The organism is Nonomuraea sp. NPDC050394, assembly GCF_044459065.1.
Lineage (GTDB): Bacteria > Actinomycetota > Actinomycetes > Streptosporangiales > Streptosporangiaceae > Nonomuraea.
Window position 1 is genome coordinate 113409 of sequence record NZ_JBITIO010000006.1, and the last position, 55999, is coordinate 169407.

Below are 55999 nucleotides of genomic sequence, written 5' to 3' on the forward strand. Positions count from 1 at the left end.
GGCTCACTCGTGATGTTCATCTCTGCCTACCTTTCGTTCTTCATGACCGCACGGACGACCAGGACCGAACCCGCCCAGCCCCCCAGCAGGGCGCCGCCCGCCAGCGGGGCCAGCCACGCGAGGGGGATGAAAGACCCCGGCGAGGCGGGCCCGCCGGCGCTCACCGCGTGCACGACCGCCAGGGCGGCGACGGCGGCCAGCGACAACGCCACCACGGGCAGCACGGTGAGCACGCTCTCCCACCCGGCCATCCCCATCACCTGGCGCCGGCGCATGCCCAGCCGCCGCATGGCCCCGAACTCCCGCCTGCGGTCCACGACCCCCAGACACAGGCTGTTGACCGCCGCCACCAGGCAGAAGACCCCGATGAGCATCGAGACGTAGGGCATGAGGCGGTTGCTCTCGGCACTTTCCAGCGCCTTGCTCTCCACGTACTCCCGCCGGTCGTGGGAGACGACCGCCGCGGAGGAGACCTCCCGTCCGAGCGGCCCCCGCACATAGATCGCCGTGTACGGCTGCGCCTGCAGCGGGCCGGCCGAGGGCAGCAGCACCTGCCCGAGTTCGGTGGTGTCGGCGTACACGGCCGCCACGGTGACGCTCGCCTCTTCGAGAGTGCCCGGCAGCCGGATCCGGATCCGCGACCCGACGCGGACGCCGTGCCTCGCGGCCAGTGTCTCGCTCATCGCGACCTGCCCGGCCTCCAGGCCGCCGAGCGGGCCGCCCCGCACCGGAAGGCGCAGCACCCGGGTGGGATCGCCGGTGACCAGGGAGGCGATCAGCCCGACCGGCGCCCGCCCTTCGGGAAGGGTGGTGATGGGCACCATCCGGACCCCCACCGCCCCGTCGCCCAGGCCGCGGCGCAGGTCCTCGCCCACGGCGTTGCCGATCGGCGAGGGCTTGAGCACGTGGTCCGCGATGACCTCGGCCGTGGCCCGGTGGGCCGCCCGCCAGTCGTAGAACAACTGCGTGCCGATGGTCACTCCGGCGAGTGTGATGCCCAGCGTGAGCGAGCCGACGGCCCCCGCGAACCGGCGGTGGTTGAAGACCACGTTCGCCGTGGCCAGGAAGGTGCCCGCGCGGCCGGCCCGCGCCGCCGCCGGGCGCAGCAGCCGGCCGGCGAGCAGGACGAACCACGGGGCCACCAGCCCCACGCCGGTGACCAGAGCCGTCACGATCGAGAACTGCGCGATCATCGGCCCCAGCGGCTCCGGCAGCGCGACCAGGTTCCCGAGCAGGACGACGGTGAGCGCCGCTGCCAGCGCGAACATCGCCAGCCCCGTGAGCAGCCGGCCACGGCCCAGCCGGGCGCCTTCGGCCGGGGCTTCGGCCAGCGCGTCGCCGGGGCGGATGCGCATGGCCCGCCGTACCGCCAGCATGCTCGCCAGCAGCGCGACGGCCACGCCGAACAGGACCGTCCAGAGCGCGGGCAGTGGCGTGAGGCGCACCTCGAACGCGGCGTTCAGCACGCCGAACTCGTGCAGGCGGCCGGCCACCACCGGCGCGAGCAGCGCGCCCAGCGGCACCGCCACCGCGCCCGCCGCCAGGGCGAGCAGGACCGCCTCCGCGACCAGCATCACCCGCAACTGCCCGGGACGCGCGCCGACGGCCCGCAGCACCGCCAGTTCCCTGCCCCTGCGCCGCAGCGACAGCCCCATGACCGCCGACACCATGCCGACCGCGACCAGCCCGGTCATGTACACCAGGAACCACAGGGTGTTGAACCCCTCGCCGGAGCTCGGGACGATGTTGCCCTCGGCCAGGCCGCGGGCGTCGCCGGTCGAGATCCGCATCGGAAGCGCGGTCCGGAGGTTGTATGGCTCCAGCACCCGGCCGACCGCCTGCCCCAGCCGCTCCGTTGCGACGCCGCCGGCCGGGAAGACGCCGACGGCGTCGACGCCGCCACGCCCCCCGGCCAGTTCGGCCGCGTGATCGTCGGTGAAGAACAACGCCGACTGGTGGCGCCAGGCCCCCGCGGCCGCCGCCACCCCGACCACCTCGTACGGCCGGAAGACCCCGGACACCGCCACCTCGACCCGCTCGCCCACGGCGACGCCCGCCGCCCCGGCCAGCCGCGCGTCCATCACCACCTCGCCCGGCGCGCCCGGCGGCCGGCCCCGCTCGATACGGAACGGCGTCAGCGCGGCGCTGCCCCACCCGTGCCCGGCCGGACTCGGGTACTGGTCGCCCGGGACGCTCACCGTCCTCCCGCGCACCGACAGCGGCGCGATGAACGTGAGGTCCGGTACGGTCCGCGCCACCTCGGGCAGGGCGTCGAGCGCGCGCACCAGGCCGGGCGGCAACGTCCCCGCGACGCCGCCGACCACGAGCGGGACCCCGGCGTAGCGCTCGGTCACGGGCCGTTGCCGATCGGCCGATTCGACCACGAACCACATCGCGCCGACCACGGTGGCGGCCAGGATGAGAGTGATCAGCGCGCCCAGCACGCTGCCCGGATGCCGGCGTACCGTCCGCCATGCCAGCCACAGCAAAAGAGCCTCCCTGGAAAGTCGTGCCCGTCCTTTCCAGGCTCCCGGCGGCGATGGCGCGGATCCTCCCCATCCAGGCGGATCTTCGGCGGGTACCGGAGTACTCCGGCGAGGAGTACCCGGGTACCCCGTTGCGTGAGCCGCGCGGCGGAGTGTCGAATGAGATCACATCTGGGCGACCCCCTGGGAGAGGCAATGAGGCCGTTGGCCGCCGTGCTGGTAGTGGTCCTCGTCGCCGCGGGCTGCGCGTCACCGAGACGGGACAAGATCACGGTCGCGTGCGGGGCGGGCGAGCGGTGGTGCGCGATGATGGTCAAGCGGTTCGCCGACGCCACCGGCGTGGAGGCCGACTACGTGCGGCTGTCGAGCGGGGAGGCGCTGGAACGGATCAAGGCGGCCAGGGAGCGCCAGGAGTTCGACGTCTGGCACGGCGGACCGGCCGACGCCTACGTGGCCGCCAAGGGGCAGGGGCTGCTGGAGCCGTACCGGTCGGCGGTGTCCGGGGAGATCCGGCCGGGCTGGGCCGACCGCGACGGCGCCTGGAGCGGGATCTACGCCGGTGTGCTGTCCTTCTGCAACAACACCAAGGAACTGGCCGAACGCGGCATGAAGCCGGTCCGCTCGTGGGGCGAACTGCTGGACAAGCGGCTGCGCGGCGGCGTCGCCATCGCCCATCCGGCCACCTCGGGCACCGCCTACACCGCGCTGTGGACCCAGGCGGAGCTGAACGGCCGCGACACCGGCGCGGCACTCGGCTACATGCGCGGCCTCCATCAGAACGTGCCGAGGTACAACACCTCTGGCAGCGAGGCCGCCATACAGGCGGCCAAGGGGGAGGCGGCGGTCGGCGTCGTGTTCTCCCACGACTGCGTCGCCGCCCAGGAGCAGGGCTATCCGGACCTGGAGGTGACGTTCCCGGAAGAGGGCACCGGCTTCGAGCTCGGCGGGCTGGCCGTCCTGGCCGGGGCGCACAATCCGGGCAGCGCGCGCACGTACGTCGACTGGGCGCTGAGCGGGGCCTCCCAGCGGCTCGGGCCGCTGGTGAAGTTCTACGCCCTGCCCACCAATACGCGGGTGCCGCCGCACTCCAAGGCGGCCGACCCCGCGACGGTCAAGCTGGTCTCCTACGACGTGGAGGCCGCCGGGCGGGCCAAGCAGGAGCTCGTCGCCAGGTTCGGCGCGGAGGTCGCCGGGCCGCCCGCCTAGGAGCAGCCCTCGAACTGCGGCACCGAGACCACCGACAGGTCGATGCCGGACCTGCCGAACCACTTGTCCAGCAGCATGTGCGCCGTGCCGTCCTGGTACATGCGGGTGATGGCCCGGTTGAGCTCCTCGCAGCCGTCGACGTCGCCCTTGCGCACGCCGATCGAGGTGCGCTGCTCGTTGAACGTCGCGCCGACCAGGTGCAGGTCGACGCCGGGCTTGGTGAGCAGCCCTGCGAGGATCTGGCTGTTGGTGGAGATGGCGTCGATCCGGCCGTCCTTGATCATGTCGAGGCACACGTTGTAGTCGGGTGCCTCGACCGGCTTCGCCTCGACGCGGCGTTCGTCCACGATCCGCTGGGCGATGTTGGTGCCGCGCACCCAGCAGATCTTGCGGCCTTCGAGGTCGCGGACGTCGCGGATGGCGCCCTTGTCGGCCGGCCGTACCGCGATGTCCTGGAAGTCGACGTGGTACGGCCCGGCGAAGTCGATCAGCTTCTTGCGCTCGGGCGTGACCGACATGTGGGCGAAGACCACGTCGGCCCGTCCGTCGGTGAGCACATTGGTCTGGTCACCGGCCTTGATCTCCAGCCATCGGATCCGCTTGCCCAGCCGGGCGATGAGATCCTGGGCCACGTCGATGTTGAAGCCCCGGTAGGCGCCGTCCGCCCCCTTGAAGCTGATCAGCGGCACGTCGGAACGGATGGCGACGATCAGCTCGTCCTTGTCCACGAAGGACTCCGGCCGGGCGGTGCCGCAGGCGGTGAGGATCAGGACGAGGCAGATCAGCAGTCGTCTCACCGGTACTCCCTCAGCCGGGGCCGGATGCCGGCCAGGATGAACAGGGCACCCGCGGCCAGCCCCGCCGGGATCCACCGCCACAGCGTCTCCAGAGCGCCGTCGCCGCTGTCGATGGCCCGCTCGAAGTCCGACTCGTGCCGCCGGACCAGTTCCTCCAGCACCTGGTCGTAGCCTTCGTAGGCCTGGGTGAGCTCGCCGTCCCAGAACTTGATCGCCGCCTCGCCCGACATGGTCCGCATCCGCGCGTCGGCCTGCTGGAAGCGCTGGTAGACGGCGAAGAGCCGGTCGCGCTCGCGCCCCGCCAGGCCGCCGAGCACCCCCTGGAAGTTCCGGTGCAGCTTGCTCTGGTAGTCGGGCAGGCTGGTGGACTCGACGGCGACGATCGTGCGGGCCTTGTCCAGGAAGGTGTGCTCGTAGGTGTCCTTGCGGAAGCGGTCGAGCAGGTAGCGGCTCTGGTCGCCGTGCATGCTCTTGCTGATCGCCCGCGTCCTGGTCAGGGTCAGCACCGAGTCGAACCCGCGGGCCTTGGCCTCCTCCAGCGCCCGGCCCTGCTGGTTGAGCAGGGCCAGGCCGCTCACCAGGCCGGCCGCGGTGAGCACGGTGGCCACCACCAGGGCCGGGGCGAAGATCCGCCGGAACCTGCGGGTCAGATACGCCTGCAACGCCAGCAGGCAGCCCAGCGCGAGCAGCCCGGTCACGATGACCGCGGTCCGGGCCAGCGAGGTGGCCGAGCGCTCGGCGTCGTGCGCGCGCCGCACGATCGTCCCGGTCTCCAGCGTCAGGTTGTAGGCCTGGGGCAGCAGTTCGCGGTGCATGAGGTCGGTGGCCCGCTGGTAGGCGGCGACCACGTTGTCGGGCGGCGCGCCCGCGGTGTGCCCGGACTGGGTGTCCAGCAGGCGGGCGTGGGCGGCCAGCCGTTCGTAGCGGCCCAGGCCCTCGATCAGCGACTCGACCGTGCGCTGCTCGGCGGGATTGTCGAGGGCGAGCCGGTAGGCCTTGAGCAGGCTCTCGGAGATCTCCAGCCGCCGCTGGTCGTAGCCGGTCAGGTCGGCCTGCTGCTGCGGGCCGTACTCCCTGCCGAGCAGCAGGGTCTCGGCCACCAGGGCGTCCATCTCCGACATCTGCCGGTACAGGCCCGTGGTGGCGAGCACCTGGGGGCCGGCGTCGTGCCCGATGGTACGCAGGCCCGTGCCGGTGCTCGCCGCCCCGGCCACGAACGCGCCCAGCAGCAGCGTCAGCGCCAGCAGGGCCAGCCCGGACAGCAGCCGTACCCGCCCGGAGACCGATCGTTCGCGCCGCGCCGGGGTCGTCGCCGTCACCGTCATGGGCCGCTCCGGCGTGTGCGCACCCGCGCCTCCCGACATCGACTTGTGCTCGAAGATCGAGCATGACCGCGAGCGCGACGGCTCCGCAAGAGGCTGGGTACAACCTCAGGGACGACGATCATCGACTGGAGATGGGGGCCGTGTATGCCGGACCGCCTCAGCGTCATCGAAAGGGAGTTACGCGCGCACCCGAAGGTGGCCGACTGCGCCGTCGTCAGGGACGGCACGACGCTGATCGCCTACGTCGTCGCGCCCGGCGGGACGCGGGGGGAGGAGCTCGCCTCGTTCCTGCGCGGGCGGCTGCCGGAACGGCGGGTGCCCGACCTGGTGGCCGTGGTGCCCGTGCTGCCGCGCACGCCGGACGGCGAGATCGAGCACGAGAGCCTGCCGCTGCCCGTACGGGCCGGGTCGAGGAGAGGCGGCGGGAAGGCGGGCGGCCGGGGCGATGACCCCGCAGGCATGGTGCCCGTCCGGGTGCTGGTCGCCGTCACGGCGGGGATGGTGGCGTTCGGGCTGACGGACGTGCTCTGGCCGTACTCGACGGATCTGACCGGTGTGCCCCAGCCGTGGGCGGGGTTCTTCCGCGGGCTCTACGCCGCCGAGTACGTGTCGTTCGGGCTGGGCGTCATGTTCCTGGTGTCCGGGCGGCCGTTCCTGGCCCGGCTGGGACGCCCGGCATGGCTGACGACGCTCGCGCACGTGGCGATCACCTGGCTGCTGGTCGCGTGGTGGCCGCAGGACAACTTCTACCGGCTCGCCGCCAAGACGGACTGGCCGCGCCAGGCCGCCCTGGTCTACGGGTTCAACGTCACCCTCATGATCGCCGCGGCCGTGCTCGTCCTCTTCGTGGCCGTGCCGCGGCGGTGAAGATGGCGCCGAGCGCCTCGTTCGCGCCGCGCAGCGCGGCCTCCGCCTCGTCGAGGGCGCGGGCCGTGCGCGCGGCGATCGCCATTCCGACGTACGGCTCCGCCTCAGCCGCCGCCGTCGGCACCGTGACCAGGAGCGTCGCGCCGAGCCCCCGGCACTCCTCCGCCGCCCGCGCGACGTGGGCACGCAGCGCGGACGGGGGCAGGCGGGCGCCGAGCGGCAGGTGGTCCAGCGTGCGCACGAAGTGGCGGCCGCCGTGGAGCCGGTCCAGCCGGGCCTGGATACAGAACGCCGCGGCCGGGCCGGTGAGCCGCAGGTTGATCTCGGTCGGGGCCAGGCGGCCGGTCGGGCCGGTGACGTAGTCCACGTCGAACCACCCCCGGTACCCGTGCGCGGCCAGCGCCCCGCCCACCGCGCCGCCGAACCGCACGGCCGTCTCTTCGAGCGCCGCGGGCAGCACGCCGGGGCCCACGGTGACCCCCTGGTAGCGGGTGCCGTCCATCACCATCGCGCCCGCCCCGACCGGGTGGACCTCTCCGGCGTCGTCGATGACGGCGTCGAAGGTCGGGGCGCGGAACGGGCCCGAGCCGTCCACGTACTCCTCCAGCAGCCCGCCCTCGCGCGCCCACCGTCGCGCCAGCGCTCCGATCCGCGGCGTGGCGCCGGTCACGACCAGCGTGCCGGACCCGCCGACGCCGTACTCGGTCTTCAGCACCAGTGGCTCTCCCCTGGCCAGCTCGCGCAGCAGCTCCCGCCGCGAGCCGACCGGCCGCTGCCGCGGGATGAGGATTCCCGGATGCCCGGGGGCCAGCGCCCGGAACAGCTCGTGCGCGCCGCGCTTGGACTCGAACCTCCCGATGGCCGCCGGCACGCCGCCCGCCGACGGGACGATCCGCTCGAACTCCGCGGTACGCCCCCAGGGCAGCACGCGCCCCCGGCCCAGGCACTGCATGAGATCCGGCCTGGAGGCGATCGCCGCCGACACCCCGCCGTCCGCGGCGACGCCGTCGTGGACCTCCACCTCGCCCCAGCCGAGCACGTCCGCCAGATCCCGGATCCACGCCCCGTCCACCGGCTCCGGCAGGATCACGACCGCGGGACGCGGGCTCGCGAACACCGCGAGGCAGGAGTAATGGTCGCCTCCCGCCGGGATCGGGCTGAACGTCCGGTTGAACTCGGCGACGTTGCCGACGTGCACGGCCGCTCGCCCGCCGGTCCACGCGTTCACCGACGCCGGTTCCGGTCCCGGCGGCCAGGCGACCAGCAGCGGCAGCGCGCCGGAGACGCCGTGGCGCCGCGCGCCCATCGCCAGGTAGAAGCCCTCGGCGTGCGGATCGGAGGCGATCGACAGCCGGGTGAACCCGATCCGCCCCGCCTCTTCGAGCACCCGCCGGTAGAGGAGCCCGCCCACGCCCTGGCCGATCGCCTCCGGCTCCACGAACAGCATGCCCAGCTCGCCGTGCGGCTGGTCACCGTCCAGCGTGGCGAACCCCACCACGCCGCCGTCCCGCTCGGCCACCACGGTTCTGCGGCCGACGACGTCGCGCAGCCGTAACTCCTCCCGGCAGGCGTCCAGGAACGCCTCGTCATACCCCCAGGACGCCTTGGACCGCATCGCCAGCGCGCTCAGCGGCCCGGCCTCGTCCGGCCGTGCCGCCCTCAGCCACACCCGTCCGCTCACCCGGCATTCATATCAAGGTCGGTACGGCCCCGCCCTCGGCGTGCTCGACCGAGACGCCCGCCAGATCTCCGGCCCACCGGCCGGCGATCTCGCCCAGCCGCCCGGCCGGCGGGGGAGTGCGGCCCAGGCCGATCGCGTAGCGGGTCCGCCGCGGGCCGCTCTCGAACGGGCGCGGCCAGGCATGCGCGTCCGCCGCCCCCGCCTCGGCCAGGGCGGCCAGCAGGTCCAGCATGCGTCCCCTGACGCGGCCCGCCTCCTCCGGCGAGCGGACGGTCACCACCGCCCAGGCCGCGTGCCTGCGGTGCAGGGGCGGCGCGGACAGGAGCGCGGCGCTCCGGCCGTCGTCCATGAGCTCCCAGGCCAGGTAGAGCTCCCGGGTGAGCAGGTCCAGGCCGCCGGGGCCGACCTGGCGGGCGCAGTTGCGCACCGGGTCGCTGGGCGTCAGCACCGTGACGGGGGCCGGTTCGCGGGCGGTCGCGGTGGGGCCGAGGGCGATCGGGTCGCGCCAGTCCCAGGCGGCCCAGGTGCTGAAGAACAGGGTCAGCGGGTCGTCCTGCGGCCCGCTCTCGCGTGCGGTACGCGCGGCCATGACCGCCCAGGCCAGGCCGGGCAGCCCGCCGAACGGGGCGCAGTCCAGGCCACGCGCCCGTGCCCACGCCTTCACCTGCACGGCCAGGCGGGTGAAGCGGGCATGTTCGTCACCGGCGAGGTCCGCGGCGGTGGCGGTGCGGATGGCCTGGGCGTCGGTGACGGCGCTGAGCGCGATGGCCGCCTGCTCGCCCAGTTCGGCGCGGCGGGCGAGCGCCTGGTCGGGCGGGAGGGCGCCGGCGGGGACCACGGTCAGGTCCACGTCCAGTCCGCCGGTGTGGAAGCGCAGGCCGGGCACGCGGGCGCCGATCACCTGGCGCAGCCGGGTCGCTTCGGGCAGCGCCGCGCGTACCAGGGACTCGGCCCCGGCCGCGCCGGGCAGGACCGCCACCAGGTCCAGATCCGCGCCGGGCAGCTCACAGCCCATGCGCCGGGACCCGGTGACGTGCACGACCCCCGGTTCCAGCGCCTCCTCCAGCCGCCGCACCACCTGCCCGGCCACCGCGGCCAGGTCGCGGCGAAGGGATCCACCGGCCGCCGGGGGCGCGGGGGACGGCGGGTCGGGGAGCCAGTGGATCTCGCCGGTGCCCAGGGTGATCCGGGCGCGGGGGCGCATGGGCTCCTCGGCGCGGCGCGACAGCAGGACCAGCTCGCCGACCCGCGCCGTCATCGCGGCGAGGCGGATCGCGGCGTCGGTGCGGCCGAGCGTCAGGTGCGGGGTGAAGCCCTCCCGGCGGCCCTCGCAGCGCGGGAAGCGCCGTTCGAGTGAACGGCGCAGCCCGGCCCAGGGCTCGGGGCCGGCGGCGGCGGGGTCGAGCCAGGAGGTCGTGTGGGCGCGGTGACGGAACGTGCGCACCCCCTCCAGCCGGACGGTGAACGGCTCCGTCTCGGCGGCCGCCGCCGCCACCAGCGGCGCCGCCGCCTCGAACTCCGACTCCGGCACGAACCCGAACAGCAGGTTGACATGCGGCGGCCAGCGGTCGAGCTGCGGATCGTGCGCGCGCCTGACCTCCTGGATCGGCGGCCACAGCTCGCGCGGCGGTATCCACGCCACCGCCGTACGCGCCGTCGGCGGCACGTCGAGCATCCCGCCGTCCTCGGCGCCGAAGACGTCGAGGACCGCCTCGACCCCGTAGTGGTCGGAGACGTACAGCCCGCCGGGGCCGGGCGTGTCGCCGCGCAGCGCCGCCGAGACCACCCGGGCTCGCCCGCGCAGCAGCACGCGGTCCAGGCGCGCCGCCCGGCCGGACCGGGAGGAGAGCGCGGCCAGCGGGTTGACGCCGGGGTCGAAGGTGGGCGTCTCGCCGGATCCGTGCGCCTCGATCCAGGCGTCGCGCAGGCGCAGCGCGGACTCCGGGGTGCCGGTGCCGTCGTTGAAGTCGCCCATCAGGACCAGGTCGCCGTCCAGGCCGGACAGCCCCTCGGCGATCCGGGCCAGTTCGGCGCGCCGCCTGCCCGCGCCGTCGGCGGAATGGTCACTGGTCAGATGGGTCACGGCGACGACGAGCGGGCCCGCGGCGGTGTCGGTGACGATGGCGGCCACCGACTTGTGCGGGCCCAGCTCGTGGCCCGCCGCCTCGCGTACGGGCAGCCGGCTGAGCAGCAGGAGGCCGCCGTCGCCGACGTCCGGTCCGCGGGGGTCGGTGCCCAGGGTGTAGGCGGCGCGTACCCAGGGGGCGGCCAGCAGCATGGACACCAGCGCGGGCTCGACCTCCTGCAGCGCCAGGACGTCCGCGTCGGCCTCCTCAAGGGCGCGCAGAAGCAGAACGCGGCGGCGGGCGGTGTCGATGCGGTCGCTGTCGTAGCGGTCCCACAGCGTGTTCCACGTCAGCACCCGCACCACCCCGTCGTGAGGTCCGGAGCCGGGCCGCCCGGTGGCGGGCAGCCATTCCCCCGCCGGATCCCACGCGTACGGCGTCCTCGCGGTGAAGAACGGCGCGCGCAGGCGGCGCGGGTCCCGCGCCCGCCCGGCCTCACAGGTGTCGAGGCGGTCCAGGCCCGTGGCCCGGTCCCAGACCAGCTCGCCGTCCGCCTCGACGAACAGCACCCGGTGCCAGGGGATCTCGCCACCCGGCGTGAACGCGGCCAGCGCCACCCGCTTGGGCGCGGCGTCGCGCTGGCCGACACCCAGGACGAAGCGGGACGGGTCGAAGCGCGGATCCCAGCGGACCCGGTGATAGATCTCCTCGCTGGTACGCATCACAGGTGCCCGTCCCGGTCGTCCACGGTCCCGCGCTCGCCGACGTACCAGGTGCGATGAGCCTGGCCAGGATACGGCGGGACGTAGCGCCGCACCTGCGCGTCCAGCACGTGCGCGGGCACCGCGCCGGCGCGGGCGGCGTTGCGCCGGCGCAGCTCGTCCTCCTCCAGCAGGACGACCACGTGCGTCGTGAGCGCGTCGCGGCGGCGCGCCACGGCGTGGACCAGGCTCCGCTGGTGGTGGTTGAGTGAGGTGGCGTCCCACACCACCGTCGCGCCCGCGGCCAGGGCGGCGTCAAGCCGGCCCAGCCCCTGCCCGAGCACGGCCCCGTTGTCCCGCTGATCGGCCCGCGACCCCCGCGCCGCACGAAGCTCATCCAGCGACACGTGAACGACGTCCCTCAGCCCGGCGGCGAACGTGCTCTTCCCGCTGCCCGACGGCCCGACCAGATGCACCAGCCGGGGGAAGGTCCCCGACCGCCACCGCCACGTCGCGGCCACGGCGTCCTCGGGCGTGACGATCCTTCCCGCCGCCCAGGCGGCGCGCGCCTCGGCCCAGCACCGGCCGGCCGCCTCGCCGTCGAGCCCGGCCAATCCCGCACGCAGCCCGGCCCGCAACGGCTCCAGCGGGTCCGGTCCGAGCAGGCCGGCGTCCTCGGCGTGCAGGGCCGACCAGGCGACCTGTTCCCGGGCCTCCTGCGCCGGCCCGGCCGGCAGGACCGCGGCGACGGCGTGCAGCACGCCCAGGTCGGCGGCCAGCGCCATCCGGCCCAGCCCGGCCCGCCGCTCCTCGTCGGGAAACGGCCGGCGCAGCGCGCCCCGCAACCCGGCCAGATCCGCGATCCGCCGGGCCAGCGGCATGCCCAAGGGCCGGACCAGCCGCGCCGCCAGCACGGCCCGGGGCGTCGGCGGCAGCGCCACGGCCAGCACCCCCGCCAGCCGCGCGTCCCCGCCCCGGCCGATCGCGTCCAGCCGGGCCGCCACCTCGGCCACCGCCTCCGCCGCCGAGCCTTCCACCCCCGGCTGCCCGGGATCCACCGCCGCGGGAGTCGCGCCTTCCTTCGCCCCACGCCCGGGATCCACCGCCGCCAGCAGCGCCGTCACGTTCGGCTCCGCGCCCGAGCGCACCGACCACAGCGCCGCACCGGGCCCGAGCCCGTTCGGCACCACCGGCGCGTGCATCCAGTGCGTGTCCGTCCGCACGTGATCGCGGCGCACCCACTTCGCCACCCGCCCCGCGAAGTCCGCCAGCACGAACTCCTCGGCGGCCCGCACCACGTAGCCCTCCTGCCGCTCCGGATCCGGCCGCAGCCCCCGCAGCGCCCGCTCGTCGAAGACTCCGCGCCACAGCACGGGCGGGACGGGAATCCCCAGCTCACGCAGAAACGCGACCGTGCGATCCCAGCCCAGGCACCGCTCGCCGTCCCACACGGAGAACCCGTAGAACCAGCTCTCCAGCTCCTCGTAGGCGATGGAGTGCCGGGCGTACACGTTCTCCCCGCACACCCGCAGCCCCGCCGGAATCCGCGCCCCGATCCGCCCCTGCAGCCCCTTGACCCAGGCCCGCGAAGGATGATGGGCGGAGTCCGGCGACCGGGCGTGCAGACCGTCCGGGTACAGGGTCGTGTTCTCCCCGTCGAGCTTCTCCGTCACCACGACCTCGCGTCCGCGCAGCCCGGACAGGTCGCCCGCGCGCACGTCGTCCGGGCTCACGCCCGGCGACCAGGGCAGGTGAGGGGTACGCGGATAGTGCACGCGCATGATCCCTCCCCCGGTCGGCCGGAGGCCACTGTACAAGCGGGGAGAAAGCGCCCTCCATCCAATAAATCAAGGCGGGGCGAGCCGATCCAGCCGGCGCCGGAGCAGCCGCCGTTCCGCGTCGTCGCGGACGAGGGCGAGCGCGCGCTCGTAGGCCGCGCGGGCCTCCCCGGTACGGCCGGCGCGATCCAGCAGCTCGCCACGGGCGGCGTGCAGGTAGTGGAAGTCCCGCAGCGGCAGCCGGTCGATGATCTCGAGACCGGCCTCAGGCCCCCGTGCCTCGGCGATGGCGATGGCGCGGTTCAGCTCGACCACCGGGGAACCGGTCAGCCTGGCGAGCTCGCCGTACAGCATGGCGATCTGTGGCCAGTCGGCCGGCTCCTCGGTGTGCAGGGCGGCGATCGCCGCCTGGACGACGTACGGCCCGCGCCCTTGCAGAGCCAGCGCCCGCGCCAGCGTCCGGCGCCCGTCGGCGATCATGGCGCTGTCCCACAACGACCGGTCCTGCTCGGCCAGCAGCACCAGCTCGCCGTCGCGGAAGCGGGCCCGGCGGCGCGAGTCGTGCAGCAGCATGAGGGCCAGCAGCCCGTGCGCCTCGGCCTCGTCCGGCATGAGCTCGACCAGGGCTCGCCCGAGCCGGATCGCCTCGCCCGCCAGGTCCACCCGCCCCGTGTACCCCTCGTTGAAGATCAGGTACGCCACCGCGAGCACCGCCGCCAGCCGGTCGGGCAGCAGATGGTCGGCCGGCACCCGGAACGGGATCCCGGACACCCTGATCTTCCGCTTGGCCCGCACCAGGCGCTGCGCCATCGTCGGCTCCGGCACCAGGAACGCGTGCGCGAGGTCGCCGGTGCTGAGCCCGCCGAGCGCCCGCAACGTCAGGGCGACCTGCGCCTCCATGGACAACGCGGGATGGCAGCACGTGAAGATGAGCTCGAGCCGCTCGTCGCGGAACACGGCGTCGTCCATCTCGTCCTCCCAGGACCGCCGTACCGCGAGCAGGCGGGTCTTCTCGGCCAGCGTGCGGTCGCGGCGGACGCGGTTGAGCGCCCGGTTGCGCGCCGTCGTGATCAGCCAGGCGCCCGGATGGGCCGGCGTCCCGTCGCGCGGCCACCGGCCGGCGGCGATCGCGAAGGCCTCCTGCGCGGCCTCCTCGGCGAGGTCGAAGTCGCCGAGGTAGCCGATCAGCGCGGCCAGAACACGTCCCCACTGCTCGCGGAAGACCCGCTCCAGCACATCGGTCACGGGTTCAGCGGGCGTATCTCGACCGCGCCGCCCATGCGGGCCGCCGGGATCCGCCCGGCCAGCTCGATCGCCGCGTCGAGGTCGTCGGCCTCGTAGAACAGGTAGCCGCCGATGGCCTCCTTCATCTCCACGAACGGGCCGTCGGTCGTCAGCGTCCTGCCGTCCAGCACCCGCACCGTGGTGGCCGTGTCCGGCGCCTGCATCCACTGTCCCGGCGTCACCCCCGGGGTGTTCTCGATCGCCTGGTACGCCGCGGGCAGCGCCTTCTGCTCCTCCTCCGACAGGTTCTCCCACGCCTCCGGATCGCCGTGGCTGATCAGCAGCATGTACTTCATCGTGTCCTCCTGGATTCTCGGGAAGGGTCCTGTCATAGACAAACGGGCCGCGGCGAAATCGACACCCCGGCCCGGCCGTTTTTCTTCTTCGCTCAGGATTACCCCTGCCGCAGCGGTCGCGAATCCTTCACCCCGCTTCCCGGCAGAATGCCGGTCGTCGGCTCCCGAGGTGGCGTGCGGAACTGCTCGATCATCGCCGCGTAGCCGCTGCCGCCGTGGCCGGCCGCCGCGGCCCGGTCGGCCAGGGCCTTGACGAACCTCGGCAGCTCGGCGCTGACGCCGAGCGACTCGCTCTCCTCGACGATGTGCGCCATCGCCGCCCGCTGGGTGTCGATGGTGGCGTCGAGCGCCGGGTACGCGCCGTCGTCGATCTGCCGCGCGTACCCCTCCAGCCAGCCGAGCACGCCGCCGAGGGCCTCCTTCGCGAACGCGGCGAACGTCGCGGCGTCCACCCCCGCGGTGCCCAGCAGCGCGACGCCCTGCAGGAAGCCGTTCAGGACGCTCCACGACAGGCTCAGCGAGGCCACGTCGTAGAGCGAGGACAGCCCGGGGTCCGTGCCGAGGTACGTGGCCTGCGCGCCGAGACCGCGCAGCGCGGGCTCGTACCGGTCGAAGACCGGCCGGGGCCCGCTGTAGAGGATGAGGCCGTCGGCGGTGCCGATGGCCTGGGGCACGGCCATGACCGCGCCGTCGAGGTAACCGGCGCCACGGCCTGCGGCCCAGGCGGCGGCCTCCCGCGCGGCCCGGGAGGTGCCGGAGGTCAGGTTCACCAGGACGCGGCCGTCAAGGATCTTCTCCAGCGGGCCGAGCAGGTCGTGGACCGCGTCGTACCCGGTGAGGCAGACGATCACGAGCGGGCTCGCGGCGACGGCCTCGGCCGCCGAGCCGGCGAGCAGCGCTCCCTCGGCGACGAGGCGGTCCGCCTTGCCGGGCGAACGGTTCCACACGGTCGTGGGGTGGCCGGCGCGCAGGAAGGCGCGGGCCAGAGCTTCGCCCATCAGCCCGAGGCCGAGGACCGTCACGGCGTCCTGCCGGTTGGTGTTCATGGCAGGATTGTCAACGTTCACACCGATATGAATGTCAAGGAGCCGTGACCGTGCACATCGGTGAGCTGAGCCGGCGGACCGGGGTCAACACGCACCAGCTGCGCTACTACGAGTCGCAGGGCCTGCTGGAGCCGGGCCGCGGCGCCAACGGCTACCGCGAGTACGCCGACGCCGCCGTGCTGACCGTGACCCAGATCAGGAGGCTGCTCGCGGCCGGACTGTCGACGCGGGAGATCGGCTACGTGCTGCCCTGCGCCAGCGGCACGCGACCCGACCTCGAACCCTGCCCCGAACTGGTGGACGGCCTGCGCGAGCGCCTGACCAGGCTCGACGAGAGCATCGACGCGCTGGTCGGCACCCGCCAGGTCCTCCACGACTACCTCGACCTCACCGAACGGCGCGCGCTCACCACCCCAGGATCCGCCACGGGGTGAACCGCGCACCGCCCACCTCCTCCTGCCAGCAGGCGAACAGCTGCCCCTTGACGCCGAGGCTGAAGACCATGACGCGGCCGGAGCGGTCGGCGGACACGGCGGGCACGCCGATGATCTTCCCGCCGAGGTCCTGCCAGGGGCCGTAGGCGCCGTTCGCCTCCTGTTGCACGGCCACCGAGACGCCCATCGCCGGGTTGCGGACGGCCATCACCACCCGGGAGGACGGGACGGAGGCGTTCGGCCCGCGGGCGGCCTGGACGTTTCCCACGCCGCCGGGAGCCGGGAGGGTCGAGGCCGGGGCCCACCCGTAGGAGGGCGGCTCCTGCCGGGTTCTGACGACGTCGCCGACGGTGACCGTACCGGTGTCGAGGTCGCCCTGTCGGTAGAGGAGTTCCAGGCGCGCGTCCGCGTTGAGCACGAGCGTCGGCGGGCTGCCGGGTGTGGTGGAGCCGATGGGGGCCGAGCGGAAACCGCCGTTGGGCTTGGTCTGCCGCCAGCGCAGGATGCGCGCGGAGTCGCACCGGGTCCTGGCCGGATCCGCGCGGGCGCACAACGTGGCGAACAGCTCGATCCGCCCGAACCGGTCGCGCATGGCGGTGATGCCGCTGCGCAGGCCCCGCTCCGACAATGTCCACCACGGCGACCACCTGCCGTTGCCGTAGTGGGTCCGGTAGCTGATCTGGTGGGTGCCGGTCTGGACGAAGACGTTGATCCGGCCCAGCCGGTCCAGTGCGAGCGCGGGCGTACCGGTGCGGTTGCCCCCGTACGGCGGGCGGCCGAGGTCGGTCCACCGGCCGGTCCACGGGCCGCCGGGGGTGCGCTGCTCGGTCGTGACGATCGCGTCGGTCAGCCCGTTCTCGCGCAGCCGGATGGCGAAGGCGCGCAGCCTGCCGTCGCGGTCGCGCTCGACGGCGACGCCGGGGGCGAGCCACGAACCGGCGTACCCGAGCGAGCTGGGCCCGCGCCAGCGGCCGTCGGCGCCCTGGTCCCAGGAGACCACGCGGCGCCCCTGCACGGACAGCACGCTGAGCCGCTTGTCGGCGTTGGTGGCCACGCGCAGCAGCTCGCCGGTCCAGCGGTAGACCATCCGGTTCATCCGCCAGACGTAGGCCGGGTAGTTGAGGTCGGAGTCCCTGGCCAGCGGGTCGTGCGGGGCGTACGCGTCGAAGACGTCCTTCTTCATGTCCCGTTCGGCCGGGCCCAGGTTGGCCGGCACGTCCTGGATGAAGTAGTCGCGGAAGTTGATCTCGACCAGCCGCGGGTTCGCGTCACGGTGCTGGCGCGCGGCCTCGGCGGTGAAGCGGGCCGTCTGGACGTGGTCGGGGTGGTCGTGCGTGCGGTAGAGGTCCGGCTGGGGGTCCTGCGTGCGGATCGCGTGCGGGGTGAACATCTCCATGAGCCTGCGCAGCGTGGCGACGAGCCCGCCGTAGGTGTAGCACTGTTCGTACGGCGAGCCGCGCTCGGTGAACGTCGGCAGGCAGCCCGCCTTCCCCTGGTCGTCCCAGAGGCGGACCAGCGCGCCGCGCCCGCGCGCGTCCTGGCGGCGCTTGTTCCCGCCGTCGGACAGGCGCAGGAACAGCAGGTGGACCCCCGTGCCGCGCAGGTGGTTGTGCTCGACGACCTGCGTGCCGACCCGGAGGGCTTCGGTGTCCCAGACCGGCGCGTCCACACCCGCCATGCGCGCGTACGCGGCCCGCGAACCCTCCCGCCTGCCCTCGGCGTAGGCGTAGCCCTCCTGCGCCTCGCCCGCGGTGAGGAAAACGGACGCAATCGGATATCCGGCGCGAATGGTCTGGTGGATGTCGGGATTGAGAAAGAGGAGGTCGTCATCCTCATGTGCGAGGAAATGCAGGAAATGCACATGCTCCACCAGCCTGGACATTGTTGCCTCGGCCGGCAGGACCGCGCCCATAACGGTCATCAGCAGGCTCGCCAGGAAAAGGCGCACACTCTTCTTCAATTCCTCCCCCTCCGTATCAATGAAAGGATCATCGATACAAGAGGGGCAGGCCGGGATTGATGCGCAAAGGCACTGTCAGTGTTCTTCTGTCCTGCGGCAAGCGATTCGTCAGCCGGTGTGGCCTTCACAGGTGATCCGCCGGGCTATTTCCGCGTCGAGCGGGAAACCGGTCATTCCTCTGCGTTGTCCTTGCGCAGGCGTTCGGCGTGCCGGGTCTGGTTGAGCAGCGCGAGCCGCAGGAACGTCTCGACCACCTCGAGTTCGGCGACGGTGTAGCGGCGCAGCCCGGCCCGGGCCTCGGCGGAGATCGGCCCCCAGACCTCCTCGACGGCCGCCCGGCCCCGTTCGCTCAGGTGCACCAGGACGCGGCGCCGGTCGGCGGTGTCGCGTACCCGCTCGGCCAGCCCCGCCCGCTCCAGCCGGTCGATGGCGGTGGTGGCCGCGCCGCCGGTCAGGCCCGCCCCGGCCGCCAGCTCGCTCGCCGTGAGCGGGCCGCGCGCGGTCAGGCGGCTCAGGCAGCGCACGTCGGTCCTGTTGACGCCGAGCCGCCGGGCCGCCAGTTCGTCGATGAGGTCCGTGGCGTCCTGCAGATCCTGTACGGCCCTGGCCACGGCCTGAATCCTGGATTGCTTTGACAATCTAATCCTTAGATTATTGAATCAATTGGGCGTGACCGGAGTCTAACCCACCAGGAGGCCATGATGGCGACCCTTCCCGTCCACCTGCGACCCGCGACGTCCGGTGATGTGCCGGCCCTGCTGGCCCTCATGGACTCCGTCCACGCCTGGCTCATCGCCCGGGACCTGCCGGAACAGTGGGGAACGGTGCCCTTCACCCGCATCCCGGGCTTCGCCGGCCGGGTGGCCGAATGGACCGGCCTCGGCGTCGTCACCCTGGCCGAACGCGACGGCCGTCAGGTCGGCATGCTCGCCGCGGCCCCGGTGACCCCGCCGCGCGTCCCGCCCGCCACCGTCCCCGGCGGCTCGATGTTCATCCACACCGTGATGACCGAGCGCGGCCCCGCCGGACGGGGCGTCGGCCAGGTCCTGATGGCGGAGGCCGAACGCCTGGCCAGATCGCACGGCGCCCCCGCCCTGGCCCTGGACCACTGGGCAGCGAGCCCGGTACTCGGCCGCCTCTACGAGGAGCACGGCTACACCAAGGTCGCCGAGTACGTCGGCGAAGACGACGTCCGCACCACCGTCCGCGTCCGTCACCTGAGGTAGCGCCCGCCCCGGCACCACGGACCGGACGGCCTGCGGAGGCGGCCTGGCGGGGACGGGCGCGCCGTTGGACGGCCCGCCCCCGTCGGCCTGACCGTGGAGACGGTCAGGAATCGTGGACCGGCAGGTCCACGGCGACCTCGTGGTGGGTGACGCGCTCGTCCCACCGGGTCAGGGCGCGGCGGGCCGCGTCCGCGAGTACGGCCTGCCCGGGGTCCTCGCCGGCGAAGGCGCGGATCTCGTCCATGCCGGTGAAGTACGCGATCGAGGTGAACAGCACCTCGTCCCCGTCGTCCTGCCGCAGCAGGCGGGCGCCGAGGAAGCCGTCGATCTTGCGCAGGTTCACGGCCACCTCCGACGCGTAGTGCCGCTGGTAGTCGTCGGCCGTCGCCGGCCCGGCCCATCCTCGCCACGTTCGCGCGATCATGCGTTGCACCTGGCCTTCCTTGTCAGAGCCTGATCACGCCACAGCGTAGGCTCTTCCGATGAAGATGCACGCCGACGAACTGGCAGTCCCCCTCGAAACGGTCCGCGCGCTGGTCGCCGGGCAGTTCCCCGAGTGGAAGGACCTGCCGGTCAGGCGGGTCGCCGGCCAGGGCACCGTCAACGCCATCTTCCGCATCGGCGAGGATCTCGCGGCCAGGTTCCCCCTCGAGGCCCGCGAGCCCGGCGCGGCACGGCGGTGGCTGGAGGCCGAGGCGGCCGCGGCCCGCGAACTGCTGGACGCCACCCGGTTCCGCACCCCGGAGCCGATCGCGCTCGGCGAGCCGGGGGAGGGCTACCCGCTGCCGTGGTCGGTGCAGACCTGGCTGCCGGGCGTCGTGGCCACCGAGGAGGACCCGGGGGAGTCGGAGGCGTTCGCGCGCGACCTGGCCGAGCTCATCGCCGGGCTGCGCGCCGTCGACACGCGCGGCCGCGGGTTCACCGGCGGCGGCAGGGGCGGCGACCTGACGACGCACGACGCGTGGGTGGAGAAATGCCTGCGCGAGAGCGAGCACCTGCTGGACGTGCCCCGGCTGCGCGCCACGTGGACCGCCCTGCGGACCCTGCCGCGCGAGGCCGCCGACGTCATGAACCACGGCGACCTGATCCCCGGCAACATCCTCGTCTCGGCCGGCCGGCTGGCCGGGGTCCTCGACGTGGGCGGCTTCGGACCGGCCGACCCGGCCCTCGACCTCGTGGGAGCCTGGCACCTGCTGGAGTCCGGGCCGCGCGCGGTGCTGCGCGAGCGGGTCGGCGGCGGCGACCTGGAGTGGGCGCGGGGCAGGGCGTGGGCCTTCGTCCAGGCGATCGGCCTGGTCTGGTACTACCTGGACAGCAACCCGGGGATGAGCGAGATGGGCCGCCGCACCCTGGGCCGCGTCCTCGCCGACGCCCCATGAGATCCATCCGGTACGGCGGAGCCGCCCATGGCCTGGGAAGCGGCCCCGCCGTACCGGCGATCAGCCGCCCATGGCCTGGGAAGCGGCTCCGCCGTACCGGCGATCAGCAGGGGATCTTGGAGGTGGTGGCGCCCGGCGCGAGCCGCGGGAGCCCGCCGGCCACGTCCACGGCGACCAGCGCGCTGGAGTTGACGGCGATCAGCCACATCTTGGGGTTGGCCCCGGTCTGCCGCTTCGCGTCCAGCACCTCGAGACGATCGCCGAGGTAGCGGTAGGTCTCCCGGTCGAAGATCATCTCCTGGCGGTAGCCGCCGTCCTCCCGCGCGACCCCGATGCCGGGGCGTCCGGCGGCGTCCACCGTCTCGGGGATCAGCTTGATGCCGGGCACCTCGGCGGCGATCTTGTAGAGCTCCGGGGTCACGCTCGGCCGGACCGCCGCGGTGCGGATCAGCCTGCTGATCGTGCTCCAGACGTCGGGGCCGCCGGCGGCGACCCTCGCGCGCAACTGGGCGGGGGTGACCGAGGCCATGCCGGCATAGGTCAGCGCGCCGCCGGGCGCCCGCTCGCAGTCGGTCTCGAAGAGACTGTCGTTCGGCCGGTTGCCGTAGGGGAAGCGGGCATGCGGCAGCCCGGGTGCGTCCGCGCGGCCGGTCTCGCGCTCGCGCATCAGCCACCGTTTGGGGCCCACGGCGGGTTCCCAGCGTTCCTCGACTCCGTGCACCACCTCGCCCCTGCCGTTCTGGATTTGGGTCTGCTGGTTCTGGAATCGTGTGTAGACGTACTGCTCGGGCCCGGGTTTGAGGTCGGGCTGCTCCCCGGCGGCCTCGGCGGCCCGCCGCAGCACCTCCTGGGCGCTGGCCGGAGCCGCGCCGGGAAGGAACACGACCAGGCCCGCCGTCACCGCCGCCGCCAGTACGCCGGCCAGCGCCAGCCGTGGCAACGCCCGCCGTGGCATCGCCCGCCCCCGCGAGAGCGAGCCACGGGGTCGCCGCGCCTCCTGAAGCAGGGACGCGCGCAGTGGCGCGAGGTCCTGCCGGTCCGGTTCTGGCTTGTCCGCCCAGAGCCGCTTGACGTGGGTCATCTCATCCATGGCCGGCCTCCAAAGCCTCTCGCACCTGGGTTCTCGCCCGATTGAGCCGCGAACGCACCGTTCCGACGGGGATGGACAGCGCGGCGGCCGTCTCCTCGTAGGTGAACTCCGCCCACGCCACCAGCAGCAGGACGTCGCGATCGCCCGCCTTCAGCCCGGCGATCGCCGAGACCAGCGGCCGGTTCACCGCGAGGGTGGTGACCCCGTCCTCCACCAGCCCGGCCGGCAGCGGCCTGGCGCCGTCGCGCAGGCTCGCCTGGTAATGCGAGACCTCGGTACGGCGCCGCCGCCGGATGACGTTCGTCGCGATGCCGTACAACCAGGGGCGGGCGGTGCCGTACTCGGCGTTGTAGCGCCGCCGGTGCTGGAAGGCGTTCAGAAAGGTCTCCGAGACGACGTCGTCGGCCGCCTCGTCACCGAGCCTGCGCGCGGCGAAGCGGTGAAGCGCGGGCGCGTACCGGTCGAAGATCTCGCCGAAGGCGTCCGGCTCCCGCAACGACCGGCTGATCAGGTTCGCGTCCGCGCTGTCCGCGGTCGCTGTCGATCCCTCCATGAAGCGCCTTTCCATGCGAATTCGGGAACACCCGTACTTGCCGGGGGAGGCCCGAATGGTTCACGGATGAGGTTTCAGCGCAGAAGGACGGCCACGGCGAGCACCACGTACCCGGCGGACAGGCCGGCGAAGGTGATGGTGTCCACCCAGCGCATGCCCCGGCTGCCGGCCAGGTCGGGGCGGACGGCGGCGGGGAAGAAGGACAGCGGGGCCAGCCAGGAGAAGAACGCGATGAGCGCCAGGGCCGGCGCGGGCGGGTCCGGGACGGCGGCGCCGAGCGCGATGAGGATCGTGCCCATCATGAGCAGTTCGATGTGGCCCTGCCGGACACGACGGGGGTCGCGCAGGCCGCGGCGCAGCCGTTCGGCACGCGGGGTGCGGGTGAGGTAGACCATGAACCAGCCCGTCAGGACCCCCACGGTCAGCTCGAGAACCCCCAGCTTCACCAGGAACGGCACGGCCCGTCTCCCATCGTCTCACCGAAGAAGTCCTGTACGGCGGGCAGCACCTCGTACCCGTCGTGGGCCGCCCCCGGCACGACGTCGAGCCGGGCGTCGATGCCCGCCCCGGCGAAGCTGCGGCGCAGGCTGTTCAGCCGGTCGACCCGGGTCGGCCCGGCGGCGTCGGCCCCGCGCACCCACAGCTCGTCCTGTTCGGTCACGGTGATCTCCCAGGTGTCGGTGTCCTCGGCGCCGATGACCATCTGCACGGCCACCTCGCGCATCGCCTCCAGGTCGGGCCCGGCGCCGAAACGCCGGGTGAAGTCCTTCGTGCCCGCCCACCACGGAAGCCGCGGGTCGAGCAGCGTGACCAGGCCGGGCGCGCCGATCGACACCGCGCGCAGCCGCCGGGGGTGCAGATAGTAGAAGCGGTGCGCGAACTGGCCGCCGCCGGAGAAGCCGTGCATCAGCATCCGGGATCCGTCCACGCGGTACTTGGCGGCCACCTCGTCCACCATCGACAGGAGCACCCGGTCGAACCTGATGCCGCCGTAGTCCAGGAACTTGTAGTCGTGCAGCTCGTCGCGGCGCCCGATGCCGGCGGGGAAGAGCGGCGCCAGCACGACGCAGCCGTGCGCCCGGCAGAACGCGGCGAACCGGTCGCGGTACTCGGCGGCGGTGCGGTCGGTGCCGTGGACGACGACCACGAGGTCGTAGCGCCGCTCGCCGGCCTCGTCGTAGTCCTCGGGCACGTACAGGCAGTAGGAGAAGCGCTGGTCGGCAGCGCAGGCGAAGAAGGGGGTGTGGCCGAGGTCGTAGTAGCTCAGCTCGATGCCGTGGCGGCGGGGCGGGGTCACAGCTGCGGCCGCCACGCCGCGTCCGCGTACCAGGGCAGGGCGGCGGTCACGGCCGCGCCGACCTCGAACACCGTGGCGTCGTCGTACGGCCGGCCGACCACCTGCACCCCCGTGGGCACCCCCAGTTCCGAGCGGCCGGAGGGCACGCTGAGCACCGGGCACCGGCTGGCGAGGTTGAACGGGACCGTGAGCGGCGCCTCCAGGTTGTGGTCCAGGACGACCCCGTCGACCACGAGGGGCGTGTCGAGATAGTCCTCCCCGGCCAGGAGCGCGGGCGTGCCGGAGGCCGGGCACAGGAGCGCGTCGAAGCGCCGGAAGATCGCGGCCAGGTCCTCGTGCACGCGTGCCTCGATCTTCAGCGCGGCGTAGAAGCCGGTCTCGGCGGCCGCCTTCAGGCTGCGCTCCATGAAGTCGCGGGCGTAGCGGGTGAGGCCGTCACCGTGGGTGGCCACTTCCTCGGCCACGATGGGACCGAAGATCGCCCCGTAGTGGGCCCACGCAGCCCGCATGATCTCGGCCCGCGTCCAGGGCAGCTCCACCTCCTCGACGACGGCGCCCGCCTCGGCAAGGGCGCGCGCGGCGTCCCAGGTGGCCGTGACCACCTCCGGTTCGACGGCGTAGTCGCCCAGCCGGACGCAGACGGCCACGCGCCGCTCCGCCAGCGATCCCGAGTAGGGCGGGATCGGCGGGGGCGCGGGCAGCGAGACGTGGTCGCGCGGGTCCTGCCCGGCGATCACGTTCTGCAGCAGCGCGCAGTCGGCGACGGTCCTGGCCATGGGCCCGTCGTGGCAGTAGTGGTCGAGGTTGTACGGCGGCAGCGCGGGCACCCGCCCATAGGGCGGCTTGTACCCGACGACCCCGTTGAAGGAGGCGGGGATGCGGATCGAGCCGCCGATGTCGGAACCGGTCGCGAGCACCGCCGTGCCCGCCGCGAGCGCGGCGCCGGAGCCGCCGGAGGATCCGCCGCTGGAGTGCTCCGGGCTCCACGGGTTGCGGGTGACGCCCCACAGGTCGCTGTGGGTGAACCCGGCCGCGCAGAACTCCGGCGTGGTGGTGCGCGCGTGCACGATGCCGCCGGCGGCGACGATGCGCTCGACGATCGGATGGGTGACCTCGGCGACGTTGCCGCGCAGCATCATGGAGCCGTCGCGCAGGGGGTGCCCGGCGATGGGCTGCTCCTCCTTCAGCGCCACGGGAAGTCCTTCCAGCGGCCTGGCGGTTCCGCGCAGGTAGCGGTCCGCGGCCTGCCTGGCCTGCTCCATGGCCCGCTCGAACCACCGCTCGGCGAAAGCGTTCACCCGCGGCTCCGCCCGCTCCGCCCGCGCGAGGACGGCCTCCAGCAGTTCGACGGGCGACAGCTCGCGGGCCGCGAACCTCGCCAGCGCGTCGGTGGCCGGCAGATAGGCCAGTTCGCTCACCGGTTCTCCTTCAGGTCGTAGACGGCATAGGCGCCCCGGTCGGGCGGCCCGGCGCAGACGTGCAGCCGCCGGGCGCGGATCTCGGCGATCGTGGAGATCACGGTCGCGATGTCGATGCCGGGCGCGTCGGCGGCGTGGTGGCACAGGGCGTCCGGCGCCCCCGAGCGGTCGGCGAGGACCGTTGCCAGCTCCCGGGGGCCGGCGTGCGGTCCGGCCTCGGCCAGCAGGGCGCGCAGCCGTTCCAGCCGGGCCGTGGAGTTGCGCAGCCACGACGGCGGCGCGTTCTCCTCGGCGGCGCGCTCGGTGAGGAAGTGATTGGTGTGCAGGAGCGTGCCGCCCGCCGGTTCGAGCCTGCCCACGCCCGACGGCGTGGTCTCGATGTCCAGCGCGCCGTCGTCGTCGGCGATGAGCAGGTTGCGGGGCCCGGTGCGCGGCACGGCGGTGACCGCCCGCGCGGCGCGGTGCCGGTCGGTCTGGCCGAGCGCCAGCCGGGTGAGCAGGTAGCGCGGCACGCCGGTGCCCCACTGGGCGGTGCGCAGGAAGTTGCCGAAGACGGCGACGCCGGCCTCGTTCATGCCGTGGTGGCCGAGCTGGCCGGCGGGGGTGACGGTGAGCAGCGCCGGTCCGCCGGTGGGCCGGCGGCGCAGCGCGACGAACAGGGGAGCGGTCTCCGGCGGCAGGTCGGCGTTCTGCGCGGCGATCGGCCCGCCGGGACGCGACGGGCCGACCAGCGCCAGCGAGCTGCATTCGGGCGCCGCGGTGTTCCAGCCGGTCAGCTCGGCACGCAGCTGCAGGATCCAGCCGTCGGCCGCGCTCAGGCCCGCGCCCTCGCCCACGCCGTCCACCTCGGCCGCCAGCTCCGGTGCGACGGCGGCGGTGACCTCACGCACGGCCAGCGCGTGCCCGCGGGCGGCGGCCGGGTCCAGGTCGCGGACGATCATCTCGTGGTGGCGCCGCACCAGATCCCGTACGGCCTCGCCGTACGCCTGGCCGGCGGCCCGGCCGTCACCGGGAACCTCGACCTCGATCAGCCGGACGGGAGTGCTCACCCGCCCACCTCCTTCCTGACGGGGCTGCGCCTGGCGTGCAACGAGGGCACGGCCGAGACCAGCTCACGGGTGTAGTCGTGGCGGGGGTCGGAGTAGATCTGCTCGGCCGGGCCGAGCTCGACCAGTTCCCCGCCGCACATCACGCCGATCCGGTCGGCGATGAGCCGCACGACGGCGAGGTCGTGGGAGATGAACACGCAGCCGAAGCCGGTGCTCGCGCGCAGCTCGGCCAGCAGGCCGAGGATCTGCGCCTGGGTGGAGACGTCGAGGGCGGAGACCGGCTCGTCGCAGATCAGCGCGCGCGGGCGGCAGGCGATCGCGCGGGCGATGGCCAGCCGTTGCCGCTGGCCGCCGGAGAACTCGCGCGGCAGCCGTTCGGCGTGCTCGGGGCGCAGCCCCACCTGGGCGAGCAGGCCGGCCACCCGCTCGCGGCGGGCCGCCGCGTCGAGGCCGGTGTGCAGGAGCAGCGGCTCGGCGATGCTCGCGCCGACCCGCATCATCGGGTTCAGCGAGCCGAGCGGGTCCTGGAAGACCATCTGCAGGTCCCGGCGCCTGGTCCGCAGCGCGCGCCCGCGCAGCCGGGCCAGGTCGGCGCCGCCGAGCAGGACCTGGCCGCGATCCGGCCGCAGCAGACCGGCCAGCATGCGGGCCGTGGTGGACTTGCCCGACCCGCTCTCGCCGACGATCGCGAGCGTCTCGCCCGCCGCCACCGCGAACGACACCTCCCGTACGGCGGGCTTGCCCCCGAACGCCTTGACCAGCCCCCGGGCCTCCAGCACGCGCTCCGGGGCGCTCACGGGCGCACCCCCGTCAGCGTGAGCTCCCGGCTGCGGGCGCAGCGCACCCGCCGGGACCCGGTGACCTGGACCCCGACGGGCGTGCCGTCGCAGACCTCCGGCCTGGTGTGCGCGCAGCGCGGGCTGAACGGGCAGCCGGACGGGAGCGCGCCCGGCGCCGGTACCACCCCGGGAATGGCCTCGGGCGGGCGGCCGCGCATGGCGTTCTCCGGCGCGGCCGCCAGCAACGCGGCGGTGTACGGGTGGCGCGGCGCGTCGAACACCTCGCCCACCTCGCCCTCCTCGACCAGGCAGCCCGCGTACATCACCGCGAGCCGGTGACAGGTGCCCGCCACCACGCCGAGGTCGTGGGTGACCAGCAGCAGGGCCATGCCCAGCTCTTCCTGCATGCGGACCAGCAGGTCGAGGATGCGCGCCTGCACGGTCACGTCCAGGGCGGTGGTCGGCTCGTCGGCGATCAGGACGGCCGGCTCGCAGGCCACCGCCATGGCGATCATCACGCGCTGCCGCATGCCGCCGCTGAAGGTGTGCGGGTACTCCGCGGCGCGCCGGCCGGGCTCCTTGATGCCCACCGCGCCCAGCAGTTCGACCGCCCGCCGCGCCGCCGGTTTCCGCGCCAGGCCGAGATGGCGTCTGAGCACCTCGGCGACCTGCTCGCCCACCGGGATCGCGGGGTTGAGGCTGGCCATCGGGTCCTGGAAGACCATGGCGATCCGGCGGCCGCGGATGCCGGCCAGCGTCCTGGGATCGGCGGCGAGGAGGTCGGTCCCGTCCAGGCGTACCGAGCCGGCGGTGACGGTGACGCCGCGCGGCAGCAGGCCGAGCAGCGCGAGCGCGGTCATCGACTTGCCGGACCCCGACTCGCCGACGAGCCCGGCCGCCTCGCCCGCCTCCAGCCGGAAGGACACCTCGCGCACCAGCGGGACGCTCCCGCCGCCCGGGCGCGCGGCGATGGACAGGCCCTCGACCTCCAGCAGCGTGCTCATACGTGCTCCCGATCCCGGCGGGCCAGCGCGTCGCGCAGGCCGTCGCCGACTGTGTTGAACGCCAGCACCGCCACGAGGATGACCACGCCGGGCAGGATGACCAGCAGCGGCGCCTGTTCCAGGTGGCGTACCGCCCGCTTGAGCATCGAGCCCCAGCTGGCCAGCGGCGGCTGCACGCCGAGACCGAGGAAGCTCAGGCTGGCCTCGGCGAGGATGGCGTAGCCGAAGGTGAGGAAGACCTTGACGATGAGCGGCGTGCTCACGTTGGGCAGGACGTGCCGCAGGATGATCCGCGGCGTCGAGCATCCGCCGACGATGGCCGCCTGGACGTAGGTCTGGCCGCGTACGGCCAGCGCCGAGCCCCTGACCACCCGGTAGAAGCCCGGCGCGTAGACCACGCCGACGGCCAGCATCGCGTTGGTGAGGCTGGGCCCGAGCGCGGTGGCGATGGCGATGGCGAGCACCAGGCCGGGGATCGACAGCACCGCGTCGGCCACGCGGGAGACGACCAGGTCGAAGCCGCCTCCCAGGTAGCCGGCGAGCAGCCCCAGGGGCACCCCGCACACCGCGGCCACGGTGACGGCCAGCAGGGAGGCGCCCAGCGAGACGCGGGTGCCGTACATGAGCCTGCTGAGCACGTCGCGGCCGGACTCGTCGGTGCCGAGCCAGTGCGCCGCGCCCGGCCCCTCCAGCCGGCGCAGAAGGTCCTGGTCGACCGGATCGTAGGGGGCGATGACGGGCGCGGCCACGGCGACCAGCACGAACACCGCCAGCACGGCGACGGCGAGCATGACGTCCGCGCGCCCGGACAGGCGCCGCCACACGGTCATGCCGCCTCCCCGGGGGTGAGCCACCGGTAGGCGAGGTCGACCGCGAGGTTGGCGGCGACCACGACCAGCGTGCTCGCGATCACGATGCCCTGCAGCACGGGCAGGTCCTGGCGGGTCACGGTGGACTCGGCGAGCGTTCCGAGGCCCGGCAGCCCGAACACCGTCTCCACCACGACCGCGCCGCCGAGCAGCTGGCCCGTCTCCAGCCCGATCACCGTCACGTACGGCACGGCCGCGTTGCGTAGCGCGTGCTTGCGCAGCACGGTGACCGCGAGCAGCCCCTTGGCCCGCGCCGTGCGCACGTAGTCGGTCTCCAGCACGTCGGCCAGCGCCGCCCGGAGCTGGCGGGTCGGCTCGACCGCGGCGGCCAGCCCCAGCGTCAGCGCGGGCAGCGCCAGATGCGCGGTGAAGGCGCCGAACCCGTCGCCGATCGGCCGGTAGCCCGTGGCGGGGAAGAGCGGATAGGTGATCGCGAGGGCGAGGATCAGCAGCAGCCCCAGCCAGAACGACGGCGTCGCCACGGCCAGCGCGGTGCCGGAGGAGATGACGCGGTCGAGCCGGCCGCCGGGCCGCAGCGCCGCCAGCGTGCCCAGCGGGATGGAGATCAGCACGGCGACGGCCATGGCGGCGAGGGCCAGCGACAGCGTCACCGGCAGCCGCTCGGCGAGGATCTCGGTGACGGGCTGCGAGTTGTACAGCGAGGTGCCGAGGTCGCCGGAGAGCGCCGCCGCGGCCCAGCTCACGTACCGCACCGCCACCGGCTGGTCGAGCCCCAGCCCGGCGCGGACGGCGGCGATCTCCTCGCGCGTGGCGTGCTCACCGGCGATGTGGATGGCCGGATCGCCGGGCACCAGCAGCGACAGGCCGAAGGTGATGATCGAGACCACGAACAGCACCACCGCCGCGCCGGCGAGCCGCTTGAGCAGGAAGACGGGCATGACGGCTCAGCCCATGCCGACGACGCGGATGTCGTCGTATCCGGTCAGCAGCCGCTCGAAGTCGCGCACCTTGTCGTTGGTGGCGAAGTACAGCTTGCGATTGCAGATGGGGACGTTGTAGGCGTGCTCGGACGCGAGCTTGACGATCTCCCGGTAGCCGCTCTCCCGTTCGGCGGGCTCGGTCGCGGCGCGCGCCCGCTCGGCGAGCTCCTCGATGCGCGCGACGCTCAGGTCGCCCGGGTTGTTGAGCCCGCCCTTCAGGTAGTCCTGCTGGGTGATGAGGCCGGGGTCGGGTGCCGCGGCGCCGATCTGGCTGAGCAGGGCGTCGGCCTCGCCGCGGTTCTGGTAGAGGTCGATGGACTGGTCGGCGCTCATCGGCCGCAGCTTCATGTCGACGCCGACCTGCTTGAACTGATCCTGTACGGCCTCGCCCACCTGCACGTACGCGGTGTTGTTCCACACCAGCGCGGTGAAGGAGAAGCCGCCGGCCAGGCCCGCCTCGGCCAGCAGCTTCCTGGCCTTGTCCGGGTCGTAGGGGTAGGCGCCGTCGAGGGTGGCCTCGTGCGCCCAGTGGCCGGCGGGGGCGGGCTGCACGGTGGGCAGGCAGGAGTTCAGCAGGAGCTTCTCGGCGATGGTGCGGCGGTCGACGGCGTGGTTGAGCGCCTGCCGTACGCGGGGGTCGCCGAACTTGGAGCGGGCGGCGTTGATGTTGATCTGGTAGACCAGCCCGGTCAGGAACTCGTTCACCTTCAGCCCGGACTCGCGGGCGGTGTCCACCTGCTCGGGGCGGATGAGGGTGGCGTCGTACTGGCCGGAGCGCACGCCGTTCAGCCGGGTGTCGTCCTCGTTGACGAACGACATCTCCAGGCCCTTCATGCGCTGGGCGGCGGGGTCGTAGTAGCCGGTGAACGGCTGGTAGACCACGCGGTCGTCACGCCGGTAGGCGGTGACGCGGTACGGGCCCGAGCCCACCGGGGCCCGGTCCAGGTCCGGCTTGTCGAAGGCGGCGGGGCTGATGAGCGCGCCGCCGCGATGGGCGAGGGCGTTCAGCAGGGCGCTCTCGGCGCCGGTGGAGGAGACGACCACCTTGCCGTCGGCGACCTCGACCTCGGTGATCATCTTGAGCAGCGCCCTGGCCGTGGAGCCCTGGGCGTTCCTGGCGCGCTCCAGGTTCGCCCGCACGGCCTCGGCGTCCAGGGCGCTCCCGTCGTGGAAGCGGGCGCCGGAGCGGAGCGTGAAGGTCGTCTTCTTGCCCTTGCGGCTCCAGGACTCGGCCACCATGGGGCCGATCCGGCCGTCGGGGCCGACCGTGACCAGGCGGTCGTAGATCGGGAAGAGGTAGAGCTCGTCCCAGGCGGTGGAGGCCTTGTGCGGGTCGAGGGTGGAGGGGAAGGCGGTGTAGGCGAAGCGCAGGACCCCGCCGCCGCCCGCGGTGGAGCGGGCGGGTTCCCCGCCGCCGCGCGCACATCCCGCGCCGAGGGCGCAGGCGGTGAGCACGGCCAGGGAGGCCGCTGCGACGCGGCCGGTCAGACGTGACATCTGAGCCTCCTTACGGATGCAACTCCTCCCAGCACGCACGGCTGAGATTGGCAATGTGGCCCCGTGCCCCCGCGACTCCCGGCAGCCCGCCGGGCAGGACCGCGGGAACCTCGTCGGTGTAGACCGCCAGGACGTAGCGGGGCTCCCCGCCCGCGAAGAAGACACCGGCGTCGCTCACGTCCCGCCAGCCGGCGCCGCTCTTGTGCGCGACCGGCGTGCCGTACGGCAGCAGCGCCGGCAGCGCGTCCCTGAACTGCTGGCGGCGCAGCACGTCGAGCGCGAACGCGCACAGGCCGGGCGGGCACCCGAGGCGCCCGGCCGCCGCCTCCTGCCCGGCGGCGCCGCGCGCGATGAGCTCCAGCAGGCGTGCCTGGTCGTCCGGCGTCGTCGCGTTCGTCGCCTCCACCGGATGGTCGGGCGCGAGCGGGGGGATCAGCGCGTGCCGGTGGCGGGTGGCGGTGAGCCCGGCCGTCTCGCACCATTCGTTGACCGCGTCGAGCCCGATCCGGTCCAGGACGTGCGCGGTGGACAGGTTGTCGCTGAGGATGATCATGAGGGTGACCGTGTCGCGCAGCGACAGGGACAGCCCGGCGTCCAGGTGTTGCAGGAGGCCGGTGAACACGCGGTCGCGGTAGCGCCCGTCGATGGTGACGCGCTCCTCCAGGTCCAGCTCGCCCCGGTGGACCGCGCGCAGGACCGTCATCATGACCGCGACCTTGCGGGTGCTGGCCGCGGGGAACAGCCGGGACCCGTGCCGTGAGGCGGACCCCGCGCCCTGGTCGAGGCCGATGAGCGACCAGCCCGTGACGAAGTCCTGGGCCTCGCACAGCTCGTCGAGGCGCCGGGCCGCTCGTTCCAGCCGAGCCTTACTCGAATGCATGACGGGGACTCTAGGCCAAATCGATTTGGCATCACAAGGGCCGGTGACAAATCGATTTGGCATCAGGGCTTAAGGTGGCCCCATGAAGACCTCAAGGGCGCGCCCGAGGATCCGTGACGTCGCCGAGGCGGCCGGTGTGTCGGAGACGACGGTTTCCCACGTGCTCAACAACAAGGGAAGGGTCGACGCCGCGACGCGGGCCAAGGTGGCGGAGGTGGCCGAGCGGCTCGGCTACCGGCCCAACAGCAACGCCAAGAGCCTGCGCTCCGGGCGCACCGACACGATCGCCCTGCTGCTGCCGGTCGGCGTGGACACCACCAACAACCACCACATCCTCGCCGTGGACTTCTACCTCTCCCTCACCATGAACTGCGTGGAGGCCGCCTTCGACCGCGACCAGGCCCTGCTGCAACTGCCTCCGCTGCGCAAGCTCGGCGACCTGCGCAGGTTCAGCATCGACGGCGGGATCGTCGTGGACCCCGTGCCGCAGGATCCTCGGGTCGCCATGTTCCACCAGCTCAACGTGCCGGTGGTGACCATCGGCAGGGACATCGCCCGCCCGGAGGACCCGTGGTGGGTGGCGGCCGACAGCGTGGCCAGCACCACGGCGGTGCTCGACCACCTCGCGGCCGCCGGGGCCGAGCGCATCGCGATGCTCTCCGTCGACATCGAGTGGTCGTGGTTCACCGACGCGGAACGCGCCTACGCCGGGTGGTCACGGGCGCGCGGCCGCGACCCGCTGCTCGTGCTCGCCAAGCCCGACAAGCTCCCCGCCAGCGCGGCCGAGGCCGCGAACGCGCTGCTCGACCTGCGGCCCGACGCGGTCTACGCGCCGCCGCAATGGCTGGCGACCGGGCTGCTGCGCGCGGCGCGCGAACGCGGCGTACGCGTGCCCGGCGACCTGCTCGTCTCGGTCGGCGTCGACAGCCACCTCGCCCGCACCAGCGAGCCGCCGCTCACCGCCGTCGACCTCGACCCCGCCCGTACCGCCAGGGAGGCCGTCGACCTGCTCGTCCGCCGCATCGAGGACGGCGAGCCCGCCGGACCCCGCCTCATCCCGGCCGGCCTGCACCCCCGCGCCTCCACCCTCGGGCGGGAGGAGCCGGAACCGTCGTCTCGTGAGGGGTAAAACCCCTGCTACCTTATTTGCCCACATCTGTACTTTTGTCGTGAAAGCCGAGGCGGCGTGGGCAAGTCGAGCGTTCTGTCAGTGATCGGCTGGACGCTGCTGTCCGTCCTCGTGCCCGGTGCCGCGCACCTGCGCGCCGGCAGACGGCGCACGGGAATCGTGATCCTCGCGCTTTACGTCCTGCTACTGGCGACGCTGGCCACGGTCGTCCTGGTCAACGGAAAGCAGCTCGCGGGGCTGGTGGCGGACCCGTCGACGCTGACCGGCCTGATCGCCGGCTGCGTGGTCCTGGGACTGGCCTGGTCGGCCGTGGTGGTCGCCTCGTACGTGGCGATGCGGCCGGGGAGCCTGCCGCGCAGGGCGCAGGCGGCCACCGGGGCGGTCGCCGGGGTGCTGGCCGTGGCGGTGGCGGTGCCGTTCACCTTCGTGGCGGCGACCGCGCGCACCTCCAACGACGCGATCGGCGAGGTGTTCAAGGAGACCGCCACCAAGCCGATCGACCCCAAGGACCCCTTCGACGGGCGCCGGCGCCTCAACATCGCCCTGCTCGGCGGCGACGGCGCCGCCTCCCGGCAGGGCGTGGGCATCAGGACCGACAGCATCAACGTCGTCAGCATCGACGTGAAGACCGGCAACTCGGTCCTGTTCGCGCTGCCCAGGGAGATGGAGAACGCCCCGTTCCCGCCGGGAAGCGCCATGGCCAAGCGGTTCCCGCCGCCCAAGAACTTCTGGCTGCCGCCCGGCCAGGGCCGCGGCAGCGCCGACCTGCTCAACGGCGTGTGGGCGTACGCCGACACCCACCCCGAGGTCGCCGGCCACGCCCGCACCCGCGCCGGAGACGCGCTCAAGGGCGCGCTCGGCCAGATCCTCGGCATCAAGGTCGACTACTACATGATGGTCAACATGTGGGGCGTGGCCCGGCTGATCGACGCGCTGGGCGGCGTCACCATCAACGTCGAGCGCGACATCTGCTACGGCGTCGGCCGCAGCGACGGCGGCGTGGTCAAGGCCGGCACCCACAAGCTCAACGGCGAGCAGGCCCTCTGGTACGGCAGAGCCCGCGACCACCCCGGCAGCAGCTGCGCGGGAGGCGACAACAGCACCCGGATGAAGCGCCAGCAGTGCGTCATGAACGCGATGCTCAGCCAGCTCCAGCCCGCGAACGTGCTGCTGAAGTTCAACGCGCTGGCCCGCGCCGCCAAGAGCACGTTCGTCACCGACATCCCCCGCGACCTGCTGGGCGAGCTCGTCCCGCTGGCCGACCGGGTCAAGTCGGGGCGGGTCTCGACGATGAACTTCGTGCCTCCCGCCTACAACCCCGCCTACCCGGACTTCCCGCGCATCCGCCGGGCCGTACGGACCGCCACCACCGGCGGGATCACGAAACGGCCCACACCGTCGGCCACCACCGGCGGGACCACGGCCCGGCCCGCACCGTCGCCGTCGGCCGGTGTCACCAAGAGGCCCAAGCCGACCGGCGGGGTGTCCAAGCTGGGCTCCACCTGCGCGGCCTGACCTTCGGGAGGGGGTCATTTTGTCGCCGCGCCCGGCTACTCTCCGGGTGTGGATGCTGTCGAACCGCTCCAGATGCCGCCAATGGTTCTGTACCAGGGCAAGACACCCGCGTTCCTGCTCGCCTGGCGACGCGGCACCGGCCACTGGGAGGCCCGCCTGGCCGTCCCGCAGTCGCAGGTCGACGTGCGCGGCGAGCCGGTGCACGGGCTCAACTACCGCTGGGCGCCGGCCGGGGAGCTGAACAACCTGCCCAGCGTCGACTACTCGGCCGTGCCGCGCCCCGGCCCCGGCGAGGCGGAGCCGCGGCCGTTGCGGATGCCGCCGATGGTCCTGGTCAAGGGCGGCGACCCGGCCTTCCTGCTGGCCTGGCGGCGCGGGACGGACCGCTGGGAGGGCTTCCTCGCGGTGCCGCCGGGCGCCGGAGCCCAGGGTGAGGGCGTCGTCCACGTCCGCGTGGGCGCCGGGGCCATCACCAAGCTGCCGGAGGTCGACTACAGCCAGGTGCCCGCGCCACCCCGCGAGCCCTGAGCGGTGTTTGCCCAACGTTCTCCTGGTTCGCCGGAAGGTCTTGGGCGTACGCGGGTACCTGGGTGACATGGGAAACACTGAGGCCGGCGCACCCCCGGCCGGAGAAGGGGTCGTCGATCCGCAGGCAGCCGCCGAGGACAGCCACCTGCTGGAGCTCACCCCGGGGCTGAGCGTGGACAGCTCCGACGACGACGACCCGGTCCTGATCCGCGCCGACGGCCAGGCGGTGTCCACCTGGCGCGAGCATTATCCGTACGCCGAGCGGATGGACCGGGCGCGTTACGACCACGACAAGCGGCTGCTGCAGATCGAGCTGCTCAAGCTCCAGTACTGGATCAAGCACACCGGCGGGCGGCTGGTGATCCTGTTCGAGGGGCGCGACGCCGCGGGCAAGGGCGGCACGATCAAGAGGTTCACCGAGCACCTCAACCCGCGCGGAGCCACGGTCGTCGCCCTGGAGAAGCCCAGCGAGCGCGAGCGGACCCAGTGGTACTTCCAGCGCTACGTCGCCCACCTGCCCTCCGCGGGGGAGATCGTGCTGTTCGACCGCTCCTGGTACAACCGCGCCGGGGTGGAGCGGGTCATGGGGTTCTGCACGGATGAGCAGTACCTCGAGTTCGTCGAGCAGGCGCCGCTGTTCGAGCGGATGCTGGTCGAGTCGGGGATCCACCTGGTCAAGCTGTGGTTCTCCGTCTCGCGCGCCGAGCAGCGCACCCGGTTCATCATCCGGCAGGTCGACCCGGTCCGGCAGTGGAAGTTGTCGCCCATGGACCTGGAGTCGCTGGACCGGTGGAACGAGTACACAGCCGCAAAGGAAGACATGTTCCTGCACACCGACACCGAGATCGCGCCCTGGACGGTGATCAAGAGCAACGACAAGAAGCGCGCCAGGACGGAGGCGATGCGCCACGTCCTGAGCCTGTTCGACTACGAGGACAAGGACGAGAGCGTGGTCAAGACCCCCGACCCGCGCATCGTGATCTCCGCCGCCGACATCGTCGACGAGGACCACACCGGCATGAACGGCGCGCGCTGACCCCGATCAGAGCGGGCGGCCCATCACCTCGCGCAGGACCCGCATGACGTTCTCGCCCAGGATCTTCCTGATGTCGGCCTCGGCGAAGCCCCGGCGCACCATCGTCTCGGTGATCTTGGGCAGGTCGGCGGGGCGTTCGATCTCGGCGGGGGCGAAGCCGTCCCGGACGCCGGGCGTCTGCGCGGGCCAGCCGCCGAAGACCTGCCGGAAGTAGTCCTCGATGAAGTCGGGGCCGAGGCCGACGTGGTCGGCGCCGGCCACGCTCACCAGGTGTTCGATGTGGTCGACGACCCGCTCGGCGCTGGAGCCGGCGGGGTCGATGAACATGGGGATCGCCGCCGCGACGCTGATGACGCCGCCGCGTGCGGCGATGGCCCGCAGCTGGGAGTCGCCGAGGTTGCGATGGATCTTGGTGATCTCCAGGCAGGCGGAGTGGGTGGCCAGGAACGGGCGCGTGAGCACGTCCAGCACCTCGTCCACGCCGTTGACGCCGAGGTGGCTGATGTCGAAGACGACGCCGAGCCGTTCCATCTCGCGCAGCACGTCGAGGCCCTGCGGGGTCAGCCTGCTGCCGGAGCTGTCGTCCAGGCCGCTGCCGTCGGCCAGGAAGGTGCGGCCGTAGTGGGCCAGGGAGACGACGCGTACCCCGGTCCTGGCCAGGGCGTTGATCAGGCGCGGGTCCTGGCCGACGGCGTGCGCGCCCTCCAGCGCGATGATCAGCGCGATCCTGCCCGCGGCGACCGCCGCGTCGACGTCGGCGCCGGTCAGGCAGACGGCGACCTCGTCGTGGTGCTCCTCGGCGAGTTCGTGGACGCGCTCGATCAGCAACAGGGTACGGCGCAGCGCCCCCTCCGACTGGAACTGCTCCTCGACACAGATGGGCAGCACCTGGACGTTCACCCCACCGGCCCGCAACTGAGGCAGCCAGTACTCGGCGAAGTGGTCCCGGTCGCCGCGCCGGTCGTGGTGGTCGACGAGGAGGATCAGGTCGTTGTGGGTGTCGGCGACGGTGGCTTGCCGGTGCAGGGCCATGGCGTCCATGGGGGAATCTCCTCGGCCGGGTGGGATCTCGACCGAGGCTACGCCGACGCCCGCCGGGGGCGGCATCGGCAGGTGTAGCAGATCGCGGGCCCTATTTCCGACCACCGTCCATCGGAACCGCACCGCCGCCGAATCAGACTCGGACAGCACCGAGCTTGAGGAGGAGACCAGATGAGTGGGATTCCGGCGCGTCCCGCGCTACCCGATCCGGAGCACATCTCCGCCACGGGCCGGCACGGGATGATCTCGACGTCGCATCCGGCGGCGACGCGGGCGGGCCTGGCGGCGCTGCGAAGAGGCGGCAGCGCCGTCGACGCCTACCTGGCGGCGGCGGCCGTGCAGACGGTGGTCGAGCCCACAATGACGACGCTCGCTGGCACGATGTTCATCTCGGTCTTCGACCCGGCCGACGGCCGCAGCCGCTTCCTCGGACATCTGGGCACGATCCCGGCGGCCGAGGACGGCGATCTGGACGAGGCGGCCCGCCTGTCGGGCCGGACCGTGGTGGCCCCCGGATGGCCCGGCGCCGCGCACGCGGCGTGGTCGCGATGGGGCCGGCTGCCGTGGGCGGACCTGTTCGGCGACGCGCAGGTGGCGGCGCGCGAGGGGTTCGTGGCCGACGAGCTCCTGTGGGGATGGGCCTTCGAGTTCCGGCGGGCGGCGGGCCGCTTCGAGGCCGGGCGCGACATCTGGTTCCCGGGCGGCCGGCTCTTCCGGATGGGCGAGGTGCTGCGTCAGCCCGCGCTGGCCCGCACCATCGAGCAGCTCGCCGAGCAGGGGCCCGGCTACATCTACGAGGGCGAGTTCGCCAGGAGGTACGTGGAGACGGCCAGAGGGGCCGGCGGCCGGATCACGCTCGACGACATGGCCGCGAGCGCGGTCACCGAGGGCGACCTGACACCGCTGCCGGTGGCCGGCGGGCTGGAGCTCCACACCAGCGGCCCGCTGTACGCCCTCCTGCTCAGCCTGTCGGAGCTGGCCGGCACCGACGACCTGTACACGCGAATGCGCATCGTCGAGGAGGCCTGGCACCACGGCCTGGCCGACGTCTCGGCGGGCTACCGCGTACGGGAGCCCGCCGACATGGCCGGGGCGGTCTCACCCGAGACGGCGGAACGCCTGCTGCCCCGGGTGCTCAAAGGGGAGCCGAGGCCGTTCGAGGCCATGAACCTGGGCACCAACGCCATCGTCGCCGTCGACGGGCGCGGCATGATCGCGCACGGCACGCATTCGGCGACCTCGACCCCGTTCGGCGCCGGGCTGACGGTGGACGGCGTGATCGTGCCGCGCCCGATGTTCCTGTGCGCGGACCCGGTGGTGCCGATCCCGGACGGCTGGTCGACGTCCCTGCTGGCCCTGCGCGACGGGCGGCCGGTGTACGCGGCCGCCTCGCCGAGCATCTCCGCGCTGCAGAACGTCTTCCAGAACTCGGCGAACGTGCTGCAACACGGCATGTCGCCCGGGGAGTCGGTGCTGCGGCCGATGTTCGGCGCGTCCCTGTACCCGAGCAGGCGGCCGATGGTGGAGGCCACGATCGGCGAGGACGTCATCGCCGAGGTGGAACGGCGGGGGATCGGCGTCACCCGCGTCTCGCCGTGGGAGGTGGAGATGGGCAGCTGCCAGGCCGTCGCCATCGACGAGGACGGCACCTTGCACGGAGTCGCCGACCCGCGCCGGCTCGGTAGCGCGGCAGGTCACTGATGGAGAAAGGAAGGCCCGTGACGAGCAACGACGAGGTTCCAGGACCGGCGAGCCCGAGAGTACGGGTCCGGCGCAAGGCGGATCGGGGATCCTACGATCCGGCGCTGGTGCGGCGGATCCTCGACGAGGCGCTGATGTGCCGGGTCGCCTTCGCCGACGGCGGGCAGCCGTACGTGCTGCCGACGCTGCACACGCGCGTCGGCGACCTGCTCTACTTCCACGGCTCCCAGCGCAACCGGATGCTGGAGCGCATGCTGGGCGAGCCCATCTGCGTCGAGGCGACCGTGGTCGACTCGCTGGTGCTGGGCCGCTCGGTGATGGAGAACTCCATGAACTACCGCTCCGTGGTGGTGCTCGGCGCCGCCCACGAGGTGCTGGAGCGGCAGGAGAAGCTGGAGGCGATGCACGCGCTGGTGGAGCGGATCGCGCCGGGCCGCATCCCGGAGCTGCGCCCGCTGACCGACGCCGAGCTGAACAGCACGCGTGTGCTGGCGGTGCCGCTGCTGGAGTGCTCGGCCAAGGTGCGCACCGGCCCGCCCATGGACCGGGCCGGCGACTACGACCTGGACGTGTGGGCGGGCGAGGTGCTCCTGCGGGTGTCCGCGACCACCCTGGTCCCCGACCCGCAGCTGAAGCCGGGCGTCGAACCCCGGCCGGCCTTGGTGGAGTGGAGGCGTGATGGCCTCTGAGGAACGCGTGTACGGCCGCTTCGACTTCGGCCTGACACCGGAGCAGGAGGAGCGGGCACGGCGGCTGCACCACGACGGCGTCGTCGTGGACCTGCTCTACCAGGGCCCCTGCTCACCCGACGTCTGGACCGGCGAGCTCATCGCCGAGCTGGACGCGCTCGGCTCCGACGACCTGTTCACCGTCGCCTTCTTCCTGGAGAAGAAGGCACTGGCCGGGCAGTTCCCGAGGTACAAGGAACTGATGGACGCCTCCGGGGTCACCGCCCCCGCCACCGGCGGCTACGTGCTCAGGGACAAGGCGTCGATCCTGGACGCCGCGCACCTGGCCGCCCGCGCGCTGGAGGCCTTCCCGTGGATGCGCCGCGCCCGTACGGCGGGCGACATCCGGGCCGCGCACGCCGCCGGCGGCCAGGCGATCTGGGGCCTGGTCCAGACGAACATGCTCGCCCCGGGAGACCTCGACCTCATCGACATCGCCCACGACCTGGGCGTGCTCAACACCGTCGACTGCGCCTACAACAGCATGAACTTCATCGGCGCCGGCTGCACCGAGCGCTATGACCCCGGGCTGAGCCACTTCGGGCTCCAGTTCGTGCGCCGCTGCGACGACGTCGGCGTGATCGTCGACACCGCGCACTCGGGCCGCCAGACCACCCTCGACGCCTGCGCCGCCTCCCGCAAGCCGGTCATCGCCACCCACACCTCCGCCAACGCCGTCTTCGCCCACGACCGGGCCAAGAGCGACGAGGAACTGCGCGCGATCGCGGGGACGGGCGGGGTGATCGGCGTCTACGTCGTGCCGTTCTTCCTGGCCGCGCCGGACGACCCGGACCCGACCATCGAGCTGTTCCTCGACCACGTCGACTACATCAGCGACCTCGTCGGCTGGGAGCACGTGGCCATCGGCACGGACTGGCCGCTCGCGCTGCCCCATCACGTGATGGAGGCGGCCTTCGCCGGCAGGCAGGCCGACTTCGGGTTCCGGCCCGAGCACGGCATCGACAAGGTGACCAGGACGCTCGACGGCTTCCGCGACTACCGCGACCTGGTCAACCTCACCCGCGGCCTGGTCTCGCGCGGCTATGACGACGACCAGGTCCGCGGCATCATCGGGGAGAACTTCCTGCGGGTGTTCGAGGCGGTCAACGGCTGAGGTCCACCCGGCCGCGCAGCAGGATGCCCCAGCCGCGGGCCCGGTCCAGCCGGGCCTCGAAGGCGCTGCCGTACGGGCTGAAGTGACGCAGTGTCTCGCCCCCGGTCAGCTCGCCGTCGGCGAGCGCGAGGATGAGACGGGCGCAGGTGCCGGTGCCGCACGGGCCGACGTTGACGATCCGCTCGCCCCAGACGACCGCGCTGCGGGTGGCGCCGTCCACGACGGGCTCGGTCAGCAGCAGCAGGCCGGGCCGCTCACCGGTCCGCGCGGCCAGCGCCGCGCCCGCCTCGCGCAGGAACGCGTCGCCGGGCCCCGCCAGCTCGTCCGGGCGGCCGAGGTCCAGGCCCGCCGCGGCGGCGGGCAGCGCGAGGAAGGAGTTGCCCGCGACACTCACCGCCCGCACCGTGTACGGCCGCCCGCCCACCTCGACCACGTACGTGCCCGGCGGCCGCGCCGCCGGCGGCATGCGCAGCGTCACCGTGCCGTCACCCCGGTCGGTGGCGCGGATCAGCCCGCCCGCCGTGTCGAAGACGACCGTGGCCCCGTCGCCGGGGGAGCGTACCGCCCCGGCGAACATCGACGCCTCGCCGCATCCGCCGAGCGGCCCGCCCGCCGCCACGAACAGCAGCCCGTCGTCGGCGTCGGGACGCGGCGGCCGGGTCACCACCGCCACGATCGCGCCCGGATCGCCCGCCATCGCGGTGAAGAACTGCGCGCGCACCTCCTCCAGAGCCGGGCCGAGCACAGCCCCGACCCCGGCCATCGAGCCGGCCCCGTGGGCGATCGAGGTGAGGTCGGCGCAGGCGACGGGCTGACCCGATGTCGAACCGCTGGCCAGGAACCTGTGAGTCATGCCGCCATCGTCGGCTCGCGCGGGCCCGCCGCTCGACGGACGGACGCAGGAAAGAGCGGGGCCCGGTTGCGACGGGCGGCGGTTGCTTGGACAGCCGTCGAAAGCGGACCACGCGGGCTTCGTCCGGGCGCGGAGGAAACGGGGGGCGGGCGCGCGTATCGTGCGGAAATGAGCGTACTTCCGGCTGACAGTGGTGTTTCGGGTTATAGGCTCACCGCTGTGACCAGCGAGTTGCAGCGTCTCGTGGACGGCTTGGGCCGGCGGCTGCAGCGCAACGTCACGGTCGACGACCGGCGGCTGCGGCAACTGGCCTTCTCCTCGCACGAGTACGGCGAGATCGACCGGCTGCGCGAGCAGTCCATCTTCCGGCGCGACGTCCCGGACGGGGCGCTGGAGTGGACGTTCGGCGCCGGTGCCCGCTCCGCGCCGGGGCCCTTCCGCCCGCCGGTGGCGCCCGAGATCGGCGCCACGATCCAGCGGCTGTGCGTGCCGATCCGGCAGGAGGGCGCGCTCCTGGGGTTCATCTGGGTCCTGGAAGGCGACGACCCGCTGTCGGAGGAGGAGCTCGGGAGCGTGCTGGCCACGCTCGACACGATCGCCATCGTCATCCAGCGCGACCAGCTCGCCCAGGAGCTGTACCGCAGCCGGGCCAGGGAACTCGTGCGCGACCTGGTCGTGGCCGACGACGCCCGGCTGCGCGAGCACGCCGCGGAGGAGCTGATCGACGCCGACCTCTTCGTGGCCGCCGAGCCCGTCGTGGCCATGGTCGTCACCGTCCACGCCGGCGAGCAGGCGCTGACCGACATCGAGCGCTCCACGCTGGAGGGCTGGCTCGAACGCGTCAGCGGCCGCCTGTCCGACCGCCGCCACATCAGCCTGGTCCGCCGCGACCACGGGCTGCTCCTGCTGTCGGACAAGGACCCGCTGGTCAGCGGTGACGCCAAACGCCACCTCGCGGAAGAGCTTCTCGGCCACCTCGACCGCGACCTGCCGGGCGCCGACGTGGCCGCCGGCATCGGCGAGCCCGTGACCGAGCTGCCGGCCTTCTTCCGGTCCTACGGCCAGGCCCGGCGGGCCGCCCGTGTCACCCGCCTGGTGGAGGGGTTCGGCCGGGTCGCCGGCTTCGACCGGCTGGGCGTCTACGGCCTGCTGGTCCGCATCCCGCCCGACGAGCTCACCCCCCAGGCGCTCCCGCCGGGCCTGCGGCACCTGCTGGACGCCGGGGCCAAGGGCGAACAGCTCGCCGACACCCTCGAAGCCTTCCTCGACCACGCGGGCGACGTGCAGGCCGCCGCCGAGCAGCTGTACGTGCACCGCACCACGCTGTACTACCGGCTGCAACGGATCGAGGAGTACACCGGCGCGCACCTGGCCAACGGCGAGGACCGCCTGGCCCTCCACCTCGGACTGAAGATCGCCCGCCTGATGGGCCTGCGCCACCACCTCTGAGACTTCCGACAATCTGCCGAAGCGCCGGGTTCATTCTTGCGACTGCTGTCGTTAGGACGGCGGCCTCCCCTGTATGAAACTGAGCCGCAACCAGCTCAGACCGGGGGACGCCGGCCGATTGGAACCACCCATGCGCAAACCGCTCACCCTCCTTGTCTCCACCGCCCCGGCCACCGGTCGCGCCGGTGCGTCACCGCCGGGCGGCGGCGGGCACACCCTGGCCAAGGACGGCACCTTCACCTTCGACCAGGGCATCCTCGATCCCTACCGCAACCTGCTCCCGCTCGCGCTCGGGGAGATGGACGCGCTCGTCAACGTCACTCAGGAGGGCACGGTCGTGCCGGCCATCCTCGGCGAGCTCTGGTACCACCAGCGCGCCGGCCGCCCCGGCGCCGGCCTCGCCCGGCCGTGCGCCGCCGACTCCGCGACCGGCCACCTGCCCGCCGCCGATCCCGGCCGCACCGCCACCCCGCCCGACCCGGCCGGATGGGCCAAGGCCGCGACGGAGGGCCGGCTGCGGCAGCCGATCCCGGCCGGCATCGGGGTGCTGCGGTGAGGAGTCCCTGGTTGGCGTTCGCGCTGCGCAGGACCCGCCGTTTCGCCGTCTCGCTCTGGGTCCTCGTCACCGCCGCCTTCCTCATGATCCACCTCATTCCCGGCGACCCGGTGCGCGGCGCGCTCGGGCTGACCGCGCCGGTCGAGCTCATCCGCGAACGGCGCGCCGCCCTCGGCCTGGACGACCCGCTCTGGGCCCAGTACCTGGACTTCCTGCGCGGCCTGGTGACCGGCGACCTCGGCACGTCGATGGTGAGCGACATGCCCGTGGCCCAGACCATCGGCGAGCGGCTGCCCGAGACCGTCAAGCTCGCGCTGCCCGCGTTCGCCCTGGTGCTGGCGGCGGCCATCCCCGCCGGGCTGGTCATGGCCGTCCTCACCAGGGGCGGGCGGCGCCGGGCGGGGGAGCTGGCCTTCACCTCCGCCGGCGTCTTCCTTGCCGCCATCCCCGAGTTTCTGCTGGCCGTGGGGCTCGTCTACGCCTTCGCCGTACAGCTGCCCTGGTTTCCCGTGGCCGGGCGGGACGAGCTCATCTCCTACGTCCTGCCCGTCCTGGCCCTCGCGATCGCGCCCGCGGCCATCCTGGCCAGGATCGTGCGGGTCGAACTGCTGTCGGTCCTGGGCGACGACTACATCCGTACGGCCCGCGCCAAGCGCCTGACCGCCCGCGTGGTCTACCTCCGGCACGCGCTGCCGAACGCCCTCACCGCCACCCTCACCGTCGCCGGACTCACGCTGACCGGGATGGTCGTCGGCACCGTGCTCGTGGAGAACGTCTTCGCCTGGCCGGGAATGGGCTCCACGATCGTCGAGTCGATCCTGCGGAAGGACTACCCGATGGTCCAGGGCGTCGTCCTCGTCTACGGGGCCGGAGTGCTGCTGGTGAACCTGCTGGTCGACGTCCTCCTCGCGGCGCTCGACCCCCGATCCGCGATCAAGGAGGGCTGATGGCCCGCAAATGGCTCGCCGCCGTCCGCACCCCGATCGGGGCCTGCTCCGCCGTCCTGCTGGTCCTCGTCGGCGCGCTCGCCGTGCTCGCGCCCCTCCTCTGGGGCGAGGCCGCGGAGCTCACCGACACCAGCGCCATCAAACAGGGCCCCTCCGCCGGCCACCTGCTGGGCACGGACTCCCTGGGCCGCGACCTGTTCCTGCGCGTCGTCGTCGCCACCCGGCTGTCGGTCTCGCTCGCGCTCGCCTCCACCGCCATCGGCCTGGTCGCCGGCGTGATCCTGGGCCTGGCGCCGTCGGTGCTGCCCCGGCGGGCCGGACGCCTGGTCACCGCCGCCGTCGACATCGCCGTCGCCTTCCCCGCCCTCCTGCTCGCCCTGTTCCTCGCCGTCATCTTCGGGGTCGGCGTCAAGGGCGCCGTGCTCGCCATCGGCCTGGCCGGCGCGCCGGCCTTCGCCCGCCTCACCCAGACCCTGGCCGCCTCCGTCTCCGGCCGCGACTTCGTCTCGGCCGCCAAAGTGGCCGGGGTCGGCAGGATCCGGCTCATGACCCGGCACATCCTGCCGAACATCGGCGAACCCCTCGTCGTCAACGCCACCATCGGCGCCGGCGCCGCCCTGCTCGCCTTCGCCGGGCTCTCCTTCCTCGGCATCGGCGTCCAGGCGCCCGCATACGACTGGGGCCGGCTGCTCGGCGAAGGACTCGGCCGCATCTACACCAACCCCGCCGCCGCCCTGGCGCCCGGGATCGCCGTCGTGGTCATCGGGCTGGCGTTCAACCTCTTCGGCGAGACGGCCGCCGCCGTGATCGGCATCCGCGTGCCCAGGACCCGGGTGCGGGAACGGCCGCCGCCCGCCCCGGCGAAGGTCGCCCGCGGCGAGGACGAACTGCTCGTGGCCGAGAACCTCGAGGTCGCCTTCCCCGGTGTCACCCCCGTCCGCGGCGTCAGCTTCACCATCGCCCCCGGCGAGGCGGTCGGCATCGTGGGGGAGTCGGGCTCCGGCAAGAGCCTGACCGCGCTGGCCGTCTCCAACCTGATCGAGGCGCCCGGCGTGGTGCGGGCGAGCCGCCTCGACTTCCTCGGCGTCCCCCTGCTGTCGGCCCGCCCGGGGGAGTTGCGTACGCTCCTCGGCCCCTCGCTGTCCATGGTCTTCCAGGACCCGATGACCTCCTTCAACCCGGCCCGGCGGATCGGCCGCCAGCTCGCCGAGGTGGCCGAGGCCCACCGGGGGCTGTCGCGGCGGGCCGCCATGGAACGCGCCGTCGACCGGCTGCGCGCCGTCCACGTGGGGGAGCCGGAACGCCGCGCCCGCCAGTACCCGCACGAGTTCTCCGGCGGGATGCGGCAGCGCGCGATGATCGGCATGGGGCTGATGGCGCGGCCGCGCCTGGTCGTGGCCGACGAACCCACCACCGCCCTGGACGTCAGGGTCCGGCGCGAGGTGCTCCGCCTGCTGTCGGGCATCCGGGCGGACGGCGCCGCCGTACTGCTGATCAGCCACGACATCTCCGTGGTCAGGAAGACCTGCTCGCGGCTGCTGGTCATGTACGCCGGCCGGGTGGTCGAGGATCTGCCCGTCACCGCCACCCCGCGCCATCCTTACACCCGGGCCCTGCTCGCCACCGTCCCCGACCTGGACACCGACCTGGACAAGCCGCTGGCGACCATCCCCGGCCGCCCGCCCGGCCCGCACGAGGTCCCGCCGGGCTGCGCCTTCGCGCCGCGCTGCGCCCTCGCCGCCGAGCGGTGCGTACGCGAGGATCCCGCCCTGGCCCGGACGGCGCCCGGCCACCTCCTCGCCTGCTGGAACCCGGAGCCGCCCCATGAGTGACCTGCTCTTCGACGACGTGACCGTCCACTTCGGCGCCGCCCGCGCCGTGCACGGGGTCACGCTCGCGGTGCCGTCCGGCACGACCGTCGGCCTGGTCGGCGAGTCGGGCTCCGGCAAGTCCACCCTCGCCCGTGCCGCCGTCGGACTGTCGCCGATCACCTCCGGCCGCGTCCTCCTGGACGGCGCCGACGTGACCTCCGCCCGCCGGCGCCCGCTGCAGATGGTCTTCCAGGACCCCTACTCCGCGCTCAACCCCCGGATGACGATCGGCGAGTCCATCGCCGAGCCCATGCCACGCGAGGCCCGCAAGGGCGCCGCGGCCAGGCGCGCCGCCGTCGCCGACCTGCTCGCGCGGGTCAGCCTCGACCCCGGCCGCGCGTCCATGCTGCCCGGCCAGCTGTCGGGCGGCCAGCGTCAGCGCGTCGCGCTGGCCCGCGCCCTCGCCGGCCGCCCCAAGGTCGTCATCGCCGACGAGATCACCTCCGCCCTCGACGTCTCGGTGCAGGGCGCGATCCTCAACACGATCAGGGACCTGCGCCGGGAGCTGGAGCTCACGATGCTGTTCATCTCCCACGACCTGGCCGTCGTCCGGTACGTCAGCGACCACATCGCCGTCATGTACCAGGGCGCGATCGTGGAGTCCGGCCCCACCGACCAGATCATCACCGCCCCCGCCCACCCCTACACCCAGGACCTCCTCGACGCCGCCCGCCTGTGACGCACCCGGTCCGGTAGGGGTTAGGTTGGATCCATGACAGCCGTGCTCGTCTACGACGGAGACTGCGGGTTCTGCACGACGTGCGTGCGCTTCATCGAGCGGCGCATGCGCGTCCGGGCGCGGATCACCGCCTGGCAGGCGGCCGACCTGGCCGCCCTCGGCGTGACGGAGCGGCGGGCGCGCCACGAGCTGCTGTGGGTGTCCGGCACCGGCGTCCACGGCGGCGCCCAGGCGGTGGCCAAGCTCCTCCTGCACGCCGGCCTGCCCTGGAGCCCGCTCGGCGCGATCCTGCGGCTGCCGCCGATCCGCTGGCTAGCCCATGGCGTCTACCGGCTTGTCGCCGGCAACCGGCACCGGCTGCCCGGCGGCACCGCGGCGTGCGCGCTGGAAGATCCGCTCAAGAGGTAGGAACGCCGCCAGGCAGATCACGTGCGGCAGGAAGTGGATCGTGATGGCCGCCCAGGTGAGGAAGTGGAAGGCGAGAAAGAACGCCACCCCGGCGTACAGTGCCCTGCCGCGCAGGAACAGCAGGATCGGCGAGGCCGTCTCGGCCAGCAGCACCACCCACTGGCCGATGAGCAGCGCGCCGGGGATGCCCGCCACGAAGTGCCCGAAGAACGTCCCCCGCCGGGTGACCGCCCACTGGAAGGTGGCGCCGTTGGGCCACTCCCACCCGCCGTGCCGGATCTTCGCGTAGGCGGACAGGAAGTAGGTGGCCACGACGGCGATCTGCACGCACCGCAACGCCCACCCCGCCGCCTGCCCGCTCCGCGCCGCCCCGGCGGTACGCACCACGGTGGGCAGGACGAACAGGGTGACGATCAGGGCCAGGTGGTCGTGGTCGACCTTGCCGTACGACATCGCGAGGACGGCCCAGTAGGTGTAGCCGAGCGCGGCCACGTACCCCGCCACCCTCGGCAGCCGGCCGGCGGCGGCGACGAGCGCGGCGAGCACGACGAGCGTGAACAGCGTGTACACCAGCGCCGTACTGGCCCCGGGCAGGTGGAGCAGCCGCGCCACCAGGACCGGCCGGTAGAGGGACGAGCCGTGCGCGTGCCCCCACACCCCGCCGGTGAACAGCATCATGTCCACCGGCAGGAACAGATAGACGATGACTCCCAGGAGACGGACCCGCCGCAGCGGCTCCTGCGGGAACCACCACCTTGTCAGCGGACCTGCCATGTCACCCTCTCCACCTTGTGCGTCGACGCCGGGCGCCGGTTCTTCAGCGTGATGACCTTGGTGATCACGTAGATCCTGGTCAGCCGCGGGTCCTCCGGGCGGATCCTGGCGTGGTTGTCGGCCAGTTCCTGCAGCAGCGACGGTTCGGCCACGTAGCGCCCGAGCTGGCTTTCGAGCTCGGCGCGGCGGATGCCGACGTAGTACGGCTCGATCGGGATCTCCACGCGTGTGCCCGCGGCGGTGTCGGCCTCCATGATCAGCGATCCGATCTTGCCGTCGGGCGGAATGCTGAACGCGTACTGCACCATTGGCCCGAAAGGGAAAAGGTCGTCGTCACCCGCGACCGTGCCATAACCGAGCGCCACGAGCACGGCGGTAGCCGCGACCAGGCGCCACATTCTTCTCCCCCGGGTAAGAATTGCCCCCATGCGCCCAGGAAACTATCAGGATCAATCGCCGATATCCCGAAAAATGCAGATATGTCAACCAAAGGCGACGTTCGGCGGGTGGTTCACGGAAGGTTCAATCAGGAAACTCGGCGTGTTCCCTTCGGAGCCGTTCGATACCCTATCCGGCCCGTGACCGGACGGTTACGATCCCGGAGTGATGATTTCGGGGACAGAGCGGCGAATGGGGCGGCTGCCTGCGGAATTCACCAGCTTCATCGGCAGGAATGCCGAACTGCGCGAGATTCTGCGACTGTTCGGTCAATCCCGGCTGATTACGCTGGCAGGACCGGGTGGCGTCGGCAAAACGCGGCTGGCCATCCAGGCGGTCGCGCAGACGGCCGAGAACTACGCCGACGGGATCTGCTTCATCGACCTCGGCGCCCTGCACGAGGCCGGCCTGATCGCCGCCACGGTCTGCGAGTCGCTGGGCCTGAGCGCGCAGAACGTCGGCGCCCCCGGCACGATCCTCGTCGAATACCTGGCCGGCCGCCACCTGCTCCTGATCCTCGACACCTGCGAGCACCTGGTCGACGCCTGCGCCGACCTCACCGAGAACCTCCTGCGCGCCGCCCCCCGCCTCACCATCCTGACCACCACCCGCATCCCGCTGAACATCCCCGGCGAGCACGTCCTCGGCATCGGCCCGCTCACCTGTGTACCACCCGCGGCCGACGACGAGCCCGAGCTGTCGGAGGCGGCCAGGCTGTTCGCCGACCGCGCCACCGCCGTCGCCCACGACTGGCGGCTGACCACCACCAACCTGCGGCCCGTGCACCGGCTCTGCGAGCGCCTCGACGGCATCCCCCTCGCCCTCGAACTGGCCGCCGCCCACATACGCACCCTGTCGGCCGAGCAGATCCTGGCCAGGCTCGACCACCGGATCCTGGAGGTGCCCGGCAGGCGTGGCCGGCGCGGCCGCCACCAGACCCTCGACGCCACGATCGGCTGGAGCTTCGAGCTGTGCTCGCCCCGGGAGAAACTCCTGTGGGCCCGGCTGTCCGCGCTGACCGGCGACTTCGGCCTCGACATCGTCGAACGCGTCTGCGCCGACGAGCACCTGCCGCTCCACGACGTCGTCGCGACGCTGTCCGGCCTCGTCGACCAGTCCATCGTGCTGCGCACCGGCAGCCAGGACGAGGCCCGCTTCCGCCTGCTGGACACCGTCAGGGAGTTCGGCGCCCGCGAGCTCGAACGGCGCGGCGAGCGCGACACGCTGCGCACCAGGATCACCGGCTGGCTGGTCGAGAACGCCGGACAGGCCCGGCGCGACCTGCCGACCGGCGCGCAGGTGGGCTGGCTGGACTGGTACGCACGCGAGCAGCACCAGATCCGCGAGGCCTGCGACCACCTGCTGCGCGGCGGCCGGCACGAGGAGGTGTTCCTGACCGTCGCCCGGCTCATCGCGATGCACGGGCTCATCGGCGAGGCCCGCTACTGGGCCGGGCGGGCCTTCCCCGGCACCACCTCCTCCGGCGAGGGCCTGACGATGCACGCGCTGTTCATCGTCATGCACGACGAGGCCGACGCCGCCCGGCCGCTGCTCGACCGGGCCGCCGCCCTCGCCGAGTCGACCGGCGACGAGCCGCTCAAGGGGTACATCGCCCTGGTCGACGGCATCGCCGGCCTGTTCGCCGGTCAGCTCGCCGAGGCGCGTACCCGGCTGGAGGAAGGCAGCGCGATCCACGCGCGGCATGACACCCGCGACGTGCTCGTCCCGCTCGGGCCGGTGTTCATCGCGGTGGTCGCCGCCCTGCAGGGCGACTTCGACGGCGCCGTCGAGCAGGCCGCCGCGGTCGTGGCGGCGGGGGCGCGGGCCGGCGAGTTGTGGGCCCGCTCCTACGCCGAGGCGGTGTGGGGCATGACGCTCATGCTCAGCGGCGAACCGTCGGCGGGCCTGCAGCGGCTGCGCGAGGCCCTGCGCGTCAAGCACGACCTCGACGACATGCTCGGCATCGCCCTCGCCCTGGAGTTCTACGGCGGCTGCCTGCTCAACCTCGGCACCCCGGAGGCGGCCGCGCGCCTGATCGGCTCCGTCGAGGACGCGCGCACCGTCAGCGGCATCTCCATGTTCGGCCCCCAGCACACGCTCATCAGGCAGATCATGGAGCAGCAGTGCAGGGACGCGCTGGGCGAGGAGGTCTTCGACGCCCAGCGCCGCATCGGCCACCAGATCGGCCTCGAACGCACGCTGGCCGGCATCCTCGCCGAAGCCGACCCGCCCGCGCCCGCGCGGAGCGAGCCGGAGCCGCTGACCAAACGCGAGTACGAGATCGCCCGGCTGGTGTCCCAGAGCCTGACCAACCGGCAGATCGCCGAACGGCTCGGCATCGCCAAGCGCACCGTGGACACCCACCTGGAGAACATCCTCACCAAGCTGGCCATCTCCTCCCGGGTCCAGATCGGCGCCTGGATCCGGCGCGACGCCCCCTGACGGCTCCCGCTCGCGGGAGCCGTACCGGAGAGAGGGGGTCAGGCGCAGGTGGCGAGCAGGACGGTGATGACGGTGCAGGGGGCGTCGTCGCTGTCGTTGGCCGGGTTGGGGTCGGCGGGCGAGGAGGCGGCGCGGGTCGCGGTGACGGTCACGTTGCCGAGGCTGAGCAGGCCGAGCGGGAGCCGGAAGGTGGCGGCCGCCGAGGCGCCGGCGGCGAGCGCGGGGTAGGCGCAGGTGACGGTGCCGGGGACCGAGGTGCAGCCGGGGGAGAGGTTGGTGGCGGTCCTGCCGGGCGGCAGCGTCGCGGTCAGTGTGGCGGAGGTGAGCGGGCCGGGACCGGCGTTGCGCGCGGTCATGCGGTAGCTCAGGTAGGGGACGAGCAGGCCGAGGCGCGGCTGCGCGGCCAGGTCCACGGCCACGTCCGTGGCGCCGGCCGGGGCCCAGTCGATCGTGAACTGGAAGCCGGGGATGACGGCCAGCGCGCTCTTGCCGGTGCCGTCGGTGTTCATGGTGAACAGGTCGTTGTCGGAGGTGTAGGCGATCTTGGTGCCGTCGGGGGACCAGCGGGGCGCGCTGCTGAAGGTGGCGTCGCCGGAGAGGTTGGCCTGGCCGCTGCCGTCGGCGTTCATCACGTGGACCTGGGCGAGGCTGGGGGCGAAGCGCGTCCAGCCGTAGGTGATCTTGGTGCCGTCGGGCGACCAGTCGGGCAGCCCCGCGCCGTCGTTGCCGCTGTAGCCGGTGAGCTGGGTCTCGCCGGAGCCGTCGGCGTTCATGACGGAGATGTTGCGGGTGGGGTCGCGGAAGGCGATCCTGTCGCCGTCCGGCGACCACGCGGGGGCGTCGCCGAACACGCCGAGCGAGGTACGGCCGGAGCCGTCCGGGCCGATCACGGTCAGGGTGCTGTCGCCCGCCCGATAGATGATCTTCGTGCCGTCCGGCGACCAGTCGACGGGCGCGTCCACGACGGGGCCGCCGGTGTCCACCTGGGTCTGCCCGGTGCCGTCGGGGTTCATCGTCCAGAGCTGATGGGAGCCGCCGGCGAAGCGGGTGAAGGCCACGCGCGTGTTGGCGGCGTCGGCCGCGGCGTTGGAGTCGGCGACGTCGTTGTCGGTGAGCTTGGTCAGGCCGCCGCCGTCCGGGTTGATCCGGTAGATCTCCTTGTCCGGGTCGGTCGTCTGGTCGACGAAGTAGATGGGGCCGTTGGCACCGGGGAAGGCGGCGTGCGCGGGCGCGGCCAGCACCGCCGACACCAGCGCGACCACGCCGGCGAGCACCGGTAACGGATGACGGAGCATGGATACCTCCAGGCAGGACGAGACCGTCGGTGGACCCAGCGATGACGGCGGCCTGCTGGAGCGCCCGATCCGGGACCGGGGAAGCCCACCCAGCGACCTTTTCCCGTCGGGACCGCCGGTCAACCACCGTCACCTGGCCAACAGCGGACACCTCGCTCCCGCGCGTCCCGCCGGTGGAGGGCTAGATCGTGACGAGGGCGCGGCACAGGCGCGCGGTCTCGGCCATCAGCCGGTCCCGGTCCCCGGGGAAGTGGTAGACGTGGTCGGCGCTGCCGTGCATCACGTGGTAGAGCACGATCGCCGTCGCCTCCGGATCGGGTACGGCCGCGCCCGCCTCGGCCAGCAGCGCGACGATCGCGTCCACGGCCGGGTTGGGTCCGGGCCGCGCCGGCCGGGCGGAGCTGTGGAACAGCACGTCGTGCAGACGGAGGTCGCCGAGGTACTCCACGATGCCGGCCAGCATCCACCGCTCGACCCGCTCGACCCCGTGCGCCGAGCCCGCGACCTGGGTCTGCCGGGCGGCGAACCGCTCCACGTAACGGTCCCTGAGCGCGCCGACCAGGTCGTCCTTGCTGGAGAAGTGCAGGTAGAAGGTGCCTTTCGCGACTCCGGCCCCGGCGGTGACGTCATCGACCGTCAGCGACCCGACCCCTGCCCTGAGGACCAGCGCCTCCGCCGCATCGAGCAACTGCGCGCGCCGCTGTCCCGCCGGCCTGGTCCGAGCCACCGTGTCCCCTCACTCCCTGTCGCCGGCCAGCCACTTTATCCCTGCCGCGCCGCGGCGGGCTCCTCGAGCCGGGCGTCGTCCCGCTTGAGGAGCGGGTGGGTGTAGAGCAGCACGATCACCAGGCACATGATGGCGACGGCAGTGACGAGCGGGACCATGGGCGACAGCGCGTACAGGGCGGTGGCGAGGGTGGGCGCGAGGACGAAGGTGAGCGCGTTGTTCGCGGCCACCACCCCGGCCAGGCCGCCCTGCTCCTCCTTCGTCATCGCGAACGTCGGGCCCGCCGTGTAGCCGGGGATGGCCAGCCCGAGCCCGAGCCCGATGATCAGCACGGCCGCGACGAACACCGGCAGGCCGAGATCCGGCAGCAGCAGCGCCAGGCCGCCCAGCGCGACCAGGGCGCCGACGCGCATCAGCCGCCGCGCTGGCCAGCCGACCCTGGGCACGATGACCACCTGCGCGAGCAGCATGCCGACCCCGGCCGCGAGCAGGGTGCCGCCCGTGGCGCCCGCGGTCTGGGTGGCCGACAGGCCGTTGCGGTCCTGGAGCAGGAAGCCGATGAGGATCTGCACGAACCCGAGCGCGGTGAACATCCCGAACCCGGTCAGCAGGTACGGCCACACCCGCCGGTCCAGCGGGTGCACGCGGGGCGGCGCGGCCACGAGTTCGCGGGCGTCCTGCGGCTTGACCAGGACCGCGACGAGCACGGCGCCCACCGCGAGGATCAGCGGGACGGCGTAGAGCGGGGTCAGCATGCCGAATCCGCCGAGCAGCCCGCCCACGCCGGCTCCGGCGATCATCGCGATGCCCTGGGCGGCGCCGATCGCCGCCATCGCGGCCAGGCGGTCGCGCTCGGTCTCGGTGGCGTCGGCGGCGTACGCCTGGGCGGTGGGCGGCACGGCCGCGAACGCGACGCCGAACAGCACGCCCCTGGTCAGCACGAACAGGCCGAACAGCAGCGCGCCCGAGAGCAGCGCGGCGATCCCGAGGTGCGCGAGGACGGCGAAGGCCAGCATCGCCACCGTGGCCCCGGTCAGGGCGCCGACCAGCACCGGTTTGCGGCCCCACTGGGCGGACTTGCGGCCCCAGAACTGGCTGGTGAGCACGACGACGACGGCCGAGGTGCTGATCATGACGCCGACCTGCCAGTCGGCCAGGCCGACCTCACGGGCCAGCGGCGCGATCAGCGGGTTCAGGGTCTGCTGGCCCAGGAAGATGATGAACACGCTCAGGTAGAGCACGCGTAGCCGCGCCATGACACTCCTCGGGGGACTTAGGTAAGCCTTACCGTAGTGGCGGCTCCCGTTGTTTTGCAACGGCATTCGCAAAACCTTCATACTGGATCCATGCGCGAACCGACCAGAAAGGGCGGCCGCCCCCGGGTGGTCGACCGGGAGGCCGTGGCCAAGGCCGTCGTCGAGCACGGGTTCGTCGAGCTGTCCGTGAGCGCGATCGCACAGCGGCTCGGGGTCAACCAGGCGACCCTCTACCGCCACATCGGCGGCCAGGACGACCTCGTCGACACCGGCGTGACGCTGCTGATCAGGCAGGCCGCCTGGCCGGCCGGGGGCGCGCACTGGCGCGACCTGCTCGAAGGCGCCGCCTGGACGGTCTGGGGCATCCTGCGCGACAACCCGGGCCTCATGATGGCGGCGGGCAGGCGCCTGCTGGCCAACGACGAGCTCATCGCCGTGTTCAACCGGCTGTGCCTCGACCTGATCAAGCAGGGACTGCCGCCGGACAAGGCCACGCTCGCCGTCGACTTCGTCCTGGACCTGGCCTGCAACACCGTCCTGTCGCGGGACTTCATGCTGGCCGGCGCGATGGAGGGCGACAGTGAGCCGCCGCGTGCCTGGGCCGGGAACTTCGACCCCCGGGTGCTGGAGGTCATCACCCGGGCCGCCGGTCCGGGCCACGAGGAGTGGTTCGCCGGCAAACTGACGATCGCTTTGGATGGGATCGAGCGGATGTTCGCGGATATGAGATAGTCGCCCGGTGAAAGCGATCATCCGGTGGGCCATGCCCGCTCTGGTCCTGCTGGGCTTCGCGATCTTCTTCAACGACAGGGGCGGGAAGAGCGAGCCGGACTTCACCATGGCCGAGGTCAAGGTGGTGGAGGGGACCGTCGCCACCTTCGACATCACCAGGACCCAGGTCGGCACCGGCAACCGCCAGTCCAGTCGCGTCGACTATGTGCTCACGCTGACCGGCCGCCCGCAGAACGTCGCGTTCCGGCTGGACACGACCCCGGCGGGCGGGGTCAAGGCGGGCATGCGCGTGCGCCTGGAGGTCCTCGAGGACGCCGAGGCGGCCTTCACCTCCGCCACCCGCTACCCCGACGGGACCAACCGGATCCACGCGGTCGGCGCCGTGGTCGACGGCAAGCCGGTCTACACCGCGGCCGAGTACGTCGCCAGGAGCGAGTCGGCGGCCTCGGGCAACGGCCGGATCGCGCTGATCTTTCTCCTGCTGGCCCTGGCCTGGGGCGCGGTGGTGTACTTCGTCAAGATCCGGCCGTACGTCAGGAGCGGGGAGACCCCCTGGTGACGTCGGCCAGCGTGACCTCGCCCAGCAGGGCCGTCTCGTAGTCGTGCAGCCGCTCCCACACCTCGGCCAGCGGTGCGGCGGCGCCGGGGAAGCGGGCGGCGGGCGGCTCGGCCCCCTCCGTCACGGCGATCACGTCGGCCAGGGTGATGTCCCCGGCCGGGCGGGCCAGCCAGTACCCGCCCTCGGGGCCGCGCTGGCTGCGGATGAGCCCGGCCCGGCGCAAATGCAGGAGGATGCTGTCGCAGAAGCGGCGCGGGATGTCCTGGCCGGCGGCGATCTGGTGGGCGCGCACCGGGGCGGGGGCGGTGGCCA

Annotated in this window: 54 protein-coding genes (2 of these 54 only partly in view); 21 read left to right on the forward strand and 33 right to left on the reverse strand. The window is 73.1% G+C overall.

What is annotated here, in order from left to right; all coding sequences use genetic code 11:
- On the reverse strand, positions 1-20 hold the beginning of the coding sequence (locus ACIBKY_RS24385; protein ID WP_397099655.1) for an ABC transporter ATP-binding protein. The gene continues 739 nt to the left of window position 1, outside the view; the window shows 20 of its 759 coding nt (coding positions 1-20); the start codon lies at positions 18-20; the stop codon falls past the left edge of the window.
- Positions 21-26: 6 nt separating this feature from the next.
- Positions 27-2489 carry an FtsX-like permease family protein gene (locus ACIBKY_RS24390; protein ID WP_397099657.1) on the reverse strand — a complete coding sequence of 821 codons (2463 nt, stop codon included), beginning with the start codon at positions 2487-2489 and terminating at the stop codon, positions 27-29.
- Between the two features lie 192 nt (positions 2490-2681).
- Here ACIBKY_RS24390 and ACIBKY_RS24395 point away from each other — a divergent pair, with 192 nt between their 5' ends.
- Positions 2682-3692, forward strand: coding sequence for an ABC transporter substrate-binding protein (locus tag ACIBKY_RS24395; RefSeq protein WP_397099658.1), 1011 nt, complete (start codon positions 2682-2684; stop codon positions 3690-3692).
- On the opposite strand, the gene ACIBKY_RS24400 is transcribed toward ACIBKY_RS24395, so the two are convergent.
- A complete protein-coding gene (locus ACIBKY_RS24400) occupies positions 3689-4489 on the reverse strand; it encodes a substrate-binding periplasmic protein (protein WP_397099660.1) in 801 nt (266 codons plus the stop codon). The two genes, ACIBKY_RS24395 and ACIBKY_RS24400, sit on opposite strands and share 4 nt — an antisense overlap.
- On the reverse strand, positions 4486-5814 hold the full coding sequence (locus tag ACIBKY_RS24405; RefSeq protein ID WP_397099662.1) for a hypothetical protein: 1329 nt from the start codon (positions 5812-5814) through the stop codon (positions 4486-4488). The genes ACIBKY_RS24400 and ACIBKY_RS24405 overlap by 4 nt, the downstream gene beginning before the upstream one ends.
- A 144-nt stretch (positions 5815-5958) precedes the next feature.
- Between ACIBKY_RS24405 and ACIBKY_RS24410 the strand changes: the two genes are divergently transcribed.
- On the forward strand, positions 5959-6681 hold the full coding sequence (locus ACIBKY_RS24410) for a hypothetical protein (RefSeq protein WP_397099663.1): 723 nt from the start codon (positions 5959-5961) through the stop codon (positions 6679-6681).
- On the opposite strand, the gene ACIBKY_RS24415 is transcribed toward ACIBKY_RS24410, so the two are convergent.
- The 6 genes from ACIBKY_RS24415 to ACIBKY_RS24440 form a co-directional block, all read right to left on the reverse strand.
- Positions 6629-8362, reverse strand: a complete 1734-nt coding sequence (locus ACIBKY_RS24415) for a GNAT family N-acetyltransferase (protein WP_397099665.1) — start codon at positions 8360-8362, stop codon at positions 6629-6631. The genes ACIBKY_RS24410 and ACIBKY_RS24415 overlap by 53 nt on opposite strands.
- Positions 8363-8369: 7 nt before the next feature.
- Positions 8370-11150, reverse strand: a complete 2781-nt coding sequence (locus ACIBKY_RS24420) for an RNA repair domain-containing protein (protein ID WP_397099667.1) — start codon at positions 11148-11150, stop codon at positions 8370-8372.
- Entirely contained in the window at positions 11150-12910 is a 1761-nt protein-coding gene (locus tag ACIBKY_RS24425; protein WP_397099669.1) for an RNA ligase family protein, read from the reverse strand. The genes ACIBKY_RS24420 and ACIBKY_RS24425 overlap by 1 nt, the downstream gene beginning before the upstream one ends.
- A 66-nt stretch (positions 12911-12976) precedes the next feature.
- A complete protein-coding gene (locus ACIBKY_RS24430) occupies positions 12977-14152 on the reverse strand; it encodes an RNA polymerase sigma factor (protein ID WP_397099671.1) in 1176 nt (391 codons plus the stop codon).
- Positions 14149-14487: a YciI family protein gene (locus ACIBKY_RS24435; protein ID WP_397099673.1), complete on the reverse strand. Its 339-nt coding sequence runs from the start codon at positions 14485-14487 to the stop codon at positions 14149-14151. Before ACIBKY_RS24435 ends, ACIBKY_RS24430 begins: the two co-directional genes overlap by 4 nt.
- Before the next feature lie 98 nt (positions 14488-14585).
- On the reverse strand, positions 14586-15533 hold the full coding sequence (locus ACIBKY_RS24440) for an NAD(P)-dependent oxidoreductase (protein WP_397099674.1): 948 nt from the start codon (positions 15531-15533) through the stop codon (positions 14586-14588).
- Between the two features lie 44 nt (positions 15534-15577).
- On the opposite strand from ACIBKY_RS24440, the gene ACIBKY_RS24445 reads away from it, so the two are divergent.
- On the forward strand, positions 15578-15967 hold the full coding sequence (locus tag ACIBKY_RS24445; protein WP_397099676.1) for a MerR family transcriptional regulator: 390 nt from the start codon (positions 15578-15580) through the stop codon (positions 15965-15967).
- Here ACIBKY_RS24445 and ACIBKY_RS24450 read toward each other — a convergent pair.
- Both ACIBKY_RS24450 and ACIBKY_RS24455 read right to left on the reverse strand, forming a co-directional pair.
- On the reverse strand, positions 15939-17915 hold the full coding sequence (locus ACIBKY_RS24450) for a PIG-L family deacetylase (protein WP_397099678.1): 1977 nt from the start codon (positions 17913-17915) through the stop codon (positions 15939-15941). The two genes, ACIBKY_RS24445 and ACIBKY_RS24450, sit on opposite strands and share 29 nt — an antisense overlap.
- 182 nt (positions 17916-18097) lie before the next feature.
- Positions 18098-18538, reverse strand: coding sequence for a MarR family winged helix-turn-helix transcriptional regulator (locus ACIBKY_RS24455; protein WP_397099680.1), 441 nt, complete (start codon positions 18536-18538; stop codon positions 18098-18100).
- Between the two features lie 90 nt (positions 18539-18628).
- Between ACIBKY_RS24455 and ACIBKY_RS24460 the strand changes: the two genes are divergently transcribed.
- Complete coding sequence (locus ACIBKY_RS24460) at positions 18629-19153, forward strand: GNAT family N-acetyltransferase (protein ID WP_397099682.1); 525 nt, start codon at positions 18629-18631, stop codon at positions 19151-19153.
- A 103-nt stretch (positions 19154-19256) separates the two neighbouring features.
- Here ACIBKY_RS24460 and ACIBKY_RS24465 read toward each other — a convergent pair whose 3' ends face one another.
- Positions 19257-19577: an antibiotic biosynthesis monooxygenase family protein gene (locus ACIBKY_RS24465; RefSeq protein ID WP_397099684.1), complete on the reverse strand. Its 321-nt coding sequence runs from the start codon at positions 19575-19577 to the stop codon at positions 19257-19259.
- Between the two features lie 58 nt (positions 19578-19635).
- Between ACIBKY_RS24465 and ACIBKY_RS24470 the strand changes: the two genes are divergently transcribed.
- Positions 19636-20532 (forward strand): phosphotransferase, encoded by an 897-nt coding sequence (locus ACIBKY_RS24470; protein WP_397099686.1) that lies wholly within the window; start codon positions 19636-19638, stop codon positions 20530-20532.
- Positions 20533-20635: 103 nt separating this feature from the next.
- Here ACIBKY_RS24470 and ACIBKY_RS24475 read toward each other — a convergent pair whose 3' ends face one another.
- From ACIBKY_RS24475 to ACIBKY_RS24530, 12 genes are all read right to left on the reverse strand, one after another.
- The gene (locus ACIBKY_RS24475; protein WP_397099688.1) at positions 20636-21622 is read right to left on the reverse strand and encodes a CU044_5270 family protein; all 987 of its coding nucleotides are present in this window, start codon (positions 21620-21622) and stop codon (positions 20636-20638) included.
- Positions 21615-22175, reverse strand: coding sequence for an RNA polymerase sigma factor (locus tag ACIBKY_RS24480; RefSeq protein ID WP_397099690.1), 561 nt, complete (start codon positions 22173-22175; stop codon positions 21615-21617). The genes ACIBKY_RS24475 and ACIBKY_RS24480 overlap by 8 nt, the downstream gene beginning before the upstream one ends.
- Positions 22176-22249: 74 nt before the next feature.
- A complete protein-coding gene (locus ACIBKY_RS24485; RefSeq protein ID WP_397099692.1) occupies positions 22250-22633 on the reverse strand; it encodes a hypothetical protein in 384 nt (127 codons plus the stop codon).
- A complete protein-coding gene (locus ACIBKY_RS24490) occupies positions 22618-23487 on the reverse strand; it encodes a hypothetical protein (RefSeq protein ID WP_397099694.1) in 870 nt (289 codons plus the stop codon). The genes ACIBKY_RS24485 and ACIBKY_RS24490 overlap by 16 nt, the downstream gene beginning before the upstream one ends.
- Positions 23469-24890, reverse strand: coding sequence for an amidase (locus ACIBKY_RS24495; protein ID WP_397099696.1), 1422 nt, complete (start codon positions 24888-24890; stop codon positions 23469-23471). Before ACIBKY_RS24495 ends, ACIBKY_RS24490 begins: the two co-directional genes overlap by 19 nt.
- Complete coding sequence (locus tag ACIBKY_RS24500; RefSeq protein WP_397099698.1) at positions 24887-25939, reverse strand: C45 family autoproteolytic acyltransferase/hydolase; 1053 nt, start codon at positions 25937-25939, stop codon at positions 24887-24889. Before ACIBKY_RS24500 ends, ACIBKY_RS24495 begins: the two co-directional genes overlap by 4 nt.
- The gene (locus ACIBKY_RS24505; RefSeq protein WP_397099700.1) at positions 25936-26736 is read right to left on the reverse strand and encodes an ATP-binding cassette domain-containing protein; all 801 of its coding nucleotides are present in this window, start codon (positions 26734-26736) and stop codon (positions 25936-25938) included. The genes ACIBKY_RS24500 and ACIBKY_RS24505 overlap by 4 nt, the downstream gene beginning before the upstream one ends.
- On the reverse strand, positions 26733-27722 hold the full coding sequence (locus tag ACIBKY_RS24510; RefSeq protein ID WP_397099702.1) for an ABC transporter ATP-binding protein: 990 nt from the start codon (positions 27720-27722) through the stop codon (positions 26733-26735). The genes ACIBKY_RS24505 and ACIBKY_RS24510 overlap by 4 nt, the downstream gene beginning before the upstream one ends.
- Positions 27719-28552, reverse strand: coding sequence for an ABC transporter permease (locus tag ACIBKY_RS24515; protein WP_397099704.1), 834 nt, complete (start codon positions 28550-28552; stop codon positions 27719-27721). The genes ACIBKY_RS24510 and ACIBKY_RS24515 overlap by 4 nt, the downstream gene beginning before the upstream one ends.
- On the reverse strand, positions 28549-29490 hold the full coding sequence (locus ACIBKY_RS24520) for an ABC transporter permease (RefSeq protein WP_397099706.1): 942 nt from the start codon (positions 29488-29490) through the stop codon (positions 28549-28551). Before ACIBKY_RS24520 ends, ACIBKY_RS24515 begins: the two co-directional genes overlap by 4 nt.
- A 6-nt stretch (positions 29491-29496) precedes the next feature.
- Positions 29497-31029, reverse strand: a complete 1533-nt coding sequence (locus ACIBKY_RS24525) for an ABC transporter substrate-binding protein (RefSeq protein ID WP_397099708.1) — start codon at positions 31027-31029, stop codon at positions 29497-29499.
- Positions 31030-31039: 10 nt separating this feature from the next.
- Complete coding sequence (locus ACIBKY_RS24530) at positions 31040-31909, reverse strand: serine hydrolase (RefSeq protein WP_397099710.1); 870 nt, start codon at positions 31907-31909, stop codon at positions 31040-31042.
- 82 nt (positions 31910-31991) lie between these two features.
- Between ACIBKY_RS24530 and ACIBKY_RS24535 the strand changes: the two genes are divergently transcribed.
- From ACIBKY_RS24535 to ppk2, 4 genes are all read left to right on the forward strand, one after another.
- Entirely contained in the window at positions 31992-33038 is a 1047-nt protein-coding gene (locus ACIBKY_RS24535; protein ID WP_397099712.1) for a LacI family DNA-binding transcriptional regulator, read from the forward strand.
- A gap of 81 nt (positions 33039-33119) precedes the next feature.
- Positions 33120-34553 (forward strand): LCP family protein, encoded by a 1434-nt coding sequence (locus ACIBKY_RS24540; RefSeq protein WP_397099714.1) that lies wholly within the window; start codon positions 33120-33122, stop codon positions 34551-34553.
- Positions 34554-34601: 48 nt separating this feature from the next.
- Positions 34602-35081, forward strand: coding sequence for a hypothetical protein (locus tag ACIBKY_RS24545; RefSeq protein WP_397099716.1), 480 nt, complete (start codon positions 34602-34604; stop codon positions 35079-35081).
- 67 nt (positions 35082-35148) lie between these two features.
- Complete coding sequence (gene ppk2 / locus ACIBKY_RS24550; RefSeq protein ID WP_397099718.1) at positions 35149-36117, forward strand: polyphosphate kinase 2; 969 nt, start codon at positions 35149-35151, stop codon at positions 36115-36117.
- A gap of 6 nt (positions 36118-36123) precedes the next feature.
- On the opposite strand, the gene ACIBKY_RS24555 is transcribed toward ppk2, so the two are convergent.
- Positions 36124-37158, reverse strand: coding sequence for a dipeptidase (locus tag ACIBKY_RS24555; protein ID WP_397099719.1), 1035 nt, complete (start codon positions 37156-37158; stop codon positions 36124-36126).
- Between the two features lie 171 nt (positions 37159-37329).
- Between ACIBKY_RS24555 and ACIBKY_RS24560 the strand changes: the two genes are divergently transcribed.
- Genes ACIBKY_RS24560 through ACIBKY_RS24570 form a run of 3 tightly spaced genes read left to right on the forward strand, consistent with a single transcriptional unit; the run spans position 37330 to position 40701 of the window.
- Positions 37330-38859, forward strand: a complete 1530-nt coding sequence (locus ACIBKY_RS24560; RefSeq protein WP_397099721.1) for a gamma-glutamyltransferase — start codon at positions 37330-37332, stop codon at positions 38857-38859.
- Between the two features lie 17 nt (positions 38860-38876).
- Positions 38877-39548, forward strand: coding sequence for a pyridoxamine 5'-phosphate oxidase family protein (locus ACIBKY_RS24565; RefSeq protein WP_397099723.1), 672 nt, complete (start codon positions 38877-38879; stop codon positions 39546-39548).
- Positions 39538-40701, forward strand: a complete 1164-nt coding sequence (locus tag ACIBKY_RS24570; protein ID WP_397099725.1) for a dipeptidase — start codon at positions 39538-39540, stop codon at positions 40699-40701. Before ACIBKY_RS24565 ends, ACIBKY_RS24570 begins: the two co-directional genes overlap by 11 nt.
- Here the strand turns inward: ACIBKY_RS24570 and ACIBKY_RS24575 are convergent.
- Positions 40691-41554, reverse strand: coding sequence for a proline racemase family protein (locus ACIBKY_RS24575; RefSeq protein ID WP_397099727.1), 864 nt, complete (start codon positions 41552-41554; stop codon positions 40691-40693). The two genes, ACIBKY_RS24570 and ACIBKY_RS24575, sit on opposite strands and share 11 nt — an antisense overlap.
- Before the next feature lie 219 nt (positions 41555-41773).
- Between ACIBKY_RS24575 and ACIBKY_RS24580 the strand changes: the two genes are divergently transcribed.
- The 6 genes from ACIBKY_RS24580 to ACIBKY_RS24605 all read left to right on the forward strand — a co-directional run bounded on the left by ACIBKY_RS24580 (position 41774) and on the right by ACIBKY_RS24605 (position 47464).
- Positions 41774-43003, forward strand: coding sequence for a PucR family transcriptional regulator (locus ACIBKY_RS24580; protein WP_397099729.1), 1230 nt, complete (start codon positions 41774-41776; stop codon positions 43001-43003).
- A gap of 130 nt (positions 43004-43133) precedes the next feature.
- Entirely contained in the window at positions 43134-43559 is a 426-nt protein-coding gene (locus ACIBKY_RS24585; RefSeq protein ID WP_397099731.1) for a hypothetical protein, read from the forward strand.
- A gap of 11 nt (positions 43560-43570) precedes the next feature.
- Positions 43571-44506 (forward strand): ABC transporter permease, encoded by a 936-nt coding sequence (locus tag ACIBKY_RS24590; protein ID WP_397099733.1) that lies wholly within the window; start codon positions 43571-43573, stop codon positions 44504-44506.
- On the forward strand, positions 44506-46338 hold the full coding sequence (locus tag ACIBKY_RS24595; protein WP_397099735.1) for a dipeptide/oligopeptide/nickel ABC transporter permease/ATP-binding protein: 1833 nt from the start codon (positions 44506-44508) through the stop codon (positions 46336-46338). Before ACIBKY_RS24590 ends, ACIBKY_RS24595 begins: the two co-directional genes overlap by 1 nt.
- Positions 46331-47056 (forward strand): ABC transporter ATP-binding protein, encoded by a 726-nt coding sequence (locus ACIBKY_RS24600; protein WP_397099737.1) that lies wholly within the window; start codon positions 46331-46333, stop codon positions 47054-47056. The genes ACIBKY_RS24595 and ACIBKY_RS24600 overlap by 8 nt, the downstream gene beginning before the upstream one ends.
- Positions 47057-47089: 33 nt before the next feature.
- On the forward strand, positions 47090-47464 hold the full coding sequence (locus ACIBKY_RS24605; RefSeq protein WP_397099739.1) for a thiol-disulfide oxidoreductase DCC family protein: 375 nt from the start codon (positions 47090-47092) through the stop codon (positions 47462-47464).
- Here the strand turns inward: ACIBKY_RS24605 and ACIBKY_RS24610 are convergent.
- Both ACIBKY_RS24610 and ACIBKY_RS24615 read right to left on the reverse strand, forming a co-directional pair.
- A complete protein-coding gene (locus ACIBKY_RS24610) occupies positions 47369-48238 on the reverse strand; it encodes a hypothetical protein (protein WP_397099741.1) in 870 nt (289 codons plus the stop codon). The genes ACIBKY_RS24605 and ACIBKY_RS24610 overlap by 96 nt on opposite strands.
- Positions 48223-48636 carry a hypothetical protein gene (locus tag ACIBKY_RS24615; RefSeq protein WP_397099743.1) on the reverse strand — a complete coding sequence of 138 codons (414 nt, stop codon included), beginning with the start codon at positions 48634-48636 and terminating at the stop codon, positions 48223-48225. The genes ACIBKY_RS24610 and ACIBKY_RS24615 overlap by 16 nt, the downstream gene beginning before the upstream one ends.
- Positions 48637-48868: 232 nt before the next feature.
- Between ACIBKY_RS24615 and ACIBKY_RS24620 the strand changes: the two genes are divergently transcribed.
- The gene (locus tag ACIBKY_RS24620; RefSeq protein ID WP_397099745.1) at positions 48869-51118 is read left to right on the forward strand and encodes an ATP-binding protein; all 2250 of its coding nucleotides are present in this window, start codon (positions 48869-48871) and stop codon (positions 51116-51118) included.
- Between the two features lie 38 nt (positions 51119-51156).
- Here the strand turns inward: ACIBKY_RS24620 and ACIBKY_RS24625 are convergent, their stop codons facing one another.
- The 3 genes from ACIBKY_RS24625 to ACIBKY_RS24635 all read right to left on the reverse strand — a co-directional run bounded on the left by ACIBKY_RS24625 (position 51157) and on the right by ACIBKY_RS24635 (position 54396).
- Positions 51157-52413 (reverse strand): TolB family protein, encoded by a 1257-nt coding sequence (locus ACIBKY_RS24625; protein WP_397099747.1) that lies wholly within the window; start codon positions 52411-52413, stop codon positions 51157-51159.
- Positions 52414-52594: 181 nt separating this feature from the next.
- Positions 52595-53140: a TetR/AcrR family transcriptional regulator gene (locus tag ACIBKY_RS24630; RefSeq protein WP_397099749.1), complete on the reverse strand. Its 546-nt coding sequence runs from the start codon at positions 53138-53140 to the stop codon at positions 52595-52597.
- 35 nt (positions 53141-53175) lie between these two features.
- Entirely contained in the window at positions 53176-54396 is a 1221-nt protein-coding gene (locus ACIBKY_RS24635; protein ID WP_397099751.1) for an MFS transporter, read from the reverse strand.
- 90 nt (positions 54397-54486) lie between these two features.
- Between ACIBKY_RS24635 and ACIBKY_RS24640 the strand changes: the two genes are divergently transcribed.
- Positions 54487-55128 (forward strand): TetR/AcrR family transcriptional regulator, encoded by a 642-nt coding sequence (locus ACIBKY_RS24640; RefSeq protein WP_397099753.1) that lies wholly within the window; start codon positions 54487-54489, stop codon positions 55126-55128.
- A 7-nt stretch (positions 55129-55135) separates the two neighbouring features.
- Entirely contained in the window at positions 55136-55687 is a 552-nt protein-coding gene (locus ACIBKY_RS24645; RefSeq protein ID WP_397099755.1) for a hypothetical protein, read from the forward strand.
- Here ACIBKY_RS24645 and ACIBKY_RS24650 read toward each other — a convergent pair.
- Positions 55662-55999 carry the 3' portion of an RrF2 family transcriptional regulator gene (locus ACIBKY_RS24650; protein WP_397099757.1) on the reverse strand. Its footprint extends 49 nt past the window's final position, so the window shows 338 of its 387 coding nt (coding positions 50-387); its start codon lies off the right edge, out of view; its stop codon occupies positions 55662-55664. The two genes, ACIBKY_RS24645 and ACIBKY_RS24650, sit on opposite strands and share 26 nt — an antisense overlap.

Excerpts from the sequence above, each read along its gene's own strand:
- ACIBKY_RS24610 (WP_397099741.1), bottom strand. The coding sequence starts at position 48,238 with ATGGCAGGTCCGCTGACAAGGTGGTGGTTCCCGCAGGAGCCGCTGCGG.
- ACIBKY_RS24470 (WP_397099686.1), top strand. The coding sequence starts at position 19,636 with ATGAAGATGCACGCCGACGAACTGGCAGTCCCCCTCGAAACGGTCCGC.
- ACIBKY_RS24615 (WP_397099743.1), bottom strand. The coding sequence starts at position 48,636 with ATGTGGCGCCTGGTCGCGGCTACCGCCGTGCTCGTGGCGCTCGGTTAT.
- ACIBKY_RS24620 (WP_397099745.1), top strand. The coding sequence starts at position 48,869 with ATGGGGCGGCTGCCTGCGGAATTCACCAGCTTCATCGGCAGGAATGCC.
- ACIBKY_RS24570 (WP_397099725.1), top strand. The coding sequence starts at position 39,538 with ATGGCCTCTGAGGAACGCGTGTACGGCCGCTTCGACTTCGGCCTGACA.
- ACIBKY_RS24410 (WP_397099663.1), top strand. The coding sequence starts at position 5,959 with ATGCCGGACCGCCTCAGCGTCATCGAAAGGGAGTTACGCGCGCACCCG.
- ACIBKY_RS24530 (WP_397099710.1), bottom strand. The coding sequence starts at position 31,909 with ATGCATTCGAGTAAGGCTCGGCTGGAACGAGCGGCCCGGCGCCTCGAC.
- ACIBKY_RS24605 (WP_397099739.1), top strand. The coding sequence starts at position 47,090 with ATGACAGCCGTGCTCGTCTACGACGGAGACTGCGGGTTCTGCACGACG.
- ACIBKY_RS24585 (WP_397099731.1), top strand. The coding sequence starts at position 43,134 with ATGCGCAAACCGCTCACCCTCCTTGTCTCCACCGCCCCGGCCACCGGT.
- ACIBKY_RS24525 (WP_397099708.1), bottom strand. The coding sequence starts at position 31,029 with ATGTCACGTCTGACCGGCCGCGTCGCAGCGGCCTCCCTGGCCGTGCTC.
- ACIBKY_RS24465 (WP_397099684.1), bottom strand. The coding sequence starts at position 19,577 with ATGATCGCGCGAACGTGGCGAGGATGGGCCGGGCCGGCGACGGCCGAC.
- ACIBKY_RS24515 (WP_397099704.1), bottom strand. The coding sequence starts at position 28,552 with ATGACCGTGTGGCGGCGCCTGTCCGGGCGCGCGGACGTCATGCTCGCC.
- ACIBKY_RS24480 (WP_397099690.1), bottom strand. The coding sequence starts at position 22,175 with ATGGAGGGATCGACAGCGACCGCGGACAGCGCGGACGCGAACCTGATC.
- ppk2 (WP_397099718.1), top strand. The coding sequence starts at position 35,149 with ATGGGAAACACTGAGGCCGGCGCACCCCCGGCCGGAGAAGGGGTCGTC.
- ACIBKY_RS24575 (WP_397099727.1), bottom strand. The coding sequence starts at position 41,554 with ATGACTCACAGGTTCCTGGCCAGCGGTTCGACATCGGGTCAGCCCGTC.
- ACIBKY_RS24640 (WP_397099753.1), top strand. The coding sequence starts at position 54,487 with ATGCGCGAACCGACCAGAAAGGGCGGCCGCCCCCGGGTGGTCGACCGG.
- ACIBKY_RS24435 (WP_397099673.1), bottom strand. The coding sequence starts at position 14,487 with ATGAAGTACATGCTGCTGATCAGCCACGGCGATCCGGAGGCGTGGGAG.
- ACIBKY_RS24625 (WP_397099747.1), bottom strand. The coding sequence starts at position 52,413 with ATGCTCCGTCATCCGTTACCGGTGCTCGCCGGCGTGGTCGCGCTGGTG.
- ACIBKY_RS24440 (WP_397099674.1), bottom strand. The coding sequence starts at position 15,533 with ATGAACACCAACCGGCAGGACGCCGTGACGGTCCTCGGCCTCGGGCTG.
- ACIBKY_RS24460 (WP_397099682.1), top strand. The coding sequence starts at position 18,629 with ATGGCGACCCTTCCCGTCCACCTGCGACCCGCGACGTCCGGTGATGTG.
- ACIBKY_RS24560 (WP_397099721.1), top strand. The coding sequence starts at position 37,330 with ATGAGTGGGATTCCGGCGCGTCCCGCGCTACCCGATCCGGAGCACATC.
- ACIBKY_RS24475 (WP_397099688.1), bottom strand. The coding sequence starts at position 21,622 with ATGGATGAGATGACCCACGTCAAGCGGCTCTGGGCGGACAAGCCAGAA.
- ACIBKY_RS24600 (WP_397099737.1), top strand. The coding sequence starts at position 46,331 with ATGAGTGACCTGCTCTTCGACGACGTGACCGTCCACTTCGGCGCCGCC.
- ACIBKY_RS24595 (WP_397099735.1), top strand. The coding sequence starts at position 44,506 with ATGGCCCGCAAATGGCTCGCCGCCGTCCGCACCCCGATCGGGGCCTGC.
- ACIBKY_RS24420 (WP_397099667.1), bottom strand. The coding sequence starts at position 11,150 with ATGCGTACCAGCGAGGAGATCTATCACCGGGTCCGCTGGGATCCGCGC.
- ACIBKY_RS24425 (WP_397099669.1), bottom strand. The coding sequence starts at position 12,910 with ATGCGCGTGCACTATCCGCGTACCCCTCACCTGCCCTGGTCGCCGGGC.
- ACIBKY_RS24535 (WP_397099712.1), top strand. The coding sequence starts at position 31,992 with ATGAAGACCTCAAGGGCGCGCCCGAGGATCCGTGACGTCGCCGAGGCG.
- ACIBKY_RS24635 (WP_397099751.1), bottom strand. The coding sequence starts at position 54,396 with ATGGCGCGGCTACGCGTGCTCTACCTGAGCGTGTTCATCATCTTCCTG.
- ACIBKY_RS24405 (WP_397099662.1), bottom strand. The coding sequence starts at position 5,814 with ATGACGGTGACGGCGACGACCCCGGCGCGGCGCGAACGATCGGTCTCC.
- ACIBKY_RS24510 (WP_397099702.1), bottom strand. The coding sequence starts at position 27,722 with ATGAGCACGCTGCTGGAGGTCGAGGGCCTGTCCATCGCCGCGCGCCCG.
- ACIBKY_RS24395 (WP_397099658.1), top strand. The coding sequence starts at position 2,682 with ATGAGGCCGTTGGCCGCCGTGCTGGTAGTGGTCCTCGTCGCCGCGGGC.
- ACIBKY_RS24555 (WP_397099719.1), bottom strand. The coding sequence starts at position 37,158 with ATGGACGCCATGGCCCTGCACCGGCAAGCCACCGTCGCCGACACCCAC.
- ACIBKY_RS24520 (WP_397099706.1), bottom strand. The coding sequence starts at position 29,490 with ATGCCCGTCTTCCTGCTCAAGCGGCTCGCCGGCGCGGCGGTGGTGCTG.